We start from the raw sequence: 49,325 nt of genomic DNA on the forward strand, positions 1-49,325 counted from the left end.
ACCACCCCGCCCCCGGCCCGCCCGTCCCCGGTGCCCCGTGCACGTCAGCTCACTCTGCCCGTGCCCGCGGCGCGGGTCCGGGTGCGCCCGCCGCGTCCCGTGCAGCTGCGGCTGCCCCTCGAACCGCCCCGGAGGTAACGACCCGTGAACCAGCCCGACGAAGCGGCGGACGCCCCGTACGCCACCCGCATTCCCGCAGACATCTCACGCCCCGACCGACTCCTGGGACCTTTCACGGCCCGGCAGAGCGCGATCCTCGCCGTCGCCGGGCTCGTGCTGTACGGCGGCTGGTGGGCGACGCGGCCCTTCATGGCGCCGCTCGCCTACGCGGCCCTGGTGGTCCCGATCGCCGGTGCGGTGGCCGCGCTCGCGCTCGGCCGGCGGGAGGGCATCAGCCTGGACCGCTTCCTGCTCGCCGCCCTCCGGCACACCCGCACCCCCAGACGCCGGGTGCACGCCCCCGAGGGAGTGCCGCCGCTGCCGGCCGTCGTCCCCGACCGCTGGGCCCGGGCGGCGGGGCCGCCGCCGGCCGCGATGCGCATGCCGTACGACGGCATCACCGCCGAGGGGGTGCTCGACCTGCGCGGCGAGGGGAAGGCGGCCGTGGCGACGTGCTCCACGGTCAACTTCGAGCTGCGCTCCGCGGCCGAACAGCAGGGCCTGACCGCCACGTTCGCACGCTGGCTCAACTCCCTGACCGGCCCCACCCAGCTGCTGGTGCGCTGCCACCGCATCGACCTCGCCCCACTCGCCGACACCCTGCAGCACGATGCCGCCGCGCTGCCTCACCCCGCTTTGGAGCAGGCCGCCCGCGCCCACGCCGACTTCCTCGCCGACCTCGCCACCGGCGGCAACCTGCTCGGCCGGCAGATCGTGCTGGTCGCCCGCGAAGAAGCCGCAGCGCACGGCGGGCGGCACTCCGCGGGAGCGGGGCGCGTCATCCAACGCGTCCACGAAGCCACCCGAGCGCTCAGCGCTGCCGAGATCACCGTCACGCCCTTGGACGCCGAGCAGAGCGCCGAGTTGGTGCGTGCGGCCTGCAACCCCGACGCCCCCACCGGCCCCCAGGACGGATCGGAAGGTGACCCCGTATGACCCGGCTCTTCTTCGGCCGCCGCCGTACCGCTGCCGACGTACCGGTCGTCGGTGCCGCCCAGTTGCTGGAGGTGGCCGGACCCGAGGCCGTAGAGGTGCATGCCCGCGCCCTCGCGGTCGGCGGACACCTGGCCACCACCTTGGTGGTGACCGGCTACCCGGCCGAGGTCACCGCGGGCTGGCTGGCCCCGCTGCTGAACTTCCCCGGCCACCTCGACCTCGCCCTGCACATCGAACCCGTCCCCAACCCGATCGCCGCGGCCGGGCTGAAGAAACAGCGCGCCCGGCTGGAATCGGGTCGGCGCACCGGCTTCGACAAGGGACGCCTGGACGATCCGGAGGTGGAGGCCGCCGCCGCGGACGCCGCCGAACTCGCCTACCGCATCGCCCGCGGCGAGGGAAAGCTGTTCCACGTCGCCCTGTATCTGACCGTGCACGCTCCGGACGAGGACACCCTCGCCGAGCAGGCCGCCGCCGTCCGTGCGATCGCCGAGTCGCTGCTCATGACCGTGGCGCCCACGACCTACCGGGCGCTGCCCGGCTGGCTGGCCACCCTCCCGCTCGGCATCGACACGCTCAAGATCCGCCGCACGTTCGACACCGCCGCGCTGGCCGCCTGCTTCCCCTTCACCAGCCCCGACCTGCCGATCAACACCGGCCCGGACGGCACGCCCGCCGGGGTGCTGTACGGGTTGAACGCGGTCTCCGGCGCCCCGGTCGTGTGGGACCGCTTCGCGCAGGACAACTACAACTCCATCACCCTGGCCCGCTCCGGCGCCGGCAAGTCCTACCTCGCCAAACTCGAGCTGCTGCGGCTGCTGTTCACCGGCACCACCGCCTCGGTGATCGACCCGGAGGACGAGTACGTCCGCCTCGCCGAAACCGTCGGCGGACACGTCATCGCCCTCGGCGCCGACGGCGTACGCCTCAACCCCTTCGACCTCCCACCAACGACCGGCGGCGAGGAGGACCTCCTCACTAGGCGCGTGCTGTTCCTGCACACGTTCCTCGCCGTCCTGCTGGGCAGCGACCTGACCGCCGCCGAGAAGGCGGTACTCGACCGGGCCATCCTCGCCGCGTACACGCGCGCCGGGATCACCACCGACCCCCGCACCTGGCAACGCACCCCACCCCGGCTCGCCGACCTCGCCGCCATCCTGACCGAGGACGGCAGCCAGACCGCAGCAGATCTCGCCAACCAGCTGGTCCCCTACACTACCGGCTCCCACGCGCAGCTGTTCAACGGACCCAGCACCGCCACCACCCAAGGGCATCTGGTGGTCTTCGCACTCCGTCAGCTCCCGGACGAGGTCAAGGCCCCGGCGATGCTGCTGGCCCTGGACGCAATCTGGCGGCAGGTCAGCTCCCGTCCCCGCACCGGCCGCCACCTGGTGGTGGTGGACGAGGCGTGGCTGCTGATGCGGGACGGCGACGGAGCCCGGTTCTTGTTCCGGATGGCCAAGGCCGCCCGCAAGTACTGGACCGGACTCGCGGTGGTCACCCAGGACGCCGACGACGTGCTCACTTCCCCGCTGGGCCGGGCCATCGTCTCCAACGCGGCCACCCAGATCCTGCTGCGCCAGGCCCCGCAGGCCATCGATGGGATCAGCGAGAACTTCCACCTCTGCCACGGCGAGCGGGAGTTCCTGCTCTCCGCGACCCGCGGCGAGGCCCTGCTGCTCACGGGCGATCGCCGCCACAAGGTCGCCTTGATCAGCGTCGCGGCGCCCGGCGAACATGACGTGATCACCACGGACCCGGGCGAGCTCGCCGCCCAGCATCCGGTAGACGAAGCCCGCGACGCGGACGGCCTGCCAGGCGAGGAACCCGTCGGCGAGGGGCGGTGGGAGTGGTGACGGCGTACCGGTTGCCGGCCGTTGCTCCGCCGGGCGGACCGCTGGTGGACTTCCTCACCCACCCGCAGACGTTCACCTCCACCGCGCTCCGGGCCGCCCTCGACTGGTGCACCGCCTCCGCACCCGTCCTGATCCTGCTCATTCTCGTGTCCACAGCCTGTGGGTACAGCGCCCGACGCTGGCTGCTGCGCGCGCGTCAGCGACGCTTCGCCGACGGCGCGCGCTGCGTGGAGATCCTCGCACCGCCCACCGTCGCCCCCAAGGGAGGTGAGGTGATGTGGGCGCAGCTCGCCGGGCTGCTGCGCCCGTGGTGGCGGCGCCTGACCACCGGCCAGCCCCATCTCGCCTTCGAATACACCTGGTTCCACACCGGCCTACGGATCCGGCTCTGGGTGCCCGGCACGGTGCCGCTGGGTTTGGTACGCCGCGCGGTGGAGGCCGCCTGGCCCGGCGCCCACACCCGCGTCACCGCATCCCCGCCGCTCCTGACGAACGGCTACACCGTCGCTGCTGGACGGCTGCGACCGGCCCGGCCCGACGTCCTGCCCCTGCGCTGCGACCACCCGGCTGACCCGCTGCGTGCGCTGCTCCAGGCGGCCACCGGCATGGGCGAGGACGAGTCGGCGTGCGTCCAGATCCTGGCCCGCCCCGCCACCGGCGTCGCGCTGCGCCGAGCCCGCCGCCAGGCCCGGCGGATCAAAGCCGGACACACCCCCGCCCGGCTGCCTGCCCTGGCCGCGCTCCTCCTGCACCGCGCCCAGCCGGCCGCCACCAGCAGGCAGGACCCCGAACACGGCGCCGCCATACGGCAGATGGTCGCGAAACAGTCCGGCTCCCAGTGGCAGTGCACCCTCACCTACGCCGCCGCCTGCTCCCCCACGACCAAACGCGCCGAGGACGTGGCCCGCGGCCGGGCCCACGCGATCGCCTCCGCCTTCGGCCTGTACGCCGACCGCAACTACCTCGCCCGCACCCGCCTGCGCAACCCCGAACCACGCCTGAACGCCCGGCAGTTCCCGCCCACCCGTCCCGCGCTGCTGTCGGTGCCGGAACTCGCCGCCCTCGCCCACCTGCCCCTCGACCCGGACGCCCCGGGCGTGCAGCGGGCCGGCGCCCGCTCCGTCCTGCCGCCCCCGCCAATCCCCGAACCCGCCCCCGGCAACGGGGTAAAGCCGCTGGGCCGCTCCGACACCGGCGCCCGCCGCGGTGTCGGCCTCGCCGTCCCCGACGCCCGCCACCACCTCCACGTCATGGGCGCCACCGGTTCCGGCAAGTCCACCCTGATCGCGAACCTTGCCCTGGACGACGTACAAAGCCGACGCGGCGTCATCGTCATCGACCCCAAGGGCGACCTGGTCACCGACCTGCTGGACCGCCTGCCCGACACCTGCGCCGACCGCCTCGTTCTCATCGACCCCGATGACCGGCACCTCCCGCCCTGCCTGAACGTCCTGGACGGGACGGACATCGACGTCGTCGTCGACAACATCACCGGCATCTTCCGCCGGATCTTCACCGCCTTCTGGGGCCCCAGAACCGACGACGTGATGCGGGCCGCCTGCCTGACCCTCCTCAAACACCGCGACCGCACCCACCAGCTGGTCACCCTCGCCGACGTCCCCCGCCTGCTGGGCGAGTCCGCCTACCGGCTGCGCATCATCCCCGCCCTCAAAGACCCCGTACTGCGCGGCTTCTGGGCCTGGTACGAGTCGATGTCCGAACCCTCCCGCGCCGCGGTCATCGGGCCGGTGATGAACAAGCTGCGCGCCTTCCTGCTGCGCGACTTCGCCCGCCGCGCCATCGCCGCCGGCCCCTCCACCTTCGACCTCACCAGCGTGCTCGACGGCGGCATCCTGCTCGCCCGCCTGCCCAAGGGCGCGCTCGGCGAAGAGACCGCCCGGCTGCTCGGCTCGTTCATCGTCGCCGGCACCTGGCAGGCCGCCGCCGCCCGCGCCCGCACCCCCGAACACGCCCGCATCGACGCCACGCTGAGCATCGACGAGGCGCACAACTTCCTCACCCTCCCGTATCCGCTGGAGGACATGCTCGCCGAGGCCCGCGGCTACCGGCTGTCCCTGCTGCTGGCCCACCAGCACCTCGCCCAGCTTCCCCGCGACCTGCGCGAGGGCATCTCGGCCAACGCCCGCAACAAGGTCTTCTTCAACGCCTCCCCCGAAGACGCCACTTCGCTGGAGCGCCACACCCTGCCCACGCTGGCCGCGCACGACCTCGCCCACCTCGGCCCCTACCAGGCCGCCGCCCACCTGCTGACCGGCGGCGCGGAATCGGCCGCGTTCACCCTCACCACCCGCCCCCTGCCGCCCCCGGTGCCCGGCCGCGCGACGGACCTGCGCGCGGCGGCCGCCTCCCGCAGTGGCCCCCGCCCGGCCACCCGGCCCTGATTCCACCTCCCCGCACCCCCTGCCGTCCGCGCAACCCCATGCATCCGGTGGTGACTTGTCATGCCCGCACTCCCGCGCCCGACCTTCGGCCCCGGCTCCCGTTACACCGCCCGCGCCGCCCTCACCCGCCCCCGCCCCGCCCGGCCGGCGGACGTGGCCGCCCTCGCCCGCCGCCTCACCGGCCGTGACCTGTGGCTGGTACGGATGCTGCACGAGCACCGGGTGCTCACCACCCACCAGATCACCCGCCTTGCCTTCACCTCGCTGCGCTCCGCCCAGCGCCGCCTGCGCACCCTGCACCAGCACGCCATCCTCGACTCCTTCCGCCCCCTGACCGCATCGGGCTCGGCCCCCGAGCACTACACCCTCGGCCCCGCCGGTGCCGCCCTGCTCGCCGCCCACGCCGGCCTCGACCCCGCGGCTCTCGGCTGGCGCCCGACCGCGACCGGCCGTATCGCCTACTCCCCCTCCCTCGGCCACGACCTGGGCGTCAACGAACTGCTCACCCACCTCGCCGCCCGCGCCCACACCAGCCCCGAGACCGGGCTCGCGCTGTGGCTCTCGGAACGCTCCGCCGCACGCCGCTGGGGCGACATCATCCGCCCCGACGCCTACGCCCACTACCGCGACGACGGCCATCTGCTGCCGTTCTTCCTCGAATACGACACCGGCAGCCAGCCCCTGCCCCGCATCGAGGCCAAACTCGCCGCCTACGCCGCCTTCACCCTCGCCACCGGCAGCAGCCCGGCCCTGCTCATCCACACCCGCACCGCCTCCCGCGACCAGGCCCTGCGCCACCGCCTCGCCAACGCCACGCGCGAGCTGGGCCTGCGGGTGGCGACCTCGTCCGCGGACTTCACCACCACCAGCCCGTGGGGACCGTGGTGGGCGCCCCTGGAGCCCGGCGCCCGCCGCACCACGCTCACCCGCCTCGCCACCCACTGGCCCGGCCTGGCCCCGGCCGCCGGGCTGGAGCCGACCGACGCCGACACCGCCCTCACCCTCCCCGTGCCCCCGCTGCCGCTCACCCCCGGGGCCGGTGCATGAGTTCCCTGCTCGCCAAGGCGGCCGGCGGCATCGGATGCGCGGTCATCGCCCTGCCGCTGCTCGTCGCCCTCACCCTCGCCGCCGCGCTCGGCAGCGGCAGCGGGATGTCCGGCGGCAGCGTCCCGGCGGCCCCGAGCAGGCACGCCCTGGCCGACATCCCCGCCCGCCTGCTCGCCCTCTACCAGCGCGCCGCCCCCGAGTGCCCGGGCCTGTCCTGGACCGTCCTGGCCGCGATCGGCAAGGTCGAGACCGATCACGCACGCCACCCCACCATGCGCTCCTCGGCGGGCGCCGTGGGGCCGATGCAGTTCCTGCCCTCCACGTTCAAGGCGTACGCGTATCCCGTGCCGCCCGGCGGGAAGAAGCCGCCCACTCCCTGGGACCCGGTGGACGCCGTCTATGCCGCGGCCCGGCTGCTGTGCGCCAACGGCGCCCGGAACGGCAAGAATCTGCGGCGGGCGATCTGGCACTACAACCACTCGGACGCCTACGTCACCCAAGTCCTCACGATCGCCGACAGGTACGCGGCCGCCGCAGCCGCTCCAAAGGGCGCTGCTGCCAAGGCGGTTGCCTTCGCCCGTGCCCAGCTGGGCACCCCGTACGTGTGGGGCGGTGATGGCCCGGCCGAGGGCGGCTTCGACTGCTCCGGACTGACCCAGGCCGCCTACAACGCCGCCGGCATCCCCATTCCCCGCGTCGCCCAGGCCCAGTACGACCGCGGTCCGCGCCTGCCGAAGGGCGCCCAACTGGCCCCGGGCGACCTGCTGTTCTTCGGCACCGGCCCCGGCGACATCACCCACGTCTCGCTCTACACCGGCCACGGGCAGGCCATCGACGCACCCCGCACCGGCGCGGTGGTTCGCGAGGGCCCCGCGAACACCAAAAACCCGTCCTTCCAGGGCGCGACCAGGCCGGCGGTGCCAGGCGGTGGTGTCTGGTGAAGCAGATCGCCGCGATCGAGGCCGTCGGCCTGCTCAGGACCATGACCCGCGTGCTGTGCGTGGTCGGCATCCTGGCGCTGGTCTTCACCACCGTCAACGTCACCCGCTTCGCCACCAGCCGCGGCGTCCCCCTACCCATCGCCATCCTCCTCGACCCGATGATCGGCACCGCGCTGGCCGGCGTCCTGTACGTGGACGCACGCCTGGCCGCCTGGGGCATCCGCCCACCGGCCTGGTCGACCGCACTGCGCTGGGGCGCCGGCTGCACCGCCGCCCTGATGAACTCCTGGGAGTCACTGTGGCCCGACGGACAGATCGGCTGGCCCCGCAGCGCCGATCCGGCCGCCGTACTGCTGCACCTGACCCCGGCCCTGCTCCTGATCGCCCTGACCGAAACGATCGCCGCCTACCGAAGAACCGTCACCGACCTCCTGGAGAAGATCGGCCCCGCCGATCCCACCGCACCCCGAACGGCCGGGGAGCACACTGACCCGGACGCCGACGATCCCGATCCGCTCAACGCCCGCCGCTCAGGGGGGCATCCGGATCCCGGCCCCGCCGCATCCCGCACCCTTGGTACCGCCCGCGTCGGCCAGCACAGAACCCATATGGACGACAGCACGCCCGCCGACCGCCCCGTGGGCCCCAGCCCCCGACCGGTCGGCGACCTGGCGACAGACGCCGACGTGTGGCCGCGCGCCGTGGCCCTGGACGACACGGCCCGCGCCGTCACCGGGAAACCGGTGAGCGTCTGGAAGCTGCGCACCGATCTGCGCATCGGGCCGCGGCGCGCCCGCCGGCTTCGCGAGCAACTCCTGGCCCGCCACCCCGATCCGCCGCCCCCGATCGGCTGAACCGCCCTCGTCCGCCGCCCGATCCACCCCCACCGTCCCCACCGTATCCGGGATCGGAATCTGGCCACGCCCGCTCACCGATCGCCCCGGCACGCTCGTCCCTCACCTCTGAGCTGGCCCGATCGGAAGCGATCGGGCCGCTTGACTTCCCTCACCGAGCGAGCGTCCATGGTCGTGGCCGACGACCCGAGCGGGCTCACGGACCACCGTCAACCCGCTCGCGCCACGGCCCCGTTCGCCCGGGAGAACCGCGATGCGCACGCGCCCGACGAACCCAGCGGACCGCCCACGCGGACCCGCACCCCGGCCGGGGACCTCAACCACGACATCCACACGGAACGAGGTTCCCTCATGTCCGACACCACGACCGACGCCACCCGTCCACGCCACGTCGCTCCCGCCCCCGAGCCGCTCGCCCAGCTGACCGGCGCACCCGCCGCGATCTACACCGAGCTGATCGGCCTCACCGAAAGCGCCACCGCCGCCGAACTCGCCCTCGCCGCCGGCCTGGGCCGCTCCACCACCGGAAAAGCCCTGACCACCCTGGAAGAGCACGGCCTGGCCGTACGCACCCCCGGCGGCCACGACGGCCCCCGCCGCACCCCCGACCACTGGCGCGCCGCCCCCACCCCCGAGACCGGCAACGGCGACGCCCCCCACAGTCAGGAACCCGCCAGCACCCAGCCGGAAACCCCCGTCACGGACAGCCCGGAGCCGATCGAAAACAGCACGGCCGATGAGGATGCACCCGCCGACGAGACCGCACCCGACGACGGCACCATGGACGCCCCCACCGCCCCGGCAACCGAGGCGCCGCAGGACGCCGAACACAGCGAGGGCGACGACACCGGCGAGAACGAGCCGCCCACGGACGGCTCCAGCGACGGCTCGAAGAACGAAGACCCCCCTGCCTCGCAGACAGGCGCCGGGCGGCAGACGACGCCGACGGAAGCAATCATTCTGCCGGGTGAGAAGAAGCGGCTCGCGCCCGGAGCCCTGCGGCACATGGTCATCGAGCACCTCCAGGCGCATCCCGGCGAGGCGTTCACCGCCACCAAGATCAGCCGCGTGATCGAGAAGTCTTCGGGGGCGATCGCGAACGCCCTGGTCACCCTCACCCGGCAGGGCGTCACCGAGCAGGTGGACGACCGGCCGCGCACCTACCGTCTGGCAGCGCCGGAGGGCAACGGATAGCCAACCGGCCGGAGCAAACCGGGCTGGTTCCCACGGGGGTTGGGAACCAGCCCGACTGCTGTGCGAGTCTTCCACACGAAGCGGGTGGAGGCGGGGAGGGCGGGGTTCGGTGGCTGACTGGCTCAGCGCGGTCGTTGCCGTGGTGTCGGCGACAGTCGCCGTGTATGCGGCGTACTGGGCCCGACGCTCCGCGCGCGGCACCTTCGCACACACGGCGTACGAGCTGGCGCGCACCCTGCACACGGACCTCACCACCGGGGCCACCGCCCAGGCCCGGGATGTGCTGGAGCACTTCCGTAGCGGCACCCGCTATCACGAGCCTGGCCCGGACGGTCTCCCGCCCGCCGCAGGAACACAGGAGGTGCTGGAGGCGTACTTCGCGCTGCTGTGGTGCTTCGAACGCATTCTGATCGGCCGGCGCTCCCTCACCAAACAGCAGGACTCTAATGACACCGGCCCTGCGGTGGCCTTCCTCGACGACTTGCTCGCCTGGCATCTGAAGCATTGGGCGGAGCGCTGGCCGACCATGCGCGCGACCCTCAAAGCACACCCGGCCGGATACCGGATCTGCGCGATCACGACTCCCTGGGCAGCTTCTGTGACCTCGTCGAAGAGGTCACCGGACTCAACGAACACACCGCCCTGCTGCGCACTCTCATCCGCGAAGAGGATGACCAGGGTATCGGCGTGACGTGACGGACAGCATCTGCCCCACGCTAAGCGCGAGGGGCAGTGCTCGGGGCCGGTGCGGCCCAGCCCCTCCTTACCCCACACCACCAGGGACGAGTGCAAGTACCCGGTGACACCGGTGCGCTTGACTCTTGAGGTGTGCCCAGGACACGGGCCAGGCGCAGGGGGGTGCTGCGGCATTGGTCAGGGCCGTCGGCACAGTCCCGACAGGTGGCCGGGGAGTCGGTTTCCCAGCGTGCTGCGGCAAGGGATGCGTCCTTCGCGTGCCCGAGCCTCGGCGCAACTCGGCAACTACTGACACGGCCCAGGGGCGTCGGGCGGCGCCGAGGTCGTACCGGCTGGTGCGCCGCTCGTACGCCGTCACCGTGCCTCAGGCGTCGCCCGAGACTTCTCGGGTGGGCTCAGCCGTCGTGATGACCGGCGCGGAGGATGCCGGGAGCATCAGTGGTTCCTCCGGCGGCAGGACGACTTGGGGCAGTACGACCGGGCCGTCGACGTACCGGGCGGTGCGCCGCCGCGTGAAGTGGGCCTCAATGCCGGCACGAATGTAGGCGCGACGCGCTGCACGCGCCCGGCGGTTGAAATCGCGGCGCTGGGCCTTCCACCGCCGGTGCTGGATGCGATTCTCCTGCATCTTGACTGCATCGGCGGACTTACCTGGGTGCATCGCCTTGATGATCGTGGCGGAGCCAGAAGCGACCGCGCGGATCACCAGGATCAGCGCCATGAGGAGCAGGAGAGGGAAGACGAGCCACAGCGGCGCACCCATCGCGAGGAGTTCCGAGATCAAGCCGTTCAAGGCGCCGTCCTCGTGGTTGGGGGCAAGCTGTGCGCCTGGTCGGGTGACCGGCTCGCGTGCCCTCGTACCTACTACGAGACGGGGAAGGGCCCCCGATCAACGGGGACCCTTCCCAGAAGCTGTTGTGTCTCTCTATAACCTCTTCCGTTGTTGTGGTCTGCGGCTGGAGACGGATCTACACACGCATGATCTGCCTAGGCAGATCAGCCCGCGGCAAGGACTCATCCGCCTCCGGCGCGAGGACAACACGAGGAAGCTCGACAACCGGCCTGGGTGTGATGAGCCGGTAGATGACAGTAACGAGTGCGCTCACGATGGTTCCGGCGAGAGCACCCAAAGCGGCGAAGATTTCGCGCACTAGCTGGCTCCTTGGTTTCGTGCCCCCCGCCTCGTGCTTGGCTGGCGAGGCCTTACGAGGCGGGGGGCTTCCTTGTCTCGTGCTCCCCGCCTCCGGCTTGGCGACCTTTGGGGCGGGGGGCATTCTCATTTTGGGTAGGAGGGCTAGCCCCTCCCGCCGCCGCACGGACCGGGATTGCCGGGCCGCGGGGCAGCGGGATGCTCTAGTTCCTGGGCGGGGTCCGCCTGCGCTTCAGCGGTGGCGGGTACCCGAGGTGCTCCAACTTCCCGGCGCGCCAGGCCTTCTTGACCTTCTTCATCGCCTTGCACTTGAGGGAGGCGACGGAGTTCTTGTTCGTCGGCGGCTCGAGCCACAGCCCGACCGTCTCGTTGTCCTCGCCGAGGATCTGGCACAGGACGTAGACGTCCATCTCTCGGGGAGTCAGGATGCCCGCTACGCGGATACCCTTGACGATGTCGATCAACTCATGGTTGAGCTCCAACACTTGGCCGAGGTTGGGGTCGCCGTTTTGCTCCCGGAGCACGTCAAGGGTTTCGTCGCCGACCAGCACCTCGACCGTGGTGCGCAGCTTGCTGAGCTGGTTGGTCACGCTGCGGTTGAGGTAGGCGTCGAGGTTGTCGACGGGGCCGAGGTTCAGCAGCCGCTGATGCAGCCCTGTGACCACGTTGCTCCACATAGTCCCGGCGAGCTGTACGCCGGCCTTCTTGGCCATACGGCCGCGGTGAAGACTCTCCTGTTCCATTGCGCGCACCAGCTGCTTGTGCGCCTCGGGTGTGAGAACCGGCATGGTCGCCGCCGCGGCGGTTGCCACGGCAGTGTTCAGCCGGTCTTCGACGGACGGCGAGGCCATCCGCATGGGTCGCTCGGTGGATGCCGGGCCGCTCGCCCCGTGCATCTCTTCGGGCATCTCGTCTCCTGCGGAGGTGAAGTTGCTCGGACACCAGCTATCAGTCGCGGCAGGGCAGTCTCATCAACGCCTTCACGAAACTTCTTTGGTCACCTTGCACTTACGGCGCGCGAGGACACTGCAGACAGGATGGGCTCAGGCGAGGGGCACGCCGCTACCGGCTGATCCGACGTCCGTACGCCGCTGTTGCTCCTCTGGACCGCTGGCCGGTCTGTGCGAACACTTCGTCACCTGAGGGGGGGTGGGGGTCAGCCCCGGCGCAGCCAGTCGAAGTCCCGCCCGCTCCGGGCGAGGTCCTCCAGCAGATAGCGTCCGCCCTCGATGGATAGCTGATAGTGCAGAACGGCTTCCACGGCCCGGCGATACGGCAGAAGTCTTTGACTTGGCGCTCACCGGTGCAGCGGGACATGCACCAGCGCGGCGACCGCGGAAGTCGACAGCGCAGCTACGAGCACGCTCACGACGTGGCGGCGGTGCAACGGGCGGTCCTTATCTGCGAGTCAGATCGCTAGGCCGAGGAATGCCCGGATCCTCACTTATTCACACCATCTTTATGTATATCAGCGCATATCTCACCGATTCAGGTGACATCGCGCTGCTTCGCACGTATGCCGCTCGTTGTGAGAAACACGCCAGGCATGTCCCGGCCCACCGCGTGGACACGCGATGCCGAGCACCGCCTCGCATATGACTTCGACCAAAGGAGCAGGAGATGGCCCCGTCTCGTATCCGAATCCGTCTGCGTCCAACCACCGCCGCGTTACTGGGCCTTGTTGCATGGTGCGGGGTCCTCACGCCGTCCGTCCCGGCCGGGGCCCTTGCCCAGAGCACAGCTGAAGCGACGCACTGCAAGATTCGGATCACAGGCAAGAAGGTCGCCGTACGTATGCCGGAGGGCGGCGCCAAGGTCGCCCGGCCCGACTCCCCCGTCGTCCGCTACGTCCACCGCGGTGATGTGATCACGAACAGGTTCTGTGTCATCGCTCTTGGACGCACCAACGGCGGGCCGCTTTACCGCAAGTGCGGCAGGGACGGCTACAACTGGTACATCGTTGCCGGCGGGCAGGTTCCGGTGACCTGCGCGCAGCGCGTCAGGTAGGCGGCGTCGGCCGCCCGGCAACACGCCGCGGAACGGCCCCGCGCAGCAGTTGCCGTCGCCGTCTGGCCGACGGTGCCGAGCGCCGCGGTGTTCTCCCGAAACGTGGCGCGGCCCGTTGCGGCCCTGTCCTCCTCACCCCTCCTTGGGTGATCACCTGCCGGGCGTCGAACTGCCCGCATCACACTTCCTCTTGGACGAACCATGAAGCACATGATGACCGCCGCAGCGGCGTTTCTCTTTCTGGCCTGCGCGACCGTTCCCGCGCACGCGGACGCGAGGGTCACGGATGGCAAGGTGGGGCTGAGCGTCAAGGGCGAGGGCCTGTCCGTGAAGCGGGCGGGCGGCTGGATGGAGGGCCACGGCACCGGTGTCCGGGCCCGCCTGTACACGGTCTACAAGGGCCAGCGGACCGACATCACCAGATGGAAGGACGCGACTCCGGTCACTGCGGGCATGACGAAGTTCTCCAAGGTCGACTGGAACTTGAAGGGCCGAAGCTTCTGGGACGGCACCTGGCTGTGCGTCCAGTTCAACAAAACGGATGGTGCGCCCTGCGCCAAGATCCACCGCTGACGTTGCTCAGGCGGCTCGCCGGGGACTGTCGGCCGCTCAGTCACGTGCCGCAGGGGCCGCTCGCCGGTTCGCTCCGGGCGCCGGGGCGATGTCCTGGTAGATGCCAAGGAGCCGGATCAGGGCCGTGTCACTCACCTCGCATCGCTCGAGCAGGAGCTCCAGCTCGGCAGCCGCGGAGCTGATCTTCTGGCTCAAGTCGTCGGCTCCTTCGCTTTCTGTGGCCAGCCGGCCGCGCAGCGCCTGCAGCTCGCGGCCGGCCTGCTGTGCCTGTGCGTATGCGGCGTCCAGGTCGGTGGCGGTCTGGCACAGGGCGCGGGCCAGGCGGTGGAGGGGGTCACCGGGAGGGTGCCGGGCGGTCAGTACGGTCACGGGGGCGTCGCTGCCGAGCTGCTCGGCGAGCAGGCGGGTGCCCGGCCCCGGCGTGTTCGGGGGTGTCATGGCGGGGTGACCTCGTGCAGCGTGCCCAGGGCGCGGGCCAGGCGCAGGGCGAGGCTGCGGCCTTGGTCGGGGCCGTCGGCGTAGCCGCGGCAGATCGCCGGGGAATCGGTTCCCAGCGTGCTGTGGCAGGTGATGTGTCCCTCGCGTGCCCGCGCCTCGGCCACCATGGCGGTGACCCGGCCCTCTTGCAGGTGCATCGGGTTGCCGGGGCGGAAGATGCAGGTCGTGCACATCTCGGCGGACAGTCGTACGGCGCCGGTCAGTGGGTCGGCGACATCGGCGTACGGGCCGTTGTTCTCGGGCTCGACGCCGTCGTCGTGGGTGAGGCTGCGCCGCGGCGGTTCACCGTGGTTGTGCACGGTGCGCCGGTTCATCGCCGTCCTCCGCAGCCCGCGTGTCCGCAACCGCCGCAGAAGCCACCGCTGTTGCACGAGCACGGGCAGCGCCCCTGGGTGCCGCGTCGGGCGGTCGGCTGGCCGACCGGGGCGAGGACGCGGACGGTGGTGGGCGGCGGGGCGTCGTCGGGGTCGGGGTCGAGGGCGGTGCGTCGGACGGCCGCCGTGAGCAGGCCGGTGCGGGCCGACCGGGGCAGCCGGTCGAGCGCCTGCAGGCAGTGCTCCAGGTTCGGGTCGCCCGGCCTGATGAGGGTGCGGGCGCAGGCCAGCAGCTGTGCGGCGGATTCCGCTACGACCCGGGCGAGGGCGGGCGGGTCCAGGGTGGCGCGGTCCTCGTCCGGCAGGTGGTCCGCTGCGCGGGCCAACAGCGCGGCGAGGGGCGGAACTTCCTCGTCTGCGGCGGCGGCGAGGAGGGCGCGGGCGTGGCCGAGGAGGTGGTGCACCAGCAGGGGACATGGTGGCTGACCGGTACCGGGCATGGTGGAAGTCCTTCCGGATGGGCGGGCCGGTGCGGTGCCCCGGCCCGACGTGGCGGGTTTCGGGTGGGTGGGGCGGGGGCCCGGTCGCGGGGCCCCCGCGTGGTCAACTGCGCCCGGTCACGCCCGGGTACGCCGCGCGGCGGCCTGGTAGCTCTCCAGGACCAGGGTCAGTTGGTTCATCTGCTGGGCGAAGCGCGCGGCGTGCAGGTCGGTGGTGTGGCCGGTGCTGGTGAGCAGGCCGGTGACCGGGACGAAGGCCGGGTCCAGGCGGGGGTTGAGGGTGTCGTCGAGGCGGTCGCGTACGTGGGCGGCGTGGCGGCGCAGTTTGCCGTGGAGCCGGTCGGCCTCGCGGGCGGTGCTGCAGACCAGATCGGCCAGCTCGCCCAGCGCGGTGCCGCGTTCCTGGCGGTGGTGGCCGAGGTGCCGGTAGCCGTCCTCGCCGAGGGCCGCTCGCAGGGCCTCATCCCCTGGCGCACGATGGCGGATGGAGTCTGAACTGGACGGATCGGAGGGGGTGTTGGCCCGGGCTGCGGTGCCACGGACGCGGCTGATGCGGTCGGTCATGGCGGCGGGGTCCTTCCCGTAGTGCGGATGGTGGTGGGTTAGAGGGTTTCGCCGTAGGAGCAGGTGCAGGTGTGGCCTTCGTCGCGGGTGAAGGTGTCCGGCAGCGTGTCGGCCCGCAGGAGCTCCTCGGCCTTGAGCGGCGGGTGGGCCAGGTGGGTGCCGAGGTCGGCCAGGTGCCTGATCTCGGCGAGGGGCACCGTTCCGCCGCACTCGGGGCAGGGGCCGAGGAGTTCGAACGGTTCGTCGTCGTAGAGCGGGGACCGGGCAAGGAAGGTGTACGTCTCACCGGTGTCGGGGCAGGTGGCGGTGGCCAGGATGGGCTCGCCGGGGGTGGTGCGGCGGCGCAGCCAGTCCGGGGTGGTGGCGATCTGGTCCAGCCCGAGGCCGAGGGCGGCGGCCAGGCGGACGGCGGTGCGGGCGTGTTCCTCGGCCCGGTAGGGGCCGTGCAGGCTGATGACGTTGTGGTGGCGGATGAATGCGGCGGCGGCGTGGGCGCGTTCGGCAAGAGATGCCATGGCGAGCGGACTCCTTCGGTACGGAGGTCGGTAGTGGGTGGGGGTGCCGCCCCGGGACGGTGCCGGGGCGGCACGGCGGTCAGGGCTGGACGGTGGCCAGGGCGGCGGTGGCGGCCTTGCCGATGGCGGCGGCGGCCTGGGCCGGGTCGGCAAGTTCGAGCAGGGTGGCGCCGGGCAAGGAGTGGGGGTCGGGGTCGAAGGCGAGCCACAGCACCGCACACCCCGCCTGCCGTAGGGCGGCGATGCGTCCGGCGGCGTGGATGGCTTCCTCGGGGTGGTAGTAGCCGTCGGAGGCGATCACCAGCAGGCGGCCCGTGCCCGGCCGGGTGAGGTCGACTCCGGCTTCCAGGGCGTCGATGGCCTCGGCGAGGCTGTGGCCCATGCCGCTGGCGTCGAACTCGGTCACCCGGGTGGGGGCGCGGCCAGGCGCGGTGATCGCGGTGAGCGAGCGGTCGTAGGCGACGGTGGCGCTGCGCGAGTCGGGGTCGGTGAGGGCTGCGGCTTTGGCGAGGATCCAGGCGGCCGAGGCGATCGGTTCTGCGGCCAGGCTCATGGAGCCGGAGACGTCCACTGCGATGCCCACCCGCAGCGGCGGGGTGGGGCTGGGCCGGTGCACGGTGCGGGTCCAGGGGGTTGCGGTCGGGGTGGCGCCTGCGGCCTTCTGGGCGTCCCGGGCGAGGGCTTGGCGCATGTTCAGGCGTCCGGGCGGGGCCACCGAAGGGGTGACGGTGGTGGTGCGTTCCCGGTAGGCGGCGGCCCGCAGCGCCCTCGCCAGCTGCCCGGCCGCCGCCTTCTCCGCTGCTCTCGGAGGCCGGGTTCCGGTCACCGGGGAGCAGCCGCGCTGGCCTTTGACGGGTTTGCCGGGGGTGTGGGGGCGCCCGCCGGGTGCGAAGACCTTCTCGGCCGTCTTCGCGGCCTGCCGTGCATGGGCGGCCTGGGCGGCCTTCGCCTGCCTGCGGGCGGTGCGGGCGGCCTCGACGCGGGCCTGGGCTGCGGTCTGGGCGGCCTCGTTTGCGGTCACCGCGCCGATGACCTTGCCGATCGCCTCGGCCAGTTCGCCCCTGCGGCCGGTGGGGTCGGGGGCCGGTTCGGGGCCCGTGGGGTCGGCTCCGAGGGCCTGGCACCAGGCCTCGGCGTGCGCCAGCATGCCCTGCGCGTCCTCGTCGGCGGTGGCGTGGGCGGCCGTCCAGATCTGGGCGAGGGTTGCCAGCAGGTCCTTGCCGAGGATGTGGGTGACGGTGTTCTCCAGTACTTCGGTCTCGTCCTCGTCGAGGATTCCGGCGTCCCGGCGGGCGAGGATCAGCCCGGCCGCCGCTGCGGCCTGCCACCGGTCGGTGGGGGTCTGGCTGGTGAAGTCGCCCAGGACCAGGGTGTGTACGGCGGATCGCAGGAAGCGGCGGTCTGCGGGGCGGCGGGCGAGGTGGGCGCCTTCGGCGCGGGATTCCTCCAGCAGCTGGGCTGCCGTGTCGAGGGCGGTGCCGCGTAGTGGGGGCGGGGTGTTCCAGCGGCTGTGCGCGGCGTGTGCGGCCTCGTGGGTGAAGGCGCCCCAGGCGACCGGGTAGCGCTCCTCGTCGCCGGAGCGGGTCGGGTCGATGGTGACCGGGTGCAGTGGGGCGAAGAGTGCTCGGTCGATCTCCAGGGCGGCCTGGGTCGGGAAGAAGGCGGCCGGGGCTCCGGAGCGGGTGTGTTCTTCGCAGGTGACGAGCACGTCCTCGCGTCCGGCGAGTTCGGGGAGGCGCTCGGTCAGGGCGGCGGCGATGCGCAGCCACTGTCCGGCCTGCAGGTGCGGGCGGGGCTCTACGGCGGGGCCGCCGTCGTCCTCCCAGCGGGCCAGGTCGCGTTCGGCTTCGGTCAGGGCGGGCGGGGTGGGCATGACGTGCGGGTGTGCGGGCATGGCGGGTCGGTCCTTTCCAGGGAGGTGGTGGGTTCGGCTGCGGGCCGGAACAGGGGCGCGGGGTGGGGTTTCAGAGCTGGCGGCCCAGGGCCAGGGCGGTGACCGGGCGGCCGATGGCCTTGGTGACGATCTCGGCGACCGTGTCCCGGTCTTCCAGCGGGGCGATGCCGACCAGGTTGGCGAAGGCGGCCTCGGTGCCCAGCACATCGGCGATCTTCTGGAAGGCGATCAGCTCACGCAGCTGCGGGGCCCACCCGATGTCGCCTGCCTGCTGGAGGGTGGCGAGGTTCCGGGCGATGCGCACCGCCGTCCGGTTGATCTTCAAGGCGGAGGCCAGGTCGTAGTCCGAGCCGACCTGGATCTGCACCGAGAACCGGGAGGCGAGGGCTTCGGTGAGGACCGCCCCGTGGACGCCGGGGTTGTGTCCGGCGATCACGTAGAAGCCGTCGGCTGCGGTGATCGTTTCGCCTTTGTGCGCCTTGACCTGGATCTGCCTGCGCCCGTCCATCGCCGGGTACAGGGCGGCCAGCACCTTCGGGGAGATCAGCGTGGCGTCGTCCAGGAGCAGGGCGCGGCCTTCGGTCATGGCGGTCACGAGCGGGCCGTAGATGAACTCATAACCGCCGTTCGCGTCCTGGGTGTACTCGCCGATCAGGTCACCGACCGTGGTGTCCCCGTCCCCGGCGACCGTGATCAGGTCCGGGAAGGCCGCCTCGATCAGCGAGGTCTTCCCGGTGCCCGGCGGCCCGTACAGCAACACCGCCACACCCGCCTCGCGCAGCCGCCGCAGCGCCTCCACGTCCGGCAGCTGCGCCAGCGCCCTGGGGTGGTACTGCTGCCCGTTCGGGCGGGTGATCGGCCCCGGCCGCCCGCCCGACGGCCCGGCCGCAGGCACCTGAGGGGCGGCCGGTCGCGGCACCCGGGGCGGGCCACCCGGCGAGGACTGGGCCGGTACGGCGCGCTGTACAGCGGTGGCCGTGGTCGAAGTCGCCCGGTACATACGGGGTTTGGAGCCGACCAGTTCTGCCTCGCCCCGGCACACCAGCGTCTCGCACGCGTTGCCGACCGCCCCGCCCGAGTGCCCGAGCTTCCTCGCCAGCTCCGTGACAGTGAACTGCGCGCCTGCGTTCGCCGCCAGGACCTGCGCGATCCTCGCGCGCAGTTCCCCCGGGCGCGCTTTCCCGCCCGCACCGGGCGGTGAACTCACAGGCGCCGCCGGGGAGTTCGGCGCGGTGGGGGCGGTCGGCTGCGGCGCGGGGCCGGGAGGCGGGGACGAGGGTGTGGCGGTATTGGTCATCACTCAGGCCCTTTCACTGATTAACCGAGGCAGTCGCATTCCGAATTCAGAGGCAGCCGCCCTTTTTGGGCGCACTCCGCCCGTCATCCGTTTTCGGGCGGACCCCATTGGCAGGTTTTCCATTCCCGGCCTTTCCGGGAACAATTTAAATATAGCTCGACCCGCACCCCACCTGAAGTCGCATTCCGGCTTGATAATGCTGGAATTCTCGTGAATTCACGACGTGAATTCAGGGTAATTCCCGGAGGTGCGACACAAGGCGTCGTGGACGGCGGCCCGCACGACCGATTCCCAGGCGGCCACACGCGCCGGCACCCCGTCGATTCGAGTACACGCGCGAATGCACGGCGCCCGGCACGGCGCCCGGCACGGCGCCCGGCACGGCGCCCGGCACGGCGCCCGGCACGGCGCCCGGCACGGCGCCCGGCACTCCTGGGCCAGGGCTGTACAGGGCTGGCTGGAAGCCGAGTTGGTGAAATGGAAGAGTCACACAGGATGAAATGGGGTGTGGCTGGCGCGGGCATCAGCGCGGGATGTGTGGGGCCGGGCGCTGGCTGTCAGTAGATCGGGATGCGTTGCTGCACCGATATACAGTCGCCCTCGCCCGCCGGTGGCTCGCAGGTCCCCTGGCCTGCACCGACGGGCCGGACAGGGGTGTCGTACCCAAGCGCGCACACGGAAGCGACGGCGGATACGACACCGGATACGACGGGGCAAACGCCATCAGGCTGGCCACGCCGAGCGATGAGGCACGCAGGGGCGGAGAGCTGCGGCTTTAAGCGTGTCCGCAGTCCGGTCGGGCAGCACGCGTGGGTGATGTGGGGAGCAGGGCGCCGAACGTCGTGGCTGCGGCGTCGTCACAGGTGGCGAGTCCGCGCAGAGCAGTCGCGGCGGCGGTGGGATCGCGGTCGAGGTCGCGGTGCCAGTGGATGAAGGTGCGGGCGGCGGGGCGGTGCGTGTCGCAGGCCGGACAGGGCTCCATCCATACACAGCGGTCATCAGCGGGCAGTGCCAGTGCGGCAGGAGGGGTTAATGGGGCTCCTTGAAAATGGCTCTGTCCGCAGTTCCGTGACGGGCCACTGCAGTCCACCCCTGGCGGCATCGACTGTCAGTGGGAACCAGCACAATGCCGTCATGAGCTACGACTTGGCTGTTTGGGACGGTCCACGCCCGGCTGACGACGCGGCTGCGCTTGAGGTCTTCGAAGACCTGTACGGAAGATTCATGAAAGGCGAAGGCCAGCCGCCGACCGCGCGTATCAGGCAGTACGTCGAAGGGTTGGTGGCCCGGTGGCCCGACCTGAGTGCCGATGATGAGGACGAGGACACAAGTCCTTGGTCGGACGGCCCCTTGATCAACAATGCGAGTGGTCCGCTCTTCTATTTCGGCATGGTCTTCAGCAAGTACCAGGAGGCCGCCTTGTTCGCCGCCGGCCTGGCTCGGACCTCCGGCCTGATCTGCTTCGACCCGCAAGATCGACGGTTGATCGCCTGAAATCTTCCTTCGTCGACGACGGCTGGGTAAGGATCCGGACCCGGAGGAGTTCGAACGAGGCCCGGCCATACATAGCCCGCTTGAGTGTTTTCACCCGGTTTACATGTCCTTCGGCGACCCCGGAGCTCCAGGGCAGGGTCAGACCGGCGGTCACCGCGTCGAGGTCCTGGCGGAGGAAACCGGCGAAGCCCTTCATGGGCTTCGGCGCGTCCTGCTCGGCCTGCCGGATCCACTCCAGCAAAAGGTAACCGCGCTGCTGGCGGACAAGATCGGCGAACGCCCGAGCGAGATCGCAGGCCCGGGTGATGTCGGGGCAGGCGAGCCGGACTTGAAGGAGTCGCTCGTCCTGGCTTTCGGTGAGCGTCTCACGGGGCCGCATGATCCACGAGGTGATTTTGCGAGGGCTCGGGGTGTCGGCCCGGACCGGTTCGGCGGTGCCCGCGCGGAGGGCGGCGAGGTGTTTGCGGACGACCTGGCGGCTGCCGCGGTAGCCGCGAGCCTGGATCTCCAGGAACAGGCGGGTGCCGCTGACCTGGCCTTGGGCTTCGGTGAAGCGGGCGTTGAGGTATGCCTAATTCGTTCTCAGCAGCCCACGAAGAGCGGTTGCCGCTCCAGCGGGCTGTTCGAGTACGGGGCTGCGATGCCTACGGCGAACCGGGTCCATTGAGACCTCCGCATAGAGCGGCACGCAGTCCTCGTACTCGTCGTGGTGGCGGTCGTGTGGGCGTCGAGCGGATGCCTGAGGTATGCCGGGCACTGATGCCTAGTTCAAGATCGGCGGCGTTCGGCGTCCTCGCGGCTGCCACCACGCGTCGTGCTTCCTCGTTGCAGTTGGTGGGGCGAGCCTGCCGCGCGGTGACCTCTCGTTACGCCCGAGCCGTCCGAGCTCCTGTCTAGACCGAGGCCCGTGCGGTGAGCTGGTGCCACGAACGGCTTCTGAGGTGGCGGACCGGCCTCGCGTCGAGTCCTGGAATTAGGTCGCTGCGTGGCCCGCATGCGCTCGCGACCAGCGCAAAGAGCCTGTGCTCAGGGGAGGAGCAACTTGATCTACTGCGGTATCGACTGGGCTGAGAAGACGCACGACGTCGCCCTGGTGGACGACACCGGCCAGCTGCTGGCCAAGCGCCACATCACCGACGACGCGGTCGGCTACCGGATTCTGCTGGACCTGCTCGCCGAGTACGGCGACAGCGAAGAGAATCCGATCCCGGTCGCCATCGAAACATCCCGCGGCCTGCTGGTGACGGTGTTGCGGACCGGCAAGCGGCAAGTGTTCGCGATCAACCCTATGGCCGCCGCGCGCTACCGGGACCGCCACAGCGTCTCGCGCAAGAAGTCCGACCCAGGCGACGCCCTGGTACTGGCGAACATCCTGCGCACGGACATGCACGCCCACCGGCCACTGCCCAACGACTCCGATCTCGCCCGCGCCGTCGCCGTCCTGGCCCGCGCCCAGCAGGACGCCACCTGGAACCGCCAGCAGGCCGCCAACCAGCTTCGATCGCTCCTGCGCGAGTACTACCCAGCGGCACTGGCAGCCTTCGAGCCCTGGAAGAACAGCCTGTGCCGACCCGAGGCCCACGAGCTCCTCAAGGCCGCCCCGACACCGGCCAGGGCCGCACGGCTCACCCGCACTCAGCTCCAGGCCGCGCTCAAGCGGGCCGGCCGCAAACGCGGCATCGAAGCCGAGGCCGAACGGCTCCGCGAAGTCTTCCGCGCGCACTGGGCCCATCAGCCGCCGCTGGTCGAAGACGCGCTGGGCAAGCAGATGCTCGCACTCCTGGTTCAGCTTGAAGCCGCCTGCACCGCCGCCGACGATCTGGCCGAGGCCGTCGAAGAGACTTTCCCTCAGCACCCGGACGCTGAGATCATCCTCAGCTTCCCTGGCCTCGGCGTCCAGCTCGGCGCCCGGGTGCTCGCCGAAGTCGGGGACGACCGACAGCGGTTCGCCGACGCCCGCGGCCTGAAGGCATACGCCGGCTCCTCGCCCGTCACCAGGGCCTCCGGCAAAAAGTCGTCCATCACCAGGCGGTGGGTGAAGAACAACCGCCTCAACCATGCCGGCTATCTCTGGGCCTTCTCCGCGATCACCGCCTCACCCGGTGCCAAGGCCCACTACCGCAGGCGGCGCGACAACCACGGAGACTGGCACGCCGCAGCCCAGCGCAACCTTTTCAACCGACTGTTGGGCCAGCTCTATCACTGTCTCCAGAAGCGCCAGCTGTTCGACGAAAACACAGCCTTCCCCGCCGAACTCGCAGTCGCCGCTTGACGAGTTAAGCGCCTGAGGTGTCTTGAACGGCTCCAGGACGCCGTTGGGGCGGCGCTCGCGGGCGGAGGCCAGCAACTCGTCGAGGTCGGTGTCACGGAAGCGGCGCACGATCTTGCGGTCGAGGTTCAGACGGCGGGCGATGGCGCTGATCGTCCAGCGTTTCTCCAGCAGGCGGTGGATGTCCTCGTAGCGGTGGCGGGTGCGTTCGATGATCTGGGTGCGGGGCAGTTCGGCGGGCGGTAACAGCATCGGGGGCGGCTCCGGTACCTCGGTCACCGTCTCTTCCTCGGCACGTTTGCGCAGGCAGTCGCGGTGCAGGTGGCAGGTCTTCTCCACCGCGGCGGACAAGTTCTGCAACAGGTGCCAGCGATCAGCGACTTCCAGGGCATGAGGGGCGGCTTCCTTGACCGCCTTGGTGTAGGCGCTGGCCCGGTCCCGGCAGATGATCTCGGCTCCGGGATGCTCGGTTAGCCAGGCCGCGAACGTCTCCGAGGTGCGGTCGGGCAGCACGTCCACGACCCGGCCGGCCTCGACGTCGACCAGCACGGTGCCGTAGGTGCAGCCCTTGCGGAAGGCGAACTCGTCCACCCCCAGCACCCGCGGCGCACGGTCCGGCACCGTCGGCGCCGTCAACAGCCTGAGCAGCCGGGTCCGGCCCGCGACCAGCCGCAGACGGCGGCACAACCGCGCGGCCGGACGGCCGCCGAGCTCAATCGCGATCGACCGCAGCCAGCCTGTCAGCCCGGTGCTGGAGCGCCGGTACCGCTCGGACAGTCCCGGCACCTGCTCGACGAACGTCTTGCGGGAACAACTCTTCCGGTCACAGAAGTACCGGCGCACCCGCAGCCGGACTATGACCCGGCGAGAGCCCAACGGCCTTTCATCCAGGGCGCGTTGATACGTGCTGTGTCTACGCCTCGCCTGCTTCCGACAGTCCGGACACCGGCCCGGGCGAGCGGTGGACACCGCCTCCACCACAAGGACGTCGGAGGAGTCGCTGACGCGCTCCACTCGCACATCGATCCCGGGAAACAGCACAGCCTCGACCGTCCTGCTCGCCATGGCAGGAAACACTCTGCCGAAACGATCCCTCGCTCCCCTCGCTGACCTGGGGATTCACGGAACTGCGGACAGAGCCGTTTTCAAGAATCCCCATCAAGGTCGCCTTCGCAGCGGGAACAGGGCGGTCCGGCTGTTCGTCGTCGTCCCGATCGGCAGGGCGCAGGCGGGCGAGTTCTTCGTCGCTGACGTCGTCGAGGCTGCCGTCGACGTCGGCGATGGAATGATGCTCAACTCCCGTACAGCCAGCTGTCGTACGCGGCGTTGTCGACCAGGTGGTAGAGCCCGAGCGCGCCGGGGAAGAGCACAAGGGCGAGAACTCCCGCCCGTACGAAAACCGGCGCCACGATGGAGGCGCTTTCGTACTGGCGGGTGATGGTGCCCCAGTCCCGCAAGCGTCTGATGTCGCCCGAGCACGCCGCCCAGAAGCAGACTCCGACCACGATCCCTATCCCGGCGAAGACCATGGAGAACCCTGACACCACGGCAAGGAACGTCACGCGGTCATGATGGTCGGCGACGAAGAGTGTGCCGATAAAGAGCAGGGCGACGGCGGCGATCCCCTGCACCGCTCCTCGCACCACGACGTCCTTGAAGCGCAGCCGTGGCAGGCGTACGCCATCCTCGTCCGTGGCCCGTTGTGGGGTCGGCTGTGCCCCGGTGTGCTGTGTACGCGTCATGGGCGGCAGGCTACCTGTGAGGAGAAAGCCGACATCTCACAGCCTGATGTACCCGTCACCGCCCCATGACGGACGACGCATACCGCCATGTGCCTCCCGGTGCAGCGCGCGGAACCTCTTCCGGGGCGCGTACCCGGACGCTTGAATTGAACAGCAGCGGAGATGGGGGAGGCCATGCGGGGGATGACGGTTGGTCTGGTGCTGTTGGCATTCGGCAACCTGATTCTCACCGGGGTGGCGGCGGCCTTCTTCCTGCTCTCCGGGCTGTTCACGCAGCGTCCGGTGGGCTGGGAGGCCGCCTACGTCTTCGGCACCCCCGTCACGGTCGAACTGCCCAGCTCCTGTGAGATAGAGACCATCATCGTCCAGGGCAGCCGGGGCCCGAGTGTCGGCGAATGCGAGGGGGCCACCTGGACCGTCGACGGGCAGACCCGCACCGGGACGCTGTTCTCGTTCGCAGCGGACATCGAACGCGAGGGATACCAACTGGTGTTCACCGGCGAAGCCCGGGCGCTGGACAACCGGGTCTACGGCCGTCCCGATCGCCAGGGGATCGTCTTCGCGCTGACGGAACTGACCGCCGCGGGCATCGGGCTGCTCACCCTGGTCGGCTGCGGCTTGACCGCGCTCCTCCCGGAACGCCGCCTCGGCAGGCGAACTTCACGCGGACGGCGGGCACGGCGTCTGTGGCGGGACTCGGATATCGAAGAGCTCCACAAACTCGGACTGACGCTTCCGGAAACCCCCAGGCCAGTCGCCCTCTGGGTGTGCATCGCCGAGATCGCGTTCATCGTGATGGCCGCCGGTGTCTACAGCTTCCTCGTCGTCCGCGGCTCACTCTGAGCTGGACCGGACCGCAGGAGCTGGCCGCCCGGATTCCGTACGGCTGATTGATCGGGTTCTTCGGAGAAGAGCGTGCTTACGACCTGGAGAACGAATGGGCCGCCTGGATGCCGACCAACGCGCACTCGCCGGGCCGTATCAACGCCTCGTGCATCCTGGTATGCGGCTTGATCCCCGATGTTAACGGGAGTGGGTCCGGGGTGCGACGAGGGCCTGAGTGGCCGGCTCGGGTTCGAGGCCGAGGTCGGTGAGGTGTCGCTTGAGGCGGGTGTACGTGTGCCGGGCTGCGTCGTGGCGTCCGGCGGCTTGGTAGAGGCGGATGGTGTGCTGGGCGAGGCGTTCGTGGTCAGGGTGAAGGATGCTCAGGTGTTCCAGCAGCGTCAGGACGGCATCCCGCTCGCGTGGTGCGGCGTCGGCGTGCTCGGCCTTGCGGGCCAGGCGGAGGGCGGCGTCGGTGGCCTTCATGGCGAGGTGTTCGCGGATCGCGTCGGCCCACAGGTAGTCCCCGCCCTGGGCGAAGGGCCCACGGTAGTGGGCCAGGGCGTCACGCACGGCGGACAGGGCATCGTTCTCTGCTTCCTCCCCGTCGGTGACAGAGAACGCTCTATTCAGGTTTCGGCTGAAGTCCGCGAGGTCGGTTTCCACGAGTTCCGGATGGAGTTTGTGGAGTTCTCCTTGGAGCACGATGAATTCCTGGGCGGTGATTCCGGTCGCGGCCCGTAGGGCGCGGCGTACGGCGCGGCGGAGGTTTTTCAGCGCGTTCTGGTCGCTGCCTGGATCGAGATGGAGTTTGTCGGCGATGTCGGAGGCGAGGAGTCCGGCGGGGTGGGCGGCGAGCAGGGCGAGGAGTTCGTGGACTTCGCTCCGCAGGTTGGTGCCGACGGGGTCCTGGTGGCCGCGGGCGTACAGGGTGATCGGTCCGAGGACGTGGAGGCGTACCGGCTTGGTCTGCGTCGGCCGCGATGCCTCGAGGGCGTACGGCCGGGTGGGCGGCTCATCCGCCATGGGCGCGGCCGGGGCCTCAGGGTGCTCGTCGTCGGAGTGCTCATCGTCCGGGCGTCGGCTGGGGGTGGGGAGGATACGCAGGCGGGGGCGCTGACCGTGGGAGGTGAGGAGAACTTCGGCCAGGTCTCGTCCGGCCTCGGGCGTGAGGTGGAACAGCCTGAGCGGGCTGGGGTGTTGATCGTGGGCGTTGGCATGGGTGGTGCCGTCGTCGGCGATGTGCCAGGAGGCGGCGCCGGGCAGCGGGGCACCCAGGGTGAGGACGATCAGCGTGCCGGGGCGGCTGCGGGTGGCCAGTGCCTGAAGCTGTCCGGTGTGGGCGGCGTCCGGCACGGTGAGCAGCAGCAGGGTGCCCGGGCCGGTCTCCGGCGTGCTGTCGGTGATCGTCGGCCCGGTTGCCGCGGGGTCGGTGTCCTGCTCATACCGGGTGCGGGCGTGGGCGATCAGGTGCTGCTCGGCGGCCCGGATGGCTTCTGCGGTGTCGGCGCTCTGGGTCAGGGCCGTGAACTGGGCGGGGAGTGAGGGCAGCAGGCCCTCGGCCACGTTTTCGGGCACGATCGCCGTGACGAGCGGAGGTCCGGGGCGCTGGCGTTCGGCGGCGGTGAGGATGCCGACCAGCAGGGCGCGGGCGGCGCCCTCGGAGCCGGGACCGGTCCAGGCGCAGCCTCCGGGCCGGGCCAGCTCGTCGAGCAGGACCTCGGCGTTGTCGCGGACGCCGATGGTGACCGTGCCCGTGCTGCGGGGTTTCTGGGCTGGGGTGCGGTGGGTGACCAGGGCATCCGGGTCGGGTGGGCGAGGGGGCCGGGTGGCGGCGTGGGCGGCCTGCGCGGCTTTGTCCACCAGCGGGCTCAGGGCGGGCACCTCCGCCTCGTGATTGGGCTCGCGTAGCCGGTGCTGGTGCCAGTACCAGTAGCGGCGTGCGGCCAGCAGGCCCGCCGCTGCGGTGATGCCGATCAGGCTCGCTTCCCCCAGGCCGATGGCGGCCGGGCCCGGCTCCGTGTCCGTCTTGCGGGCCGCGGTCTCCTCGTGCCGGTCAGGTTGCCCCGCAGGGGTGTGCTCACCGCCTGCCTCGTGGCCGGTGCCCGTGCCCTGGTCGGGAGTTGGCTGGGCGGGCGGCGCAGAGGGCGGGGAAGGCGTGGCATCCGGGACCGGGGCAGGCGCAGGGGTTGGCGGCGGGGTGGCGCTCTGGGCGATGGGGATGATCAGGTGCCAGCCGGGCCTGATCCGGTCCGGGTCGGTGAGCCGGGCTCCGTCGCTTTGGACGCGGTCCTTGTTCAGCGCGTAGATCCGCGGCCAGGTGAGCGCGTCGCCCATGTGCGTGTGCGCGATGTCCCACAGGGTGTCGCCCTCGGTGACCGTGTACTCGATGTGCTCGACTTCCTCGGCCTTGCCAGGCGGGCCGGGACGCTCCGGAGTGAGCCCGGCGGTCATGGCCCGCGCCGGGGCTGTCGCGGCTGCGGCAGGAGGGGTGGGCGGTTGGCCCAGGGCGGGTACGAGTGGGGCTGTCGCGGCGATATGCGTCCGTACTTCGCCCGGCGAGGAGGGCTGCTGGGCGCTGACCGTCTGCGGGCGCCACAGGCCGATCAGGGCAACCACGAGGGTGCCGATGCACAGCGCGGCCAGCGACCCCTTCACCGACAGGGCGGCCACGTGCTCATCGTGTGCGTGCCGGTCGCGCAGCAGCTGCGGCAGATGGGTCGTGTACCAGCAGGTCTCGCGGACCACGGTGGTCGCGAAGGCGGCCCAGCACACCCAGCCCACCACGGCCAGCAGGTCGATCATCAAGGGGTCGCTGACCGGCTGCGTCAGCCGCCGGCCGAACTCGCTGACGGAGGAGACGTGTTCGGGCCAGGGCAGGCCGGTGGCTCGCCACAGGACGTAGGGCATCCCGGCCAGCAGGGCGAGCGTGAGGGCCAGGGTGCCGCCCGCCGTGACGGCCGCGGTCAGCCGCTGGCGCAGCTGGGGAGGATGGGTCATCGCCGGTTCGCTCTCTTCGGCCGAAGGTGGTGGTGAACGGTCCTTACGGGGTGGCGCGTTGGGCGTGTGCGGTGCCACTGGCGTGCACGGTGAGGGTGCGCAGGCCGATCAGCTGCAGGATCTGGGTGCGCTGGTGGTGGGTGACGTGGACGGTCACGGCGTCGCCCTTGACCGACGCGGTGCCGCTGTCTCCGGTGGCGGCGACATGCGCGCGGGCCGCCGCTGCGGCCTTCTCGCGTACGAGCCGGACGTCGCCGCCGCGGCGCAGCCGGCCGACATCCAGCTGCTGGGCCCCGATGCGGGCGGCCTCCTGCGCCACGTCCAGCGCCTGGGCCTTGCCGGCCAGGGCGAGCCCGCCGTCGACGACGATCCCGGCGAACAGCCACAGCGCGGCGAAGACGCCGGCGACGAATGCCGTGACCTGCCCCCGGTCGTCCCCTTCCGCCAGCCGGGCGCGGACCTGCGCCAGATGCGCTCGCACGCGTCGCTTCACGGGCTGCTCCTGAAACTGTCGACGACGGAGAAGGCGGTGCCGGCCAGGGGCAGGTGGCCGGGCATCCCGGTGCCGGTGAGATGGCCCAGGTCGGCGGTGCAGGAGACCCGTGCCGTCACGGTGGCGCCCGGCGTGAGACCGCCGGTGGTGAGGCGGACACTCGGATGCGCGCAGGATGCCCCCGCCTCGCGCAGTGCCGCGCTCGCCGCCTGCCGCGCCTGGGTGCGGGCATCCTTCTCGCTGCGGGCCAGGGAGGCGGCGCGGGCGGCTTGGTGGGCGGCGTCCGCCACGACCAGGCGGGCATCGGCGAGCAGCCCGAATGCCACCACGACCAGAAGGACCAGGACGAGCAGCGGCGTGATCAGCACCATCTCCACCGCGGCCGAGCCCCGCTCCCCATCGTCTCGCGCGCGGCGCGCCTGCCGGATCACGGCTGGCCTCCGCCGGGAGTAGTGATCCGCTCGGTGGGTCCGGATGCGGTGCCGGAGGCGTGCAGCACCAGCCCCGGGACCGGGAGCACGCGGATCACCGTCCCGTCCACGCGCACGGTGGTCCGGGCGGTGGTGCGCTCGGCGGTCACGGACGGGGTGGTCAGGACCCGGCTGCCCAGCGTGGCAAGGCTGCGCCGGGCCTGCGTCCGGCCGTCCGCTGGGGTGCCGTCCTCGACGCGGGCGGCGGCCAAGGCCCGCTGGGCGGCGTACTGGGCGATGTGGCGGGCGTGCCAGACCAGCGCGAACTGCACCACCAGCAGCGCGATCAGCAGCAGCGCCGGGACGACGAGCACCAGCTGGGTACTGGCCGCCCCCCGGTCACTGCGCAGCCGGCGAAGGAACGCGGTCACGAACTAGCCGCCCAGGTCGATGCCGTTGGCCTTGCCCAGTACCTTGGCCGCGATGATGCCCACCACGCTCAGGGCCAGGACCGCCAGCAGGGCGGTGACCACGATGGTCTCGGTGGTGTAGCCCCCGTCCCCGTGCTCGCGGATGTGCCGGCGGACTTCGGTCAGGTGGGCGCGTACCCGGTGGGCCAGGGTGTCGAGTTGGAACATGACGAGTGCTCTCTCTACTTGGTCTTGGTTTCGTACGGTTGGGTGGGGGCGTCAGCTGATCGACATGACGTGGGCGAGCGCCGGGTATCCGATCAGGAGCAGGAACGCGGCGAACAGCCCGACCACGGGCAGTGACATCTGCTCGGTGGCCGCCTGCGCGTCCCCGTCGGCCTCCGAGATCCGCCGTCGTCGCATCGCCCGCGCTTTCGCCGCGAGTGAGCCGCGGATCTTGGCGCCCTCGCTGCCCGCGAGGTTCAGCGTCGAGGCGAGCTCGGTCAGATCCCCCACGGCCAGCCGCCGTCCCAGATCCCCCAGGTGGGGCCAGGGGCTGGTCCGGGTGAGCTGCGCGACGTGCAGGGCGTGGCGCAGTCGCGCAGCCGCCCACCCGTGGGGCGCGGCGACGGCCTGGGCGAGGGCCTGCTGGACTCCGGCGCCGCCCGCGAGGGCGATCACCGTCAGGTCCAGGACGAGGCTGAGGCAGTGGCGCATCTCGCGGCGCCGCCGCGCGGCCTGCCGGTGTACCGACAGGTCGGGGGCGAAGAACAGCACCACGGCCAGGGCGAGCGAGCCGGCCAGCGGGATCCACCAGCCCGCCGCGATACCGGCCCCCAGGCGCAGCAGCAGCGCGGCGGCCCACGGGGCGAGGAGTCCGGTCGTGGCGCAGACCGCCTTGCCCGCCAGATGCTGCTCCTCGCTGGTGCCGCACACGGCCAGGTCCGCGCGCAGCGCGGGGGTGGGGAAGCCGAGCGCCCGCACCAGCGGTACGGCGCGCTTGCCCAGCCGGGTGGCCCACTCCGCCTCCTGCGCAGATGATTCAGCAGGCGGTGCGGGTGTGTTGAGGGCGGTCAGGACGTCGGCCAGGGCGGGCCGGGGCGGACGCAGCCCGTAGACGAGAGCGGTCGCCCCGGCGCCGAACAGCGCGCCGAGCAGCATGACGATCACCGTGTACCTCCCGGCTCAGAGCTCGCCGCGGCTCGGGAAGTGGCCGGGCTGATGAGGCGGACCGGCTCCTCCATGCGGCCGAGCGCGGCCAGGTAGGTGAAGCTGGCGGCGAACAGAGCGCCCACTACCGCGAGGACCGCCTGCCCGGTCAGCGTGTTGAAGGGGTCCAGATAGGGGCGGTTGAGGACCACGAGTCCCAACGCCATGCCCAGGGTGACGATCACTGTGACCCGCACCCCGGTTCGCACGCTCGCGCGTCCGGCGTCGATGCGCTGACGCATGGCCACCTGCTCCCGCACCGACTCCGCCAACTCGCCCAGCAGCGACGCTACTTGGCTTGCCTGCTGCTCGGCTGCCATCACCAGCGCGGCCACCACCACATCGGCCAACGGGTCATCGACTTCCTCGGCGAACGCCCGCAGCGCGGTCGGCAGGGGACGCCCCGACCGGACGGCGGCGGCCAGCTCCCGCATCTGCGACTCGAGCGGGGCCGGAGCGATGTCCGCAGTGGCCAGCACCGCCTGCTCCAGACCGGCCGCCGCAGACAGCGTGTCGCGCAGCATCTCCGTCCAGGTGGCCAGCGCCTCCATCCGTTCCGTACGCCGTGCCGCCTGCCGGTCCGGGCCGAGCAGGCCGGGAAGGGTGAGCAGGGCGATGGTGGTCAGCACCGCCGCCACCGGCCACGTCGTCAGCGCCCCCGCGACCACCCCGGCCACCACCGCGATCACCACACGCCGCGTGGTCCAGTCCGCGGGCAGCCGAGCCACCAGCGCACGCCACAAGCCCGGCCGCTCTTGCACCGCGCGCCGCACAACGCCGTAACCGATGGCCACCAGGCCGAGGCCGAACACCGTCCCGCACGCCACCGCGACCCCCATCAGGGTGCCGGAGCCGAACAGGCCGCTCATGACGCCGCCCCCCACCACTGGGGGGCGGTGCCCTGAGCGTCCAGCCCCGCCGCCACCAGGTCATGGAGGGTCTCGGTGCGCAGCGGGGTGGCAGGCATAGCGCGCCCGTTGGGGCCGGGCCGGTAGACCTCGTTGGAGACGATCTGCGCCCCGTCCGCGTCGATGACCTCGCGCACCGAGTCGATGACCCGGCGCCCTGCGGCGTCCCAGCCCAGGTGCACGACGAAGTGGACCGCGGAGGCCACCATCAGGTTCGTCGCCTCCAGCGTGAGCCGTTCCGGGGACTGCGCGGCGTAGGAGGCGAGTTTGGTGAACACCCCGCGCGAGGTGGAAGCGTGGATGGTGGACAGCGAACCGTCGTTGCCCTGGCTCATGGCGTTGCACATCGGGATGACCTCGGCCCCGCGGATCTCTCCGACGATGACCCGGTCCGGGGACATGCGCAGCCCCCACCGCACCAGTTCCGCCTGGTCGATGCCACCCTGGCCCTCGATGTTCGGCTCGCGGGCCTGCATGGCCACCACGTTCGGATGCGCCACCGCATCGGCGTCCAGGCCGAGTTCGAAGGTGTCCTCGATCGTCACGAGCCGCTCTTCGGGCGGGATCTCGTGGGCGAAGGCCCGCAGCACGGTGGTCTTGCCGACATTGGTGCCGCCGCCGATCACGATGTTCTTGCGCGCCCGCACCAGTGCCCTCAAGAACGCGGCGAGCTGCTCGTCGCACACGCCCAGCCGCACCAGCTCCCCCATCGAGGCGGCCGGGAAGCGATGACGGCGGATGGTCAGCGACACCCGCCCGGTCACCGCCATCACCGCGAACAGCCGGGACCCGTCGGGCAGTTGCAGGTTCAGGCGGGGCATACCCCGGTCGAAGCGCCGCTCCTCATCGCCCGCGCGGGCCGCGAGCGTGCGGACCAGTTCCACCAGTTCCGCATCCGAGGCGGCCACCGGACTCTCGCGGCGCCAGGCCCCGGCCGCGTCTTTGACCCACACCACATCGCAGCCGTTGACGCAGATGTTCTCGAGCGACCCGTCGGCCAGCAGCCGCTCCAGGCTGCCGGTGCCGAACAGCGCGTCCCTGACCGCCTGGGCGATCCGCTCCTCGGCCGCGGCATCGATCATCGCCCGGCCCTGGGCCAGGGCCTGGCGCCGTTGCGCACCCAGTTCCTCCGCCAGCAGCCGTCCCACTGTGGCACGACGCGCCGTCTCGTCCTCCGCCGGCAACCCCGCCGCTTCCCGCTCGCCCGCGTACGCCGTCAGCCGGGCCGCCACCCGCTGACGCACTAGCTGCGCCAGCTCCCGTTCACCGCCGCCGGGCACCATCAGCCGCTCGCTCATGATCCGCTTCCCTCGACTCCCGGTACCGGAACCAGACCAGTCCGGCTTGGCCCCATCAGCCGCGTCCCGTCGTCCTCGCTCACGCGACTGCCATACGTCTCCTCCGCCCTGGTCTCGCTCATCGGCGGCCCGGCCACCCGACGGGCCAAGGTCCGTGCGGCGGTCATCAGCGGTGGCGGCCGAAACCCGGCCGTGCGCCGCCCGCCGTGCTTGGGGCTGTTCATCGCGGCCACGCTCCTGACGTCCCAGGGCAGGAACAGCACCGGCTCGATGTCCAGCGTCTTCTCGATCTCCTCTGCCGGGTACGGGCACGGCCCGACCACGGCCAGCGTCAGCCGCCCGGCATACGCGTCACCATCCAGGCCGTACGCAGACACATGGGTCAGCGGCTCCGCTCCGCCCCGCGCCACCAGCACGACCTGGTCGGCCACGTCCAGCAACGGCTCGACGTCCTCGGTAAGGCGCCCCACATCCAGCAGCACCGTGCCCCGATCGTTCTCGTCCCCCAGCAGCACACCCCGCCCGGCCTCGGCAGCCAACAGCCGCACGGCCTGACGGCACGGGCCGCGGCCCGGCACCGCGACCACCGCCCGCACCCCGCAAGGGAGTTCGCTCGCCGCCCCGAGCAGGGAGCCCGGGTACGGCTTCCCGGCCGCCGCCGCGACATCCAGCAGCGAGGGAGCCGCCGGCAGACCGAAGCGGATCATGAGGTCACCGCCGGAGGAGTCCGCCTCCACCATCACAGGACGCACCCCGCCGTCCGCCTCCGGCGGCCACACGGCAGCCACTGCCAGCGCCGTCGTCGTCGCCCCCGGCGCGCCAGTGACCGACCCGAGAACGACCAGCCGCCTCACGGCGCCTCCCGCCCCTGCGCGGGAAGCACCACCACACGCGGATGCTCCAGCTGCGCCGCGCGCCGCGCCGCCCCGGTCTCCACCAGCACCGTTACCACCCGCGGCCCGCCTGCCGACTCCGCCGCGCGCACCCCCGTCACCGTCCCCGCCACCGCCGAGACCGCCTTCTCCTCCGCCTCGTCGCTTACCGCTCCGGCACCGGCCGGGCCGGGAAGGACCGCGACACGTTCCCCACGAGCAAGATCCGGTGGCGCACCGCCCGGCTCCACCGCGAGCGCTACCTGCGAGAACCCCTTCGGCGGGAAGTCGGCCCTCGCGCCCACCTGTCCGGGTGCCAGCAGCGATCCGGCCACCAGCGGCACCCGCGCCTGCCGCCCCAGCACCGTGTCCCGATCCGCAAGCGGCACCACGCCCGCGTCCGCCGCCACCTCCACCACCCGCAGATCACCCGGCTTCAGCAGCCGCCCGGCCGGCACATCGCGGGCCAGCACCAGAACCTGCTCCCGCTCCCCCACCGCCTGCGCGACCAGCGTGAAGCCGACCGCCGAGACCACCACCGCCCCCAGCCCGGCCCACACCCAGCCCAGCCTGCGCCGCCGAGCACCCGTCACCACCGGCCGCTGCTCCGGGCCCGATCCGCGCGCTCCCGGCACCTGGAACCCGCCGCCCTTTACGGCCGAAGAAGACATGGAGGTACCCACAACTCACCTCGCGATCAAGAGAATTCCAACGTCCACTGCCCAGGCCCGCCCCGTACGGACCGCTTCATCACTCCGAGCCGTCAGCGCGTGACGACGGCCTGCACCTCGTCCACCACCAGCTGCCGTTCGGCAGCCATCACCAGCCCCGGCACCACCCCGCTCTGCCCGGCTCCCTGCCACTTGACGTCCCAGGTCACCTGTACCGACACCATGTACGCCTTGCCCGGCGCGGACAGCGACGCCCGCCGATAGGTGTAACCACAGTCCGGCGACGACGCCTTGGGGCTGTACGCGTCCGAGTACGGCGTCCCCGGCCCGTCGCACACCACCGTGCCGCCCTCACCCATCGACCACACCGCCTTCTGCGGCCGGGCCGTCGCCGTCACGTTCACACCCTCCGCCGCGGCCGATACCGACACCGGACCCCACGCCTCGCGCTCCACCCACATCCACGTGGGTACGTGAACCACCTGTACGAAGTCCTCATCCGGACTCGTACGGATCACCGGCTTCGGCAACTTCAGCCGCTCCACCGCCCGCTGGACGAGCACTTCCACGGGAACCTGCTGCCCGCCGCCTGGCTCCGGCTTCTTGGGCTCTTCGCCCTCGAAGCGCGGCAAGATCCCCGCGCCACCGCCCAAGTCGTACTCCCAGCCGCTCGACGTAATCGTCGGCGGCCCCTTCGGCCCTCCTCCACCGCCACCGGGCTTCGCCGCCCGTCCCTGAGGCACCGGCCGACTCTTCCCTGAGCCGCCCGGGCTCCTCGAGACGCTCTTCGCCTCTGCGTCACAGGCGCCTGGGACACAGGCGACACCGGCGAACTGCGAACCGTTCCCATCCGCTCGGGCTGGGACGAAGGATGCGACAGCGAGCAGCGCCAGAGCCCCCGCAGCCGCACTCCCGGTACGGCAGCGGGTCAACATGACCCGACCTCGTGCATGTAGAGGTCCGAAACCTTCCAGACCCCTTTGCTGTGCCGGACAGTCGCGTCGGCCTTGAAATGCCCGCCCGGAGCGTTGTTCTTCAACTCACCGTTCAGCTTGTACTGCAGCCACTTCCGGTCGTCCACGCAGTCCACCAGCACGACCTTCTGACTGGTCGCCGACAGCACCTCGGGATCCACCCGAGGTGCCCCCTTGCTGACTACCTGCTCCCTCTTGGACTTCTGCAGTCCGTACTTCATCAACTCCAGCGCACCGCCGGTGGCGTGATCGTCCAGCAGTGGAGAGGCGGCGTCGGACGTCTCGGAGGCGAGGGTCAGGTCTCGCCACATGGCCCGGTAGGCGTCGAGTGCTTCTGCGTGCTCCGCATTCGGCGTACGAGACGCCGTCGTCTCGATCGTCCCCTTAGGCAGCGGTCTGGCGTCTGATGAACCGTCCGTGCAGCCCGCCAGCAGCAGTCCCGTGATCACCGAACTCACCCCTGCCAGCAGCACATTGGCTCGCCGTCGCGTCTTCACCATCCCCCACTTTCCGTCACCCTTCACAGCAAGGCGGCCACTCTAAGTGATCAGATGCAACTGGAGTTACCCCGCGGCGCACCCTTCAACCGAAAGAGGACGAATGAATTCCGCCCTGTTCTCGACGATGCGCCGCTTTGATGCAGCCTCGCCACGAAAAGGCGGTCTTGTCGCTCGAACGAGCGACAAGACCGCCACGGGGGCACCCCTGCGACCTGATGCACCGTCCCTTCCTCAGCTCAACGGCGAAGTGGCAGAGACAGAGCACTACAACGGCGTGAATCGGTCGGCTGGAAGGCCGTTGGCGGCCGGGGCCAGTGGGGGGAGTCAGCGGGCTCCTGGTCGCTGAGGCGTGCGACGTTGATGGCGATCGCGGTCAGAGCGTGCTGGACGTGGGCCTTGACCAACCGGCGCATCCGGTCGCCGCCGCAAGCTCGTTGGCAGTGCCCTCGACGCCGGACGGGAAGGCGTAGAGGCGTTTCCACTGCAGGTCCTGCTGGTCAGCGCGATTCCGGCCGTCCGGCGTCAACGCCTCACATCGTAGGAACGGTCACGCCGTTCCCGCACCTCTACATCACCACGGCCGTCCCGCCGCGCGACGCCCGCCGCCTGGGCGCCCACTCCTTGCTCGTCGCCGGGAGCAGAATCCGCGCCGTCTTGCGTCAGAGGCAATTCCGCCGGGAGCGCCAGCCAGGCCGTCTTCGTTCTCTTCTGGCTGCGGAACCCCCATGCGCCCCTGGTCAGTTCATGAACGATGTGCAGACCGCGCCCGCGCTCGGTCAACAAAGCACACAGTGCCTCCAGCCCACCCCCGCGGTCCTCCTCGGCCGGAGCGTACGGCGCCGTGGCCGGGAGCGCGGGAACCTCCGGGATCCGCGGGTCGTGGTCCTCTACCTCGCAGATGACCTCCGTGGCAGTGCGGCGCAGCCGCAGCTCGTACGGTCCGACCGCGTGCTCGGTGGCGTTGGCGACGAACTCGGAGACCGCCAGCACCGCATCGCTGATCACATCGCCGTCGTAGCCGAGCTGATCGAGGGCGCAGCGCAGGGCTACACGGGCCTGGTGAGGGGCATTGGGGGTACAGCTTGTCCAGCACCACACGACACTTGGGGTGGCGCTCAGGGTGGGGCGCGCGGTCATCGTCGCCCTCCCCGGGCCGCGTGGCGGCCCCGTACGACGCGGCGGTGTCGGCCGCGTCCGGGACGTACGTAATCGCGCGCTTCGCACAGCGCGAACGGGCCGGCCGCCGTCGCGAACGGCAGCAACAGCACAGCGGTGAACAGAATCGGCACCATGGCAGGGGCCTCCCCTGGTGATCGCGTTTGGGACGCGACCACGACACCGTGGGTCCGATGAAGAGCGGAACCCCTCTCTGACCAGCACTTTCGAGGACTTTTCGCCGTACCGTGCGGCTCCATGGGCCGCCGGTTGATCACTACCTGAGCCAAGATCCGGGGCAGGCGGAGAGCACATGGAGCAGGAGCTCACGCACTGCAATCGGAACAACAGAAAGCCACGATGCGGGCCCGTTCTTCAGCGCACGTCGGGTGCGTGCGGGGGCTCGACCGTCCGGATGGCGTGCAGGGATGCCGCAGCCTGGGCGCGGCCGAGCAGGAGGCGGTTCGCGGGCAGCCCGCGGTCCACATACAGGTCGACCTCGGCTGGCGGTGCGCCGATGGCGAGCGGGTCGAGTCCGACGGCGACGGCGAGCTCGCCTCGCTCGGTCAGCAACCGGACGAGCCGGGGATGCGCCGGCACTTGTACGCCGAAGTGGGATCCCTCGGGGCGCAGCAGGATGCGGGCGCCGTGGTGGATCGTGACCCGCGGCCCGATGTCCGTGAGCGGCTTTCCGGCTTCGACGAGGCCGAAAGCGTCGGAGAGGGCGCGCATCTGCTGCTCGATCCGCTCGTCGGTTTCGCCGTGGCGGCGCGCAGGCGGGTGTACGAGCAGGACGATCCCTAGCGGGTCGCCGTGGGCGTCGGCGCCGATCCACGTCCACACGCCGAGGGAGGCGAACAGCCCGGCCGATACGGGCAGGGTCGCTGCGCGGGCCGCCACCCGGGTGTGATCGACGAGCGGTGCGGTGGAGGCTCCGAGCTTGAACTCGGCCCAGACGGTTGTGCTGGCCCCTTCACGGGAGGCGCCCCAGTCGTCGGCGAGGGCGGCGACGAGGAGGAGGCCGCGTCCGTGGCAGTCGTCGGTGGTGGCGTGCCGCACGGTGGGAGTTCCACCGCCCTGGTCACGCACTTCGACGCGCAGCCGCTCCTCGCCGTGTGCTACCCGAACCCGGAAGTCCTGGCCGGCGGAAGTGGCGTGCTCGACGGCATTGGTGGCGAGTTCGGAGACGCACAGGCGGACGTCATCGAGTCGGTCGCCGAGCTCCCACGCGTTGAGGGTGTCGGCGACGAAGGACCGTGCGTGCGCAACGGAGGCCGGATGGGGGGTGAAGTGTCTCTCGCGTGTCTGCTGCACCGGCCGCCTACCTTCGCGTTGCGGTGTCACGGGAACGGCTGTCGCCCGGGAGGGCAAGCAGGAAGGCGAGCCGCTGCGCGGTGCCTCTCTCGTCGCCGGTCTGGCCCAGCTCGTATCCCCAGCAGGTGACGTAGTGTCCGTCGCACACGCCAACGGCTTCGGTAAGACTCGGATTGAGCGGGTTCATCACGCTTACCGTCTGGTCATCGGCGTTTATGACGGTCAATCCGCGTGACCTGAACTGCTCCGCGAGAATGGCTGGTGCGGTGGTCGTGTCCATGCGCCGATCTCACCGCAGTCCTGTGCGGCCCGGCGCCTGACAACCTATGACACGGAGTGGATCATGCCTCTGACTGTGACGATTACCGGTACGCGGTCAACGGGACACCGCGAACTCACCTGGTACGGGGAGCAGTTCACGCAGTTCTTGGGCCCCTTCGCTGTTGATCAGGCCCACTTCCACATCGGGGGCGCGAAGGGCATCGACAGTCTGTCCCTGCTGTGGCTCGCGGGGAACTCGAAGGCAAAGATCACGATTGTCGCCCCAGGCACGGTCGCGCAGCAGCCGGCCGAAGCACGGCAGGCGATCCAGCAGTGCCGGGACCGGATCGCCGAGATCGTCGAGTTGGGTGCCGAAGAGCTGCGGACCCCGGCGTATCACGCGCGCAACTGCTGGATGGTCGACCGCTCCGACATGGTGATCGGCTTCCCGCTCGCAGGCCCCGAAGGTACGTCCGGCACCTGGCAGACTCTCAACTACGGTGCCCAGCAGGGGAAACCTCGTCTGATCGTGCCCGTGTAACCCGTACAGCGGGCATCATGACGGCATGACCGCGCACGATCGGCGCGTCGGCGCCGCCACCCTCAAGCGGCTCAGACTGTCCCGCGGCTGGTCACTCGCGGACACCGCACGCGCAATCATCGACGCGGCATCCCGGCTCGGGCAGCCCTTCGGCTCCAGCACCGCCAGTGTGCAGCGGGCCGTGGCCCGCTGGGAGAGCACGACCGCGCCGATCCTGCCGGGCGAGCGGTACCAACTCCTGCTCGCCCACCTCTATGCACGCGACCTGGACGGTCAGCACAGCCTCGGCCACGGCTCGGACTTCGCCAAACTGCTCGACGCCCTTGCCCACCTGGGGGAAAGCGAACGCCGGCTCCACGAGCTGCGCACCCTGCTCGTACGCACCGCCACGGATGCGGGCGGCGGCCTGCTCGCGCTGCTCGGCCCGACGACGCAGCACGCCCTAACCACAGCGCTCGCCGATCCGTCCCGCCTCGACGAAGAGCTGCTCGCCGGGATGCGCGCCACCATCGGCGACGTGAACGGGCAAGTCGGCAGCATCCCGTTCGTACGCCTGCAACTGCTGCTCGCCCCCGTCGTCGAATCCTGCCGCCGCCTGCTGGCGGACGCCGTACCCGAACCCCAGCTTCCCGAGCTGCGCTCGATCGCCTCACAGGCGTACACCCTCGCCGGCCGCCTCGCCTTCGAAACCCGCGACGACGAGGCCTCCCGCGCCCTGTACTCCGCGGCCACCAGTACGGCGGGCCGCACCGGCAGTCCGTGGCAGCGCGCCATCGTCCACATGAGCCACGCCCTGGTCACCCTGTACTCGACGCAAGGCATCGACGCCGCGCGTCACCTCGTCGACGCCGCGGTCCGCGACGCCCGGGCCGGTACGAGCATCACCGTCCGGGCCCGCGCGCACGCACTGCAGGCAGAGATCGCCGCACGCGCCGGAGCCGGACGACACGCCCAGGCCGCACTGTCACTGGCCTGGTACGACCTGGACGGCGACCGGAACGGCGATCCGTCGTCGAGCAGTTTCTCGCCCGCCCACCTGCGCGGCTTCGACGGCCTGTGCGAGCTGTACGTCGGCGACCCGGCAGCCGCCCACGACGCGTTCGCCCGGTCCGCCCACGCACTCACCACACCACGCGAACGCGTCCAGCGCACCATCGTCACCACCGATCAGGCACTCGCCCGCATCCGGCTCGGCGACCCGCACGCCGCCGCCGAACTGCTGCACGAATGCATCGACGGGGCATCGAGCACGGGCGGCCGAGTCGCCACCATCCGGCTGCGCCGGGCACGGCAGGAGCTGCGCCCTTGGCGTACCGAGGGTTTCGTCGCCGACCTCGACGACCACCTGATCGATGCGCTCGGCGCATAGGGCCCGAGTGGCGTGCATGCCACCGAGGCGCACAGCGGCGAAATCTTCGCCGAGCTGGGAGACGGCGGTGGTGAAGCGCTCATTGTGGAGTCCGCCGGGAAACTTACATAAGGTACCGCTCCGGTCTTGCCCTTACTCCCTCGCGAGCCGGAATCCAAGATCGTCGTTGCGTACGAAACACTGTCCCCGCCCCCGATACGCGGCCCGAGCCCTGTTGTGCCGATGGCGCCACGATCCCCCACGGCAGACTCGGGTATCGCCGGGTGCATCCGATGGGCGGGCGTGCTGATCGTAGGGATACGGTTCCGGGGCGCTTGCCGTCCACTCGAAGACGTTGCCGGACAGGTCGTCGATACCTGCGAGGCTCTGTCCTTCGGGGAAAATGCCGACGGGGAGTGTACTGCGCGCGTGGAGCTCGAAGGTGTTCGACGCGAGTGCGTCGAAGTCGTCCCCGTACGGAAAGGCTCGCCCTCCAGCCGACGCGGCGGCTTCCCATTCGTATTCGGTGGGCAGACGGATCTTCCTGCCGGTCACGGCGCTGAGCCAGGCGCAGTATGCCTCCGCCTCGTAGACGGAGACGCCGACGACCGGGGCGCTGGGGTGGGCGAGGAGGCTGTCGTACCAGTACGCCGGTGTGCGCGGTGCCTCCGTGCCGTAGATGTCGATCAGCGCCTTCCAGATGGCCTCGTCGGTCATGGTCGTCAGCTTCACCATGCTGACGGCCTGCTGCAGGGTGGCCGCGCCAGTGCGGAGCATGTCGACGGGGAGGTTGGGGCGGCGGCGCAGGTTGTCGCGTTTCTTGCGCCACTCGGCGGCGATGAGTTCCTGGATGCCCTCGCCGGAGCGCCATCTCCGGGCGTGGGCGGAGTGCCACCACCGGTCTTCTTCATAGCCGCCGGCTGCTATGAAGTGGGCGTACTCGGCGTTGGTGACAGGACGGCGGGCCAGGTCGAAGGCTGGCAGTTGCACTTCGTGGACGGGCCGTTCGAGGTCGTAGGGAGTGTCTTCGGCTCCGATGCGGTGGCCGTCGGCTGGAATGCGTGCGAACTCCGGGACGAGCGCGACGCCGTGAACGCTCTCGACGCGCGTCAGGCGGGGATCGCCCAGGACGCCGAGGATACGGCCGTAGTTGATGCGGGCCCGTAGGTCCGTCGCCGGGGCGGTGCTGCGGGCGGCGAGCGTGTGCGTTACCTCTGCGCGAACGGCTGCGTCGACACGTACGTCGGGAGCGGCCAGGCAGCGTCCTGCCAGCGCCGGGTTGACCTCGAGGACGTCGCGGACGAACGCATCGGGGTCCTCGGCTAGGGCCGCGGCCATGACGGCCGTCTCCTCCCAACCGGTGGTCGGCAGAGGTGGTAGCGGCTCGCCAGGTGCGAGTTGGGCCAGTACTTCGGCCAGGGGCGGGGCCACGGCGGTGGCCGTGTCAAGGACAGCGAGGCGGGAGAAGTCGGGGGCTGCCGCGAGTTGACGCGCGGCAAAGAACTCCTGGAGGAGCTGGTGGAAGAAGCGTATGGCTTCTTCGTCCTCGTCGAGGATGCCGGTGTCGCAGCCGACACGCAGGGACGCTTCCGCAAGGTGGGCCAGCCCGTTGAGGAGGTCGACAGCCGTGTCGTAGTCGACGACGACGCTTCCTTTGTCCTCGCCGCGCTTGGCCTCTTGCATCTGGTACGCGAGGCGGGTCAGGGCGGGCACGAGGTGGCCGCGGTCCGGGAGCCACAGCGGGTCGCGGACACCGTCGCGAAGGCGGCGTTGCTCGCGATCGGTGAGGAGCTCCGGGTCGGCGGTCCGCGGGTTGCCGGAGAGGATCTCGCGGCGGAGTAGTTCGCGCACCATGCCGGCGAACGCGTCGACGCGTCCGACGGGGACCGTGCCCACAGCGCGGACCTGGTTGACCAGCAGGCGCAGCATGTACGGAGTGCGGTAGAACGACAGGGCTCGCAGGTCGCGGTTCAGGGCTTCGCGGACAAGGTCGGCCTGTTCGGGCAGGTGGAGGGCGATGTACTCCAGGACCTGGTCGCGTGTCATGGGTTCGAGGCGGATGTGCGGGACTCCGACGTCCTTGCTGCTGAGCATGGCGCCGTAGTCGAGCGTGCGGCAGGTGAACACGGCCCGGTTCCCGGGAACGTCGCGAACGCATTCGTAGAGGAATGCCTTCCACCCGTCGATGCGGCGGCGCAGGTCGGCGGCATCGAAGTAGGCGAGTTCGTTGAGTCCATCCAGGAGCAGCAGGAGGCGGCCCGACTCCAGGAAATGCGCAAGCTCGGGCAGGTGCGGGTTGCGTGCCCTCCAGCGGTCCTCCAGCCAGCGGCGCGGGGCAGGCGGTTCGCCGGAGTTGAGACCGTATTCGGCCAGCGAGACGCTGAACGGGATGACCGCATCAGCGGAGCGGGTCATTCCCTCTGCGGCCACGTCGAGTTCGAGGCGGCGCAGCAGCGTCGTCTTGCCCGAGCCGGGGGCTCCCAGCAGTACGTACGCGAAGGAGTCGCTGCCAGCGAGAACGGCCTGGAGGTCGTCGGTGCGACGGCTGCTCGGCGCGGTGACCCACCGGTCGGCGGCGTCGGTGCCTTCGTCGTAGACCAGGGCGAGGCGCACGAAGCGGCGGTCCAGCTGGTAGCGCGGGCTGCACCACCGGGCGTAGCAGGACAGCAAGTACTCGCGGACGCTACGCGAGGGGTGGTCACGGATGTCGTGGAGCTGATGGTCGGTGAGGGCGACGGAGCGATCAGGGCTGCGGATGGCTTCTTCGAGTGCGGCGAACGCGCCCGGCAACGTGCGGGCCGGGGCGAAAGGGGTGGTGACCACGGCGTCGTCCGGCGAGGCCCCGTCGGGCCATGAGAAGGAGCCGTGCAGCGCGGTTACGAGGGCACTCATGCGTGCCGCCCATTCGTCCTCGTCGGCCTCGGTGGTCCATTCCAGGCGCTGAAACGGGACTAGTTGGTAGTGCAGTTCGCAGCCGTCGATGCGCACGACGTGGATGGGCTTGCGGTGGTCGTAGAAGAAGAACCACTCGTTGAAAACCTCGTGGGACTCCGCAGCCTTCGCGGTGAGAAGCACGACGAGCCGGTCGGCCGCGCGTAACGCCTGGTCGATGGAGGTGGCCCATCGATCGGTGTGCCGGATGCGTTCGGTGTCCACCCAGGCGTCGAAGCCTGCGGCTTCCAATGCGTCATGGATGCGCTGCGCGACCGCGGCGGAGTCCCTCTGATAGGAGATGAAGATCTTCTCCCGGACCACTGTTACACCTTCCCCCGATTTTCTGCTCTCTTCAGCCGCGTCCCAGGGTGAACCCCGCGTCGGCAGTCAGGAGGGTGCCGGTCATGTACGGGGACTCGGCGAGGAAGACGTAGGCGCCCGCAATGTCGTCGGGGGCGATGAACTGGCGCAGAGGGATGATCTCCAGCCAGGACTCCTTCAGCGCGTCGTCGGTCCGGTCCATGTACGAGGTCTCGACGAAGCCGGGGGCGACAGCGTTCACGCGTACGTTCGGAGCGAGTTCCTTGGCCAGGGTGCGGGTGAAGTTGTTGACGGCGGCCTTGGCTGCAGAATAGGCCATTACGCCTTCCCGGCCTGTCGCGTCGAAGCCGCGGATGGAGGAGGTGTTGATGATGACGCCGCTGCCTCGCTCCTTCATCGTCCTGGCCGCCCGTACTGAGCACAGCACGGTGGAGAGGAGGTTGATGTTCAGCATGCGCAGCCAATGGTCCTTGGTGGAGTCCAGGATGGGCATGCCTTCGGTGAGGCCCGCGTTGTTCACCAGCACGTCGACCGGGCCGAACGCCTCCTCGGTGGTCGTGAAGAGCCGCTCGACATCGGTGGTGTCGGCCACGTCGGCCTGCACGTACAGCGCGCTGCCGCCGTTCTCTTTGATCGTCTGGACGAGTGCCTCTCCGCCTGCGACGTCGCTGTGCGAGTTGACCACGACCTTCGCGCCGCGCTCCGCGAAGGCGAGCGCTACGGAGTGCCCGATTCCACGCGAGGAACCGGTGACGACGGCAACCTGACCGGAGAGCGACATGATCTGTCCTTCGGTGATCGTGAATCGATGATCTCGCACGGCTGAACTCACCGTATCGGATCACTACTCAACTGACCTGTCTCTGCTCGGTGTTGCTCACGGAGTCCTTGCTGACCACGACGCCGGCGACGAGTACGAGACATGCTCCGAGCCAGGTGAGAGGCACGGGATGCTCGCCCAGGAAGATCCAGCCGGAGACCAGTGCCGAGACCGGTTCGAGGTACAGCAGGATCCCGGCCGTCGTCACCGGCAGGCGCTTGAGGAAGGCAAGGTAGGCCAGGAGCGCCAGCGCGCTGTAAACGAGGCCCAGACTGGTGATGACCAGGAGGTCGACGCCGCTCGGCAGCGTCGGATGGACGGCGAGCCAGGGCATCAGGAGGACAGCGGCGACGGTCAGTTGCCCAGCCGCGACCCGCACGGGCGGGATGGTCGCCAGCGCCTTCTTGCTGGCAAGTGTGGATCCCGCGTAAGCAAGAGCGGATACAGCGATCAACGTCAGACCGTCACGACCGCCGGTCTGTCCGGGCTGAAGGACGAAGACGCTGCCGACCAGAGCCAGCGCCAACGATGCCATCTGGCCACGCGTGACGCGTTCCTGAAGAGTGCGGCGGGCCAGCCCCGCAATGGCGAGCGGAGCGAGATAGATACCGAGCAGCACCGTGCCGATCGGCGCGCGCTGCAAGGCCATCACGAACGTCAGCCAGTGCACGCCCAGGAGCGCCCCGGACCACAGCAGCGAGCGCACCTCGGGCTTCCCGTAGCTGCGGATGCTCGCGCGGCCCCGGCCTCGCGGCGTGGACGCTTCCCACAGCCACAGTGCCGCCGCGCCCACTGCGGCCCGCCCGAACGCGATCGCGGCAGCAGACAGCGCGCTTTCTCGGACCAGGACGCCGCTGGTGCCCCACAGCACCGCCACGGCCGCGGTACCCAGCGCCGGACTGTAACGGCGCAGGGACGCCGTGGACGTGACGCTCACTGCCCGCTCGCGGCGGCGACGCCCGGTTGGCCGGCCAGCACCTCATCCGGTGGGAGGTCATCGTGAACCACCGAGCGCAGCATGCGTACGAAGCCGGTTATGTCGGTGCGGTTGTACGTCTGCCTCCCGAAGCAGACTCCGGTGGCACCCGCCGTGATCGCGCCGTGCGCGTTGCTCAGGGCTTCACGGATCGACGTACGAGGTCCGCCGGCGACGATCACGGGTATCCCCATGGATGCTGTGGTGACCGAGGCAAAGGATTCCGGGTCGCCGGTGTACTGCGTCTTCACCACGTCCGCGCCGAGCTCCACCGCGATCCGGACACAGTGGCGCACCAGATCGGCATATCGGTCGCGATCGTGCTCTTTGAGTTCGAGGTAGTTGTCATCCGCCCCGTCATGGGTGCGCCGTGGGTACATGATGGCCAGGAGCGGCATCCCCCACCGTTCACAGTCCTCGGCGACCGCGCCCAGAGCTGCCAGCATGTCAGGCTCCTGACGGTCCGACACGTTCACGTGCACTGCGACGCCGTCGCACCCATGGCGCACGGCACGTTCCACGGAGCTCACCGCGACCTTGCGGGTGTGCACTCCGAGGACGGTGCTCGCGGTGAGGTTGGCGACGAAGGGGAGGCGCACGCCTCTCTCCGTGTACTGCGTCAGGAGGCGTGGGAAGCCAAGTACGGCATCGGCCCCGCCTAAGGCCACCTCTCGTACACGTGTCACAGGATCGGTGAGACCGGCATAGGGCCCGTTGATGAGGTCGTCGTCAAAGGGCACCACTACCGTCCGAACGCCCGGGATGATCCGGGCGAGCCTGACTGCCTTGCCGTTGGAAGCCATGGGTTTCCTCTTTCGGGTCCGTCATGGTCAGCATGTGGCTGGGGTGTGAGCGTGAGGGCCGGTACCGTGGCGGGCGGTGGACCGACCGAGAGGACGATCGCATGGACGCGGTACGCGGACCACGGCGTACGGACTGGGTGCAGCAACTCCAGGACGGCACGCTTCCCGACAGCGTCGACCCCCTTGAGGAACTGCACCGTCTGGCGGCCGACTTGGACCCTGCGGACAGCCTGGCCGTCTTCGCGAACGTCGACGTACCGGAAATCGACATCGTGGACGACATCGAGCCGACCGCCCCTCCCGCTACCTGACGACGGCCGCCTTGACGTACACGCGGCGCCCGAACCGGGGCTCGTCCAGCAGCGTCAGCGACTCGACACGGAATCGGTACAGTGCCAGAGGGCCTTCGCCAGTGAGGAAACGCTGCTGCATGGCCGCGTCCTGCGCAAACGTCGGGAACCGCCGCTGATAGCAAGCCAGAGCAGACTTCGCGCCCGTCTCCACCTCTCGCGCTTCGTGCACGACGCCGGACAGCTGGACGCCTTGAAGGTGCTCGCCGTACTCGGGGGGCTGACGCGTCACGGTGGCTGCTGCGCGCGGATCACCGGCCGTGTTCTGGCTGTGCTGTGTGGACCGCTCGCTGACGAAGTACAGGTCCAGTTCTCCGTCGTGGGCGAAGAACGCGGTGTTGATGTGCGCGCCTTCGGGTCCCGTGGTTGCGAGGGAGAGGAGCGTGTTGTCGGCGAGCAGTTCCTCCAGGCTTGCACGCAGTGCTTCATTGGCGTGGGTTCCGTCTCGGGCGTCGAGCCGGTAGGACATGAATGCGCTCCTCCTGGTTGAGGAAGTGACTGAATAGGGGCGAGCACTGTGGCCGGAATTCAGGCTGCCTCCCGGCGAGCAAGCCACATGGTGTGCTCCCGTGAGATGGCGTCCTCGGCCTCACTGCACCGACGTGACCACTGGACCTCGTCGTCGGCCAGGGTCTCCAAGCCGGCCTTCACCAAGAGCAGTTCGTGCGCGGTGAGCGAGTACGCGGCCGCCAGGGGACGGTACTGCTTGAGCTGCACCCATGCGGTAACGGCAGCCGCGATGGCCGAGGCGCTCCCCAGGCCGTCGTAGTCGAGCACGCCGAAGGCGCGCAAGAACCCTCCCGCCAGGCCGAGCGACGTCGCGATGAACGCGGCCGCCGTCCACCGACGGGCCATGCGCGCGAACCTGGCCGCTTTGGAGGTGTACCAGGTGTACTCGGCCTCCAAGCGCCCTTCCATGTAGGCCTGTTGCCGAAGCCGGAGTGGCTGGCTGCGCAGGCGCCGCATCTCGCCGGTGATCTCGGCTTGTCCGCCGGCGTCGCTGAGCCAGCCGACGTCACGGAGATCACGCAGGATGCTCGACATGTCGTGCAGCAGCCGCTCGTTCGCCGCCGCGTCGGTGCCCGCGAAGGGTTCCGCCCGCACCGCGTACTTCCATGACAGGGTGCGCAGCGATTCGGCCGCCGCGCGCCCCCGGTACCAAGTGCGCTGAGGGTTCTTCGCGGTCAGCCACAGGGCCGGTACGAGCGAGGCCAGCAGTGCGATCGATGCGATGAGGGCGCCCAAGTCAAGGTCGTTGCCGAGCTTGATGTTGACGCCACCCAGAACGGCTCCGACGACCAGCATGCACAGCTGGAGAGCGGACCACCGGACCGTATCCGCCTGACCAGCCAAGGAGGCAGTGTCCGCGGAGCGGAACATGGATGGCAGACCGTCATCGGTCAGACTTAACTCGCTCGGCCCCCCAGACATGTTCACGATCATGACGATCACGGGGAGGGGGCGCAAGGCCCTCTCGGCAACGGTCGCAGAGATTCCTCAGTCTGATGGGCACACCCGTGGGGTGCGAGCGCCGACACGGATTGACAGCGGTGCCTGACAGCCCGACCTAGAAGGCTTGGACGGGCGAAGCCGTCTTGATCGGGTCAAGTTTGTAGGAAGCCGTAAACGGCCGCCTGACGGCCTATCTGCTCGGTTCGTTGCACATGCGCGAACCTCCGAATCAAGCCGCGAGACTGCCAGCAGGCCACAACTCACGCGTCAGATCTTCGCCATTGTGGGAGGTAGCGCATGACGGCGTCAGACTCGGCGGCAGCGATCTCGAAGCTCGGAGATGACGACTTTCTCACTCGCGTTGACGGCACCGTCCACCGTGGCCACCCGGTCGGCCACGTTGAGGAGGTCGCTCAGATCCCCCGGCTCGGCGTCTATGCGCTCCCGCACCTCGGCGGGGTCGATAGGGGCACCGACGGAACTCGCTGCTGCGCCACGAGGCGCCTTGTCATATTCCCAGTTCAGCTGGGAGGAACTTGGAGGATGTTTCTGGGCCTAATGGCTTACCTCGATCCGAAAGG

Annotated in this window: 51 protein-coding genes and 1 pseudogene; 17 read left to right on the forward strand and 35 right to left on the reverse strand. The window is 70.5% G+C overall.

Annotation, left to right across the window (positions count from 1 at the left end; all coding sequences use genetic code 11):
* Nucleotides 1-144 precede the first annotated feature (144 nt).
* The 8 genes from OP79_RS43395 (at nucleotide 145) to OP79_RS43430 (ending at nucleotide 10,080) form a co-directional block, all read left to right on the forward strand.
* Nucleotides 145-1,095, forward strand: a complete 951-nt coding sequence (locus tag OP79_RS43395; protein WP_033328659.1) for a PrgI family protein — start codon at nucleotides 145-147, stop codon at nucleotides 1,093-1,095.
* The gene (locus OP79_RS43400; RefSeq protein WP_033328660.1) at nucleotides 1,092-2,951 is read left to right on the forward strand and encodes a VirB4 family type IV secretion system protein; all 1,860 of its coding nucleotides are present in this window, start codon (nucleotides 1,092-1,094) and stop codon (nucleotides 2,949-2,951) included. The genes OP79_RS43395 and OP79_RS43400 overlap by 4 nt, the downstream gene beginning before the upstream one ends.
* Nucleotides 2,939-5,353 (forward strand): DUF8128 domain-containing protein, encoded by a 2,415-nt coding sequence (locus OP79_RS43405; protein WP_425428683.1) that lies wholly within the window; start codon nucleotides 2,939-2,941, stop codon nucleotides 5,351-5,353. The genes OP79_RS43400 and OP79_RS43405 overlap by 13 nt, the downstream gene beginning before the upstream one ends.
* A 60-nt stretch (nucleotides 5,354-5,413) precedes the next feature.
* A complete protein-coding gene (locus tag OP79_RS43410) occupies nucleotides 5,414-6,400 on the forward strand; it encodes a replication-relaxation family protein (protein ID WP_033328661.1) in 987 nt (328 codons plus the stop codon).
* Nucleotides 6,397-7,341 (forward strand): C40 family peptidase, encoded by a 945-nt coding sequence (locus OP79_RS43415; protein WP_033328662.1) that lies wholly within the window; start codon nucleotides 6,397-6,399, stop codon nucleotides 7,339-7,341. Before OP79_RS43410 ends, OP79_RS43415 begins: the two co-directional genes overlap by 4 nt.
* A complete protein-coding gene (locus tag OP79_RS43420) occupies nucleotides 7,338-8,195 on the forward strand; it encodes a hypothetical protein (RefSeq protein WP_033328663.1) in 858 nt (285 codons plus the stop codon). The genes OP79_RS43415 and OP79_RS43420 overlap by 4 nt, the downstream gene beginning before the upstream one ends.
* 141 nt (nucleotides 8,196-8,336) lie before the next feature.
* Nucleotides 8,337-9,389, forward strand: a complete 1,053-nt coding sequence (locus tag OP79_RS43425) for a helix-turn-helix domain-containing protein (RefSeq protein WP_157857470.1) — start codon at nucleotides 8,337-8,339, stop codon at nucleotides 9,387-9,389.
* A 109-nt stretch (nucleotides 9,390-9,498) separates the two neighbouring features.
* Nucleotides 9,499-10,080 carry a hypothetical protein gene (locus tag OP79_RS43430; protein WP_033328665.1) on the forward strand — a complete coding sequence of 194 codons (582 nt, stop codon included), beginning with the start codon at nucleotides 9,499-9,501 and terminating at the stop codon, nucleotides 10,078-10,080.
* 369 nt (nucleotides 10,081-10,449) lie between these two features.
* Here the strand turns inward: OP79_RS43430 and OP79_RS43435 are convergent, their stop codons facing one another.
* Both OP79_RS43435 and OP79_RS43445 read right to left on the reverse strand, forming a co-directional pair.
* Nucleotides 10,450-10,878 carry a hypothetical protein gene (locus OP79_RS43435; RefSeq protein ID WP_033328666.1) on the reverse strand — a complete coding sequence of 143 codons (429 nt, stop codon included), beginning with the start codon at nucleotides 10,876-10,878 and terminating at the stop codon, nucleotides 10,450-10,452.
* Nucleotides 10,879-11,438: 560 nt separating this feature from the next.
* Nucleotides 11,439-12,143: a hypothetical protein gene (locus tag OP79_RS43445; RefSeq protein ID WP_033328668.1), complete on the reverse strand. Its 705-nt coding sequence runs from the start codon at nucleotides 12,141-12,143 to the stop codon at nucleotides 11,439-11,441.
* An 886-nt stretch (nucleotides 12,144-13,029) separates the two neighbouring features.
* On the opposite strand from OP79_RS43445, the gene OP79_RS54645 reads away from it, so the two are divergent.
* Nucleotides 13,030-13,242 (forward strand): hypothetical protein, encoded by a 213-nt coding sequence (locus OP79_RS54645; RefSeq protein WP_106972631.1) that lies wholly within the window; start codon nucleotides 13,030-13,032, stop codon nucleotides 13,240-13,242.
* Between the two features lie 210 nt (nucleotides 13,243-13,452).
* Nucleotides 13,453-13,815, forward strand: a complete 363-nt coding sequence (locus OP79_RS43455; RefSeq protein ID WP_033328669.1) for a hypothetical protein — start codon at nucleotides 13,453-13,455, stop codon at nucleotides 13,813-13,815.
* 36 nt (nucleotides 13,816-13,851) lie between these two features.
* Here OP79_RS43455 and OP79_RS43460 read toward each other — a convergent pair whose 3' ends face one another.
* The 8 genes from OP79_RS43460 to OP79_RS43495 all read right to left on the reverse strand — a co-directional run bounded on the left by OP79_RS43460 (nucleotide 13,852) and on the right by OP79_RS43495 (nucleotide 20,379).
* The gene (locus OP79_RS43460) at nucleotides 13,852-14,253 is read right to left on the reverse strand and encodes a hypothetical protein (RefSeq protein ID WP_033328670.1); all 402 of its coding nucleotides are present in this window, start codon (nucleotides 14,251-14,253) and stop codon (nucleotides 13,852-13,854) included.
* On the reverse strand, nucleotides 14,250-14,627 hold the full coding sequence (locus OP79_RS50800; protein ID WP_078492398.1) for a hypothetical protein: 378 nt from the start codon (nucleotides 14,625-14,627) through the stop codon (nucleotides 14,250-14,252). The genes OP79_RS43460 and OP79_RS50800 overlap by 4 nt, the downstream gene beginning before the upstream one ends.
* Nucleotides 14,624-15,127, reverse strand: a complete 504-nt coding sequence (locus OP79_RS43470; RefSeq protein ID WP_033328671.1) for a hypothetical protein — start codon at nucleotides 15,125-15,127, stop codon at nucleotides 14,624-14,626. Before OP79_RS43470 ends, OP79_RS50800 begins: the two co-directional genes overlap by 4 nt.
* A 117-nt stretch (nucleotides 15,128-15,244) precedes the next feature.
* Nucleotides 15,245-15,691, reverse strand: coding sequence for a hypothetical protein (locus OP79_RS43475; protein WP_033328672.1), 447 nt, complete (start codon nucleotides 15,689-15,691; stop codon nucleotides 15,245-15,247).
* Nucleotides 15,692-15,729: 38 nt separating this feature from the next.
* On the reverse strand, nucleotides 15,730-16,206 hold the full coding sequence (locus tag OP79_RS43480; RefSeq protein WP_033328673.1) for a hypothetical protein: 477 nt from the start codon (nucleotides 16,204-16,206) through the stop codon (nucleotides 15,730-15,732).
* Nucleotides 16,207-16,285: 79 nt separating this feature from the next.
* Nucleotides 16,286-18,100, reverse strand: a complete 1,815-nt coding sequence (locus OP79_RS43485) for a VWA domain-containing protein (protein WP_033328674.1) — start codon at nucleotides 18,098-18,100, stop codon at nucleotides 16,286-16,288.
* 70 nt (nucleotides 18,101-18,170) lie between these two features.
* Complete coding sequence (locus OP79_RS43490) at nucleotides 18,171-19,250, reverse strand: AAA family ATPase (protein WP_033328694.1); 1,080 nt, start codon at nucleotides 19,248-19,250, stop codon at nucleotides 18,171-18,173.
* A gap of 922 nt (nucleotides 19,251-20,172) precedes the next feature.
* A complete protein-coding gene (locus OP79_RS43495) occupies nucleotides 20,173-20,379 on the reverse strand; it encodes a hypothetical protein (RefSeq protein ID WP_033328675.1) in 207 nt (68 codons plus the stop codon).
* A gap of 152 nt (nucleotides 20,380-20,531) precedes the next feature.
* Here OP79_RS43495 and OP79_RS43500 point away from each other — a divergent pair, with 152 nt between their 5' ends.
* The gene (locus OP79_RS43500) at nucleotides 20,532-20,891 is read left to right on the forward strand and encodes a hypothetical protein (protein ID WP_033328676.1); all 360 of its coding nucleotides are present in this window, start codon (nucleotides 20,532-20,534) and stop codon (nucleotides 20,889-20,891) included.
* Here OP79_RS43500 and OP79_RS58740 read toward each other — a convergent pair.
* Nucleotides 20,794-21,408, reverse strand: coding sequence for a transposase (locus tag OP79_RS58740; protein ID WP_078492399.1), 615 nt, complete (start codon nucleotides 21,406-21,408; stop codon nucleotides 20,794-20,796). The two genes, OP79_RS43500 and OP79_RS58740, sit on opposite strands and share 98 nt — an antisense overlap.
* 477 nt (nucleotides 21,409-21,885) lie before the next feature.
* Between OP79_RS58740 and OP79_RS43510 the strand changes: the two genes are divergently transcribed.
* The gene (locus tag OP79_RS43510) at nucleotides 21,886-23,163 is read left to right on the forward strand and encodes an IS110 family RNA-guided transposase (protein WP_169786249.1); all 1,278 of its coding nucleotides are present in this window, start codon (nucleotides 21,886-21,888) and stop codon (nucleotides 23,161-23,163) included.
* 69 nt (nucleotides 23,164-23,232) lie between these two features.
* Here the strand turns inward: OP79_RS43510 and OP79_RS57565 are convergent.
* Together OP79_RS57565 and OP79_RS43515 are read right to left on the reverse strand one after the other, a co-directional pair.
* Nucleotides 23,233-24,225: pseudogene (locus OP79_RS57565) on the reverse strand (ISL3 family transposase); the annotation flags it as partial.
* A 227-nt stretch (nucleotides 24,226-24,452) separates the two neighbouring features.
* Entirely contained in the window at nucleotides 24,453-24,902 is a 450-nt protein-coding gene (locus OP79_RS43515) for a DUF6336 family protein (RefSeq protein ID WP_051745520.1), read from the reverse strand.
* 183 nt (nucleotides 24,903-25,085) lie between these two features.
* Here OP79_RS43515 and OP79_RS43520 point away from each other — a divergent pair, with 183 nt between their 5' ends.
* Nucleotides 25,086-25,745, forward strand: a complete 660-nt coding sequence (locus tag OP79_RS43520) for a hypothetical protein (RefSeq protein ID WP_157857471.1) — start codon at nucleotides 25,086-25,088, stop codon at nucleotides 25,743-25,745.
* A gap of 180 nt (nucleotides 25,746-25,925) precedes the next feature.
* On the opposite strand, the gene OP79_RS43525 is transcribed toward OP79_RS43520, so the two are convergent.
* The 16 genes from OP79_RS43525 to OP79_RS43595 all read right to left on the reverse strand — a co-directional run bounded on the left by OP79_RS43525 (nucleotide 25,926) and on the right by OP79_RS43595 (nucleotide 39,218).
* On the reverse strand, nucleotides 25,926-28,724 hold the full coding sequence (locus OP79_RS43525) for an AfsR/SARP family transcriptional regulator (RefSeq protein ID WP_033328680.1): 2,799 nt from the start codon (nucleotides 28,722-28,724) through the stop codon (nucleotides 25,926-25,928).
* A 43-nt stretch (nucleotides 28,725-28,767) separates the two neighbouring features.
* Nucleotides 28,768-29,217 carry a pilus assembly protein TadG-related protein gene (locus tag OP79_RS43530; RefSeq protein WP_051745522.1) on the reverse strand — a complete coding sequence of 150 codons (450 nt, stop codon included), beginning with the start codon at nucleotides 29,215-29,217 and terminating at the stop codon, nucleotides 28,768-28,770.
* On the reverse strand, nucleotides 29,214-29,594 hold the full coding sequence (locus tag OP79_RS43535; RefSeq protein WP_051745531.1) for a TadE/TadG family type IV pilus assembly protein: 381 nt from the start codon (nucleotides 29,592-29,594) through the stop codon (nucleotides 29,214-29,216). The genes OP79_RS43530 and OP79_RS43535 overlap by 4 nt, the downstream gene beginning before the upstream one ends.
* Nucleotides 29,595-29,644: 50 nt before the next feature.
* On the reverse strand, nucleotides 29,645-30,058 hold the full coding sequence (locus OP79_RS43540; RefSeq protein ID WP_033328681.1) for a TadE/TadG family type IV pilus assembly protein: 414 nt from the start codon (nucleotides 30,056-30,058) through the stop codon (nucleotides 29,645-29,647).
* A gap of 3 nt (nucleotides 30,059-30,061) precedes the next feature.
* Nucleotides 30,062-30,265: a hypothetical protein gene (locus OP79_RS43545; RefSeq protein ID WP_033328682.1), complete on the reverse strand. Its 204-nt coding sequence runs from the start codon at nucleotides 30,263-30,265 to the stop codon at nucleotides 30,062-30,064.
* A gap of 51 nt (nucleotides 30,266-30,316) precedes the next feature.
* Complete coding sequence (locus OP79_RS43550) at nucleotides 30,317-31,207, reverse strand: type II secretion system F family protein (RefSeq protein WP_211270983.1); 891 nt, start codon at nucleotides 31,205-31,207, stop codon at nucleotides 30,317-30,319.
* A complete protein-coding gene (locus OP79_RS43555) occupies nucleotides 31,204-32,115 on the reverse strand; it encodes a type II secretion system F family protein (protein ID WP_245685651.1) in 912 nt (303 codons plus the stop codon). Before OP79_RS43555 ends, OP79_RS43550 begins: the two co-directional genes overlap by 4 nt.
* A complete protein-coding gene (locus OP79_RS43560; RefSeq protein WP_033328684.1) occupies nucleotides 32,112-33,452 on the reverse strand; it encodes a TadA family conjugal transfer-associated ATPase in 1,341 nt (446 codons plus the stop codon). Before OP79_RS43560 ends, OP79_RS43555 begins: the two co-directional genes overlap by 4 nt.
* The gene (locus OP79_RS43565) at nucleotides 33,449-34,306 is read right to left on the reverse strand and encodes a MinD/ParA family ATP-binding protein (RefSeq protein ID WP_078492403.1); all 858 of its coding nucleotides are present in this window, start codon (nucleotides 34,304-34,306) and stop codon (nucleotides 33,449-33,451) included. Before OP79_RS43565 ends, OP79_RS43560 begins: the two co-directional genes overlap by 4 nt.
* Nucleotides 34,303-34,995: an SAF domain-containing protein gene (locus OP79_RS43570; protein WP_078492404.1), complete on the reverse strand. Its 693-nt coding sequence runs from the start codon at nucleotides 34,993-34,995 to the stop codon at nucleotides 34,303-34,305. Before OP79_RS43570 ends, OP79_RS43565 begins: the two co-directional genes overlap by 4 nt.
* Before the next feature lie 92 nt (nucleotides 34,996-35,087).
* Nucleotides 35,088-35,738: a hypothetical protein gene (locus OP79_RS43575; protein ID WP_245685652.1), complete on the reverse strand. Its 651-nt coding sequence runs from the start codon at nucleotides 35,736-35,738 to the stop codon at nucleotides 35,088-35,090.
* 185 nt (nucleotides 35,739-35,923) lie between these two features.
* Nucleotides 35,924-36,469, reverse strand: a complete 546-nt coding sequence (locus OP79_RS43580; RefSeq protein WP_245685653.1) for a hypothetical protein — start codon at nucleotides 36,467-36,469, stop codon at nucleotides 35,924-35,926.
* Between the two features lie 522 nt (nucleotides 36,470-36,991).
* A complete protein-coding gene (locus OP79_RS51155; RefSeq protein ID WP_063742120.1) occupies nucleotides 36,992-37,606 on the reverse strand; it encodes an ATP-binding protein in 615 nt (204 codons plus the stop codon).
* Entirely contained in the window at nucleotides 37,603-37,761 is a 159-nt protein-coding gene (locus tag OP79_RS55670; protein WP_157857472.1) for a hypothetical protein, read from the reverse strand. Before OP79_RS55670 ends, OP79_RS51155 begins: the two co-directional genes overlap by 4 nt.
* 238 nt (nucleotides 37,762-37,999) lie before the next feature.
* Complete coding sequence (locus OP79_RS57570) at nucleotides 38,000-38,938, reverse strand: ATP-binding protein (protein WP_063742122.1); 939 nt, start codon at nucleotides 38,936-38,938, stop codon at nucleotides 38,000-38,002.
* Between the two features lie 7 nt (nucleotides 38,939-38,945).
* Nucleotides 38,946-39,218, reverse strand: a complete 273-nt coding sequence (locus OP79_RS43595; protein ID WP_033328685.1) for a hypothetical protein — start codon at nucleotides 39,216-39,218, stop codon at nucleotides 38,946-38,948.
* Between the two features lie 63 nt (nucleotides 39,219-39,281).
* Between OP79_RS43595 and OP79_RS43600 the strand changes: the two genes are divergently transcribed.
* Nucleotides 39,282-39,740, forward strand: coding sequence for a hypothetical protein (locus tag OP79_RS43600; protein ID WP_211270984.1), 459 nt, complete (start codon nucleotides 39,282-39,284; stop codon nucleotides 39,738-39,740).
* A gap of 25 nt (nucleotides 39,741-39,765) precedes the next feature.
* Nucleotides 39,766-41,109: an NsdA family TPR-like regulatory protein gene (locus OP79_RS43605; protein WP_211270985.1), complete on the forward strand. Its 1,344-nt coding sequence runs from the start codon at nucleotides 39,766-39,768 to the stop codon at nucleotides 41,107-41,109.
* 132 nt (nucleotides 41,110-41,241) lie between these two features.
* Here OP79_RS43605 and OP79_RS50805 read toward each other — a convergent pair whose 3' ends face one another.
* The 4 genes from OP79_RS50805 to OP79_RS43625 are packed head-to-tail and all read right to left on the reverse strand — an operon-like array spanning nucleotide 41,242 to nucleotide 46,942.
* A complete protein-coding gene (locus tag OP79_RS50805; RefSeq protein WP_051745525.1) occupies nucleotides 41,242-44,343 on the reverse strand; it encodes an SUMF1/EgtB/PvdO family nonheme iron enzyme in 3,102 nt (1,033 codons plus the stop codon).
* Nucleotides 44,344-44,374: 31 nt separating this feature from the next.
* Entirely contained in the window at nucleotides 44,375-45,163 is a 789-nt protein-coding gene (locus OP79_RS43615) for an SDR family NAD(P)-dependent oxidoreductase (protein WP_157857473.1), read from the reverse strand.
* A gap of 28 nt (nucleotides 45,164-45,191) precedes the next feature.
* Nucleotides 45,192-46,100 (reverse strand): DMT family transporter, encoded by a 909-nt coding sequence (locus OP79_RS43620; protein WP_033328687.1) that lies wholly within the window; start codon nucleotides 46,098-46,100, stop codon nucleotides 45,192-45,194.
* Nucleotides 46,097-46,942, reverse strand: a complete 846-nt coding sequence (locus OP79_RS43625) for a beta/alpha barrel domain-containing protein (protein ID WP_033328688.1) — start codon at nucleotides 46,940-46,942, stop codon at nucleotides 46,097-46,099. The genes OP79_RS43620 and OP79_RS43625 overlap by 4 nt, the downstream gene beginning before the upstream one ends.
* 101 nt (nucleotides 46,943-47,043) lie before the next feature.
* On the opposite strand from OP79_RS43625, the gene OP79_RS43630 reads away from it, so the two are divergent.
* Nucleotides 47,044-47,253 (forward strand): hypothetical protein, encoded by a 210-nt coding sequence (locus tag OP79_RS43630; protein WP_033328689.1) that lies wholly within the window; start codon nucleotides 47,044-47,046, stop codon nucleotides 47,251-47,253.
* Here the strand turns inward: OP79_RS43630 and OP79_RS43635 are convergent.
* Both OP79_RS43635 and OP79_RS43640 read right to left on the reverse strand, forming a co-directional pair.
* Nucleotides 47,246-47,761 (reverse strand): pyridoxamine 5'-phosphate oxidase family protein, encoded by a 516-nt coding sequence (locus OP79_RS43635; RefSeq protein ID WP_033328690.1) that lies wholly within the window; start codon nucleotides 47,759-47,761, stop codon nucleotides 47,246-47,248. The two genes, OP79_RS43630 and OP79_RS43635, sit on opposite strands and share 8 nt — an antisense overlap.
* A gap of 59 nt (nucleotides 47,762-47,820) precedes the next feature.
* A complete protein-coding gene (locus OP79_RS43640) occupies nucleotides 47,821-48,735 on the reverse strand; it encodes a DUF4231 domain-containing protein (protein WP_342669587.1) in 915 nt (304 codons plus the stop codon).
* A 306-nt stretch (nucleotides 48,736-49,041) separates the two neighbouring features.
* Here OP79_RS43640 and OP79_RS56605 point away from each other — a divergent pair.
* Nucleotides 49,042-49,325 (forward strand): hypothetical protein (locus tag OP79_RS56605; protein WP_211270986.1); only part of this gene is annotated, 284 nt, incomplete at its 3' end.

It is taken from the genome of Streptomyces yerevanensis, from assembly GCF_000716805.1.
GTDB classification, from domain to species: Bacteria; Actinomycetota; Actinomycetes; order Streptomycetales; family Streptomycetaceae; genus Streptomyces; species Streptomyces flaveus.

Coding starts and splice junctions, on each gene's coding strand:
- OP79_RS43400 (WP_033328660.1), top strand. CDS start 1,092: ATGACCCGGCTCTTCTTCGGCCGCCGCCGTACCGCTGCCGACGTACCG.
- OP79_RS43410 (WP_033328661.1), top strand. CDS start 5,414: ATGCCCGCACTCCCGCGCCCGACCTTCGGCCCCGGCTCCCGTTACACC.
- OP79_RS43415 (WP_033328662.1), top strand. CDS start 6,397: ATGAGTTCCCTGCTCGCCAAGGCGGCCGGCGGCATCGGATGCGCGGTC.
- OP79_RS43445 (WP_033328668.1), bottom strand. CDS start 12,143: ATGCCCGAAGAGATGCACGGGGCGAGCGGCCCGGCATCCACCGAGCGA.
- OP79_RS54645 (WP_106972631.1), top strand. CDS start 13,030: ATGCCGGAGGGCGGCGCCAAGGTCGCCCGGCCCGACTCCCCCGTCGTC.
- OP79_RS43455 (WP_033328669.1), top strand. CDS start 13,453: ATGATGACCGCCGCAGCGGCGTTTCTCTTTCTGGCCTGCGCGACCGTT.
- OP79_RS43460 (WP_033328670.1), bottom strand. CDS start 14,253: ATGACACCCCCGAACACGCCGGGGCCGGGCACCCGCCTGCTCGCCGAG.
- OP79_RS50800 (WP_078492398.1), bottom strand. CDS start 14,627: ATGAACCGGCGCACCGTGCACAACCACGGTGAACCGCCGCGGCGCAGC.
- OP79_RS43470 (WP_033328671.1), bottom strand. CDS start 15,127: ATGCCCGGTACCGGTCAGCCACCATGTCCCCTGCTGGTGCACCACCTC.
- OP79_RS43475 (WP_033328672.1), bottom strand. CDS start 15,691: ATGACCGACCGCATCAGCCGCGTCCGTGGCACCGCAGCCCGGGCCAAC.
- OP79_RS43480 (WP_033328673.1), bottom strand. CDS start 16,206: ATGGCATCTCTTGCCGAACGCGCCCACGCCGCCGCCGCATTCATCCGC.
- OP79_RS43485 (WP_033328674.1), bottom strand. CDS start 18,100: ATGCCCGCACACCCGCACGTCATGCCCACCCCGCCCGCCCTGACCGAA.
- OP79_RS43495 (WP_033328675.1), bottom strand. CDS start 20,379: ATGGAGCCCTGTCCGGCCTGCGACACGCACCGCCCCGCCGCCCGCACC.
- OP79_RS43500 (WP_033328676.1), top strand. CDS start 20,532: ATGAGCTACGACTTGGCTGTTTGGGACGGTCCACGCCCGGCTGACGAC.
- OP79_RS43510 (WP_169786249.1), top strand. CDS start 21,886: ATGCGCTCGCGACCAGCGCAAAGAGCCTGTGCTCAGGGGAGGAGCAAC.
- OP79_RS43515 (WP_051745520.1), bottom strand. CDS start 24,902: ATGACGCGTACACAGCACACCGGGGCACAGCCGACCCCACAACGGGCC.
- OP79_RS43520 (WP_157857471.1), top strand. CDS start 25,086: ATGACGGTTGGTCTGGTGCTGTTGGCATTCGGCAACCTGATTCTCACC.
- OP79_RS43525 (WP_033328680.1), bottom strand. CDS start 28,724: ATGACCCATCCTCCCCAGCTGCGCCAGCGGCTGACCGCGGCCGTCACG.
- OP79_RS43545 (WP_033328682.1), bottom strand. CDS start 30,265: ATGTTCCAACTCGACACCCTGGCCCACCGGGTACGCGCCCACCTGACC.
- OP79_RS43555 (WP_245685651.1), bottom strand. CDS start 32,115: ATGAGCGGCCTGTTCGGCTCCGGCACCCTGATGGGGGTCGCGGTGGCG.
- OP79_RS43560 (WP_033328684.1), bottom strand. CDS start 33,452: ATGAGCGAGCGGCTGATGGTGCCCGGCGGCGGTGAACGGGAGCTGGCG.
- OP79_RS43570 (WP_078492404.1), bottom strand. CDS start 34,995: ATGTCTTCTTCGGCCGTAAAGGGCGGCGGGTTCCAGGTGCCGGGAGCG.
- OP79_RS43580 (WP_245685653.1), bottom strand. CDS start 36,469: ATGGTGAAGACGCGACGGCGAGCCAATGTGCTGCTGGCAGGGGTGAGT.
- OP79_RS51155 (WP_063742120.1), bottom strand. CDS start 37,606: ATGACCGCGCGCCCCACCCTGAGCGCCACCCCAAGTGTCGTGTGGTGC.
- OP79_RS55670 (WP_157857472.1), bottom strand. CDS start 37,761: ATGGTGCCGATTCTGTTCACCGCTGTGCTGTTGCTGCCGTTCGCGACG.
- OP79_RS43595 (WP_033328685.1), bottom strand. CDS start 39,218: ATGGACACGACCACCGCACCAGCCATTCTCGCGGAGCAGTTCAGGTCA.
- OP79_RS43600 (WP_211270984.1), top strand. CDS start 39,282: ATGCCTCTGACTGTGACGATTACCGGTACGCGGTCAACGGGACACCGC.
- OP79_RS43605 (WP_211270985.1), top strand. CDS start 39,766: ATGACCGCGCACGATCGGCGCGTCGGCGCCGCCACCCTCAAGCGGCTC.
- OP79_RS43625 (WP_033328688.1), bottom strand. CDS start 46,942: ATGGCTTCCAACGGCAAGGCAGTCAGGCTCGCCCGGATCATCCCGGGC.
- OP79_RS43630 (WP_033328689.1), top strand. CDS start 47,044: ATGGACGCGGTACGCGGACCACGGCGTACGGACTGGGTGCAGCAACTC.
- OP79_RS43635 (WP_033328690.1), bottom strand. CDS start 47,761: ATGTCCTACCGGCTCGACGCCCGAGACGGAACCCACGCCAATGAAGCA.
- OP79_RS43640 (WP_342669587.1), bottom strand. CDS start 48,735: ATGATCGTGAACATGTCTGGGGGGCCGAGCGAGTTAAGTCTGACCGAT.